The 57,671-nt window shown below is 62.6% G+C and carries 50 protein-coding genes (2 of these 50 only partly in view); 26 read left to right on the top strand and 24 right to left on the bottom strand.

What is annotated here, in order from left to right; all coding sequences use genetic code 11:
* The 10 genes from JOY50_RS11435 to edd all read right to left on the bottom strand — a co-directional run.
* Positions 1–1,218, bottom strand: the 5' portion of a protein-coding gene (locus JOY50_RS11435; RefSeq protein ID WP_138737502.1) for a carbohydrate porin. It extends 126 nt beyond the left edge of the window; the window shows 1,218 of its 1,344 coding nt (coding positions 1–1,218); the start codon lies at positions 1,216–1,218; its stop codon lies beyond the left edge, outside the window.
* A gap of 41 nt (positions 1,219–1,259) precedes the next feature.
* Complete coding sequence (locus tag JOY50_RS11430; RefSeq protein ID WP_132843881.1) at positions 1,260–2,414, bottom strand: ABC transporter ATP-binding protein; 1,155 nt, start codon at positions 2,412–2,414, stop codon at positions 1,260–1,262.
* A 3-nt stretch (positions 2,415–2,417) separates the two neighbouring features.
* Complete coding sequence (locus tag JOY50_RS11425; RefSeq protein WP_132843883.1) at positions 2,418–3,263, bottom strand: carbohydrate ABC transporter permease; 846 nt, start codon at positions 3,261–3,263, stop codon at positions 2,418–2,420.
* The gene (locus tag JOY50_RS11420; RefSeq protein WP_132843886.1) at positions 3,256–4,164 is read right to left on the bottom strand and encodes a carbohydrate ABC transporter permease; all 909 of its coding nucleotides are present in this window, start codon (positions 4,162–4,164) and stop codon (positions 3,256–3,258) included. The genes JOY50_RS11425 and JOY50_RS11420 overlap by 8 nt, the downstream gene beginning before the upstream one ends.
* Before the next feature lie 181 nt (positions 4,165–4,345).
* On the bottom strand, positions 4,346–5,632 hold the full coding sequence (locus tag JOY50_RS11415) for an ABC transporter substrate-binding protein (RefSeq protein ID WP_132843889.1): 1,287 nt from the start codon (positions 5,630–5,632) through the stop codon (positions 4,346–4,348).
* A gap of 104 nt (positions 5,633–5,736) precedes the next feature.
* Positions 5,737–6,987, bottom strand: coding sequence for an AGE family epimerase/isomerase (locus tag JOY50_RS11410; protein WP_243055191.1), 1,251 nt, complete (start codon positions 6,985–6,987; stop codon positions 5,737–5,739).
* 228 nt (positions 6,988–7,215) lie between these two features.
* Entirely contained in the window at positions 7,216–8,670 is a 1,455-nt protein-coding gene (locus tag JOY50_RS11405) for an ATP-binding protein (protein ID WP_243055190.1), read from the bottom strand.
* Positions 8,651–9,376 carry a two-component system response regulator GltR gene (gltR, locus tag JOY50_RS11400; RefSeq protein WP_132843898.1) on the bottom strand — a complete coding sequence of 242 codons (726 nt, stop codon included), beginning with the start codon at positions 9,374–9,376 and terminating at the stop codon, positions 8,651–8,653. Before gltR ends, JOY50_RS11405 begins: the two co-directional genes overlap by 20 nt.
* Before the next feature lie 126 nt (positions 9,377–9,502).
* A complete protein-coding gene (locus JOY50_RS11395; protein WP_132843901.1) occupies positions 9,503–10,465 on the bottom strand; it encodes a glucokinase in 963 nt (320 codons plus the stop codon).
* Positions 10,462–12,288 carry a phosphogluconate dehydratase gene (edd, locus tag JOY50_RS11390; protein ID WP_132843904.1) on the bottom strand — a complete coding sequence of 609 codons (1,827 nt, stop codon included), beginning with the start codon at positions 12,286–12,288 and terminating at the stop codon, positions 10,462–10,464. Before edd ends, JOY50_RS11395 begins: the two co-directional genes overlap by 4 nt.
* Before the next feature lie 264 nt (positions 12,289–12,552).
* On the opposite strand from edd, the gene gap reads away from it, so the two are divergent.
* From gap to JOY50_RS11360, 6 genes are all read left to right on the top strand, one after another.
* Entirely contained in the window at positions 12,553–13,554 is a 1,002-nt protein-coding gene (gene gap / locus JOY50_RS11385; RefSeq protein ID WP_243055189.1) for a type I glyceraldehyde-3-phosphate dehydrogenase, read from the top strand.
* 248 nt (positions 13,555–13,802) lie between these two features.
* Positions 13,803–14,315: an RNA polymerase sigma factor gene (locus JOY50_RS11380; protein WP_003255059.1), complete on the top strand. Its 513-nt coding sequence runs from the start codon at positions 13,803–13,805 to the stop codon at positions 14,313–14,315.
* 88 nt (positions 14,316–14,403) lie between these two features.
* The gene (locus JOY50_RS11375; RefSeq protein ID WP_132843906.1) at positions 14,404–15,366 is read left to right on the top strand and encodes a FecR domain-containing protein; all 963 of its coding nucleotides are present in this window, start codon (positions 14,404–14,406) and stop codon (positions 15,364–15,366) included.
* Between the two features lie 126 nt (positions 15,367–15,492).
* Positions 15,493–18,081 (top strand): TonB-dependent receptor, encoded by a 2,589-nt coding sequence (locus JOY50_RS11370; RefSeq protein WP_243055188.1) that lies wholly within the window; start codon positions 15,493–15,495, stop codon positions 18,079–18,081.
* Between the two features lie 161 nt (positions 18,082–18,242).
* A complete protein-coding gene (locus JOY50_RS11365; RefSeq protein WP_132843912.1) occupies positions 18,243–18,836 on the top strand; it encodes a biliverdin-producing heme oxygenase in 594 nt (197 codons plus the stop codon).
* A gap of 54 nt (positions 18,837–18,890) precedes the next feature.
* Positions 18,891–19,304, top strand: a complete 414-nt coding sequence (locus JOY50_RS11360; RefSeq protein WP_019471746.1) for a YbaN family protein — start codon at positions 18,891–18,893, stop codon at positions 19,302–19,304.
* Here the strand turns inward: JOY50_RS11360 and arcD (JOY50_RS11355) are convergent.
* On the bottom strand, positions 19,284–20,711 hold the full coding sequence (gene arcD / locus JOY50_RS11355) for an arginine-ornithine antiporter (RefSeq protein ID WP_019471747.1): 1,428 nt from the start codon (positions 20,709–20,711) through the stop codon (positions 19,284–19,286). The genes JOY50_RS11360 and arcD (JOY50_RS11355) overlap by 21 nt on opposite strands.
* A 436-nt stretch (positions 20,712–21,147) precedes the next feature.
* Between arcD (JOY50_RS11355) and arcD (JOY50_RS11350) the strand changes: the two genes are divergently transcribed.
* The 7 genes from arcD (JOY50_RS11350) (at position 21,148) to gltS (ending at position 29,421) form a co-directional block, all read left to right on the top strand.
* Complete coding sequence (gene arcD, locus JOY50_RS11350) at positions 21,148–22,575, top strand: arginine-ornithine antiporter (protein ID WP_019471748.1); 1,428 nt, start codon at positions 21,148–21,150, stop codon at positions 22,573–22,575.
* A 33-nt stretch (positions 22,576–22,608) separates the two neighbouring features.
* Positions 22,609–23,871, top strand: coding sequence for an arginine deiminase (gene arcA, locus JOY50_RS11345; protein ID WP_019471749.1), 1,263 nt, complete (start codon positions 22,609–22,611; stop codon positions 23,869–23,871).
* 69 nt (positions 23,872–23,940) lie between these two features.
* Positions 23,941–24,951, top strand: coding sequence for an ornithine carbamoyltransferase (locus tag JOY50_RS11340; protein ID WP_016485079.1), 1,011 nt, complete (start codon positions 23,941–23,943; stop codon positions 24,949–24,951).
* Between the two features lie 103 nt (positions 24,952–25,054).
* The gene (gene arcC / locus JOY50_RS11335; RefSeq protein ID WP_132843913.1) at positions 25,055–25,984 is read left to right on the top strand and encodes a carbamate kinase; all 930 of its coding nucleotides are present in this window, start codon (positions 25,055–25,057) and stop codon (positions 25,982–25,984) included.
* Between the two features lie 56 nt (positions 25,985–26,040).
* Positions 26,041–26,409, top strand: a complete 369-nt coding sequence (locus tag JOY50_RS11330) for a DUF5064 family protein (protein ID WP_059394656.1) — start codon at positions 26,041–26,043, stop codon at positions 26,407–26,409.
* 170 nt (positions 26,410–26,579) lie between these two features.
* Positions 26,580–28,088: a sigma-54-dependent transcriptional regulator gene (locus JOY50_RS11325; protein WP_132843915.1), complete on the top strand. Its 1,509-nt coding sequence runs from the start codon at positions 26,580–26,582 to the stop codon at positions 28,086–28,088.
* Between the two features lie 127 nt (positions 28,089–28,215).
* Positions 28,216–29,421 carry a sodium/glutamate symporter gene (gene gltS, locus JOY50_RS11320; RefSeq protein ID WP_019471753.1) on the top strand — a complete coding sequence of 402 codons (1,206 nt, stop codon included), beginning with the start codon at positions 28,216–28,218 and terminating at the stop codon, positions 29,419–29,421.
* Positions 29,422–29,478: 57 nt separating this feature from the next.
* Here gltS and JOY50_RS11315 read toward each other — a convergent pair whose 3' ends face one another.
* Together JOY50_RS11315 and JOY50_RS11310 are read right to left on the bottom strand one after the other, a co-directional pair.
* Complete coding sequence (locus JOY50_RS11315; protein WP_019471754.1) at positions 29,479–29,970, bottom strand: RidA family protein; 492 nt, start codon at positions 29,968–29,970, stop codon at positions 29,479–29,481.
* Between the two features lie 78 nt (positions 29,971–30,048).
* Positions 30,049–31,464, bottom strand: a complete 1,416-nt coding sequence (locus tag JOY50_RS11310; protein ID WP_132843918.1) for an FAD-binding oxidoreductase — start codon at positions 31,462–31,464, stop codon at positions 30,049–30,051.
* Positions 31,465–32,148: 684 nt separating this feature from the next.
* Between JOY50_RS11310 and gcvH the strand changes: the two genes are divergently transcribed.
* The 6 genes from gcvH (at position 32,149) to JOY50_RS11280 (ending at position 39,224) form a co-directional block, all read left to right on the top strand.
* Positions 32,149–32,532 (top strand): glycine cleavage system protein GcvH, encoded by a 384-nt coding sequence (gene gcvH, locus JOY50_RS11305; protein WP_132843921.1) that lies wholly within the window; start codon positions 32,149–32,151, stop codon positions 32,530–32,532.
* An 11-nt stretch (positions 32,533–32,543) separates the two neighbouring features.
* Positions 32,544–35,399, top strand: a complete 2,856-nt coding sequence (gene gcvP / locus JOY50_RS11300) for an aminomethyl-transferring glycine dehydrogenase (RefSeq protein WP_132843924.1) — start codon at positions 32,544–32,546, stop codon at positions 35,397–35,399.
* A 145-nt stretch (positions 35,400–35,544) separates the two neighbouring features.
* Positions 35,545–36,921, top strand: coding sequence for an L-serine ammonia-lyase (locus JOY50_RS11295; protein ID WP_132843926.1), 1,377 nt, complete (start codon positions 35,545–35,547; stop codon positions 36,919–36,921).
* A gap of 27 nt (positions 36,922–36,948) precedes the next feature.
* The gene (gene gcvT, locus JOY50_RS11290; RefSeq protein ID WP_243055187.1) at positions 36,949–38,070 is read left to right on the top strand and encodes a glycine cleavage system aminomethyltransferase GcvT; all 1,122 of its coding nucleotides are present in this window, start codon (positions 36,949–36,951) and stop codon (positions 38,068–38,070) included.
* A 357-nt stretch (positions 38,071–38,427) separates the two neighbouring features.
* A complete protein-coding gene (locus JOY50_RS11285; protein ID WP_046854299.1) occupies positions 38,428–38,640 on the top strand; it encodes a cold-shock protein in 213 nt (70 codons plus the stop codon).
* Between the two features lie 95 nt (positions 38,641–38,735).
* Entirely contained in the window at positions 38,736–39,224 is a 489-nt protein-coding gene (locus JOY50_RS11280; RefSeq protein WP_019471761.1) for an RDD family protein, read from the top strand.
* A 173-nt stretch (positions 39,225–39,397) separates the two neighbouring features.
* Here JOY50_RS11280 and lptG read toward each other — a convergent pair whose 3' ends face one another.
* Both lptG and lptF read right to left on the bottom strand, forming a co-directional pair.
* On the bottom strand, positions 39,398–40,459 hold the full coding sequence (gene lptG / locus JOY50_RS11275) for an LPS export ABC transporter permease LptG (RefSeq protein WP_019471762.1): 1,062 nt from the start codon (positions 40,457–40,459) through the stop codon (positions 39,398–39,400).
* Complete coding sequence (gene lptF / locus JOY50_RS11270) at positions 40,452–41,567, bottom strand: LPS export ABC transporter permease LptF (RefSeq protein ID WP_243055186.1); 1,116 nt, start codon at positions 41,565–41,567, stop codon at positions 40,452–40,454. Before lptF ends, lptG begins: the two co-directional genes overlap by 8 nt.
* Before the next feature lie 301 nt (positions 41,568–41,868).
* On the opposite strand from lptF, the gene JOY50_RS11265 reads away from it, so the two are divergent.
* From JOY50_RS11265 to rlmF, 5 genes are all read left to right on the top strand, one after another.
* Positions 41,869–43,362: a leucyl aminopeptidase gene (locus JOY50_RS11265; protein ID WP_132843934.1), complete on the top strand. Its 1,494-nt coding sequence runs from the start codon at positions 41,869–41,871 to the stop codon at positions 43,360–43,362.
* A gap of 50 nt (positions 43,363–43,412) precedes the next feature.
* On the top strand, positions 43,413–43,841 hold the full coding sequence (locus JOY50_RS11260) for a DNA polymerase III subunit chi (protein WP_132843937.1): 429 nt from the start codon (positions 43,413–43,415) through the stop codon (positions 43,839–43,841).
* Positions 43,842–43,846: 5 nt separating this feature from the next.
* Positions 43,847–44,212 carry a DNA polymerase III subunit chi gene (locus tag JOY50_RS11255; RefSeq protein WP_132843940.1) on the top strand — a complete coding sequence of 122 codons (366 nt, stop codon included), beginning with the start codon at positions 43,847–43,849 and terminating at the stop codon, positions 44,210–44,212.
* Between the two features lie 217 nt (positions 44,213–44,429).
* A complete protein-coding gene (locus JOY50_RS11250; RefSeq protein WP_132843942.1) occupies positions 44,430–47,276 on the top strand; it encodes a valine--tRNA ligase in 2,847 nt (948 codons plus the stop codon).
* A 163-nt stretch (positions 47,277–47,439) separates the two neighbouring features.
* Complete coding sequence (gene rlmF, locus JOY50_RS11245) at positions 47,440–48,390, top strand: 23S rRNA (adenine(1618)-N(6))-methyltransferase RlmF (protein ID WP_243055185.1); 951 nt, start codon at positions 47,440–47,442, stop codon at positions 48,388–48,390.
* Between the two features lie 52 nt (positions 48,391–48,442).
* Here the strand turns inward: rlmF and JOY50_RS11240 are convergent, their stop codons facing one another.
* On the bottom strand, positions 48,443–48,724 hold the full coding sequence (locus tag JOY50_RS11240; RefSeq protein WP_003255106.1) for an HU family DNA-binding protein: 282 nt from the start codon (positions 48,722–48,724) through the stop codon (positions 48,443–48,445).
* 370 nt (positions 48,725–49,094) lie between these two features.
* Between JOY50_RS11240 and yejK the strand changes: the two genes are divergently transcribed.
* Positions 49,095–50,102, top strand: a complete 1,008-nt coding sequence (gene yejK / locus JOY50_RS11235; protein ID WP_019471351.1) for a nucleoid-associated protein YejK — start codon at positions 49,095–49,097, stop codon at positions 50,100–50,102.
* 78 nt (positions 50,103–50,180) lie between these two features.
* Here the strand turns inward: yejK and JOY50_RS11230 are convergent, their stop codons facing one another.
* The 4 genes from JOY50_RS11230 to JOY50_RS11215 form a co-directional block, all read right to left on the bottom strand.
* On the bottom strand, positions 50,181–50,471 hold the full coding sequence (locus tag JOY50_RS11230) for a GIY-YIG nuclease family protein (protein WP_019471352.1): 291 nt from the start codon (positions 50,469–50,471) through the stop codon (positions 50,181–50,183).
* Positions 50,464–50,940, bottom strand: coding sequence for a nuclear transport factor 2 family protein (locus JOY50_RS11225; RefSeq protein WP_019471353.1), 477 nt, complete (start codon positions 50,938–50,940; stop codon positions 50,464–50,466). The genes JOY50_RS11230 and JOY50_RS11225 overlap by 8 nt, the downstream gene beginning before the upstream one ends.
* A 63-nt stretch (positions 50,941–51,003) precedes the next feature.
* The gene (locus JOY50_RS11220; protein WP_132843949.1) at positions 51,004–52,284 is read right to left on the bottom strand and encodes an MFS transporter; all 1,281 of its coding nucleotides are present in this window, start codon (positions 52,282–52,284) and stop codon (positions 51,004–51,006) included.
* 13 nt (positions 52,285–52,297) lie between these two features.
* Positions 52,298–52,948, bottom strand: a complete 651-nt coding sequence (locus JOY50_RS11215; RefSeq protein WP_243055184.1) for a FadR/GntR family transcriptional regulator — start codon at positions 52,946–52,948, stop codon at positions 52,298–52,300.
* Positions 52,949–53,087: 139 nt separating this feature from the next.
* Here JOY50_RS11215 and JOY50_RS11210 point away from each other — a divergent pair, with 139 nt between their 5' ends.
* The gene (locus JOY50_RS11210) at positions 53,088–54,272 is read left to right on the top strand and encodes an alkaline phosphatase family protein (RefSeq protein WP_138737634.1); all 1,185 of its coding nucleotides are present in this window, start codon (positions 53,088–53,090) and stop codon (positions 54,270–54,272) included.
* A 153-nt stretch (positions 54,273–54,425) separates the two neighbouring features.
* On the opposite strand, the gene hisC is transcribed toward JOY50_RS11210, so the two are convergent.
* From hisC to murA, 4 genes are all read right to left on the bottom strand, one after another.
* A complete protein-coding gene (hisC, locus tag JOY50_RS11205; protein ID WP_132843958.1) occupies positions 54,426–55,472 on the bottom strand; it encodes a histidinol-phosphate transaminase in 1,047 nt (348 codons plus the stop codon).
* Between the two features lie 2 nt (positions 55,473–55,474).
* Entirely contained in the window at positions 55,475–56,800 is a 1,326-nt protein-coding gene (hisD, locus tag JOY50_RS11200) for a histidinol dehydrogenase (protein ID WP_132843961.1), read from the bottom strand.
* A gap of 127 nt (positions 56,801–56,927) precedes the next feature.
* Positions 56,928–57,563 (bottom strand): ATP phosphoribosyltransferase, encoded by a 636-nt coding sequence (gene hisG, locus JOY50_RS11195; RefSeq protein WP_016485050.1) that lies wholly within the window; start codon positions 57,561–57,563, stop codon positions 56,928–56,930.
* 91 nt (positions 57,564–57,654) lie between these two features.
* Positions 57,655–57,671 carry the 3' portion of a UDP-N-acetylglucosamine 1-carboxyvinyltransferase gene (gene murA / locus JOY50_RS11190; protein WP_019471360.1) on the bottom strand. Its footprint extends 1,249 nt past the window's final position, so only the last 17 of its 1,266 coding nucleotides appear in the window; its start codon lies off the right edge, out of view; it ends in the stop codon at positions 57,655–57,657.

The following is a 57,671-nucleotide window of genomic DNA, read 5'->3' as shown; positions in this document are numbered from 1 at the left end:
GTAGAGCTCGGCGTTGTACTCGGTGCGTTGCAGCGGCACGAAGCCTGGGTTGTCGTAATCGTTGATACCACTCTGGGCGTTGAGCAGTTCGGCGCGTTTCTTCACGTCGTCATTCACATGAATACGCGCCACACCGAAGCCGATGTCATCCTTGGGCCGGGCGTCGAAGGCACCTTTGTAGACCAGCCCCACCTGCTGGTAATTGTCGACCACGTTGGTAGCCTTGTCGTGCACGGTGAAGTTGGCGAACAGGCTGAGGCCGCGGTTGACGTCGCCACCATGAGCCGTGACCTGCTGCTGCGCCACTACCCACCAGCCATGCTTGCTGGAATGCGACTTGAAGGCCCCGCCAGTCAGCGCCTGCGGGTTGCCATTGACGTCGTCGAACACATCGTCGGCCTTGGCCGTGCTGTAGTAGTAGCCCAGGCGGTACTCGCCCGGCAGGTCGTTGACCTTGGGCGACCACACCGCCTCCACCGGCAGGATCGCCCCCTTGGTGCCGCTGCCGCTGAGCTTGAAGCCGTTGCCGGTTTCCAGGTTGGAGGGGTTCTGCTCGAAGGCGCCGACCTGTACGAAGAATTCCGGGGTGATGTTGTATTTCACCCGCAGCGCCCACTGGCTGACCGGCCAGTTGTACCAGATGCCGCCCACCCAGTTGCCCACCTGAGAGCCGCAGAAGGCCAGGTTCTGGAAGTCGCAAGGGAAGCTGTTGAAGTCCTCGCCCTCGCCGAAGCGGCCGAATTTGACGTCCAGGGCACCGTCGAAATACTTCTGCTTGAACCACATCTGGGTCAGACGCCAGGTCTGTCCTCGGCCCCACACTTCCTGCACCGAGCTGAACTGCCCGGCGCGCGGGTCGCTGATACGGTCGTTGGACAGGTTGCGGCCGCTGCGCTCGGTGATCGCCAACTTGAACTCAGCATCGTGCCAACCAAAGATCTTCTGCAGGTCCAGGTGTGCACCAAGGGCAAACTGGTCGCTGTAGCGTGCAGTCTTGTCGTCGTTGTAGCCACCGTGCAGGTTGCCGGCTACCTCGCCGACGTAGTCGAGGGTGAAGTCGTAACCCTTCTCCAGCAACTCGGTACGGGTGCCGCCCCAATCACCGGTCATCCACTTCGATTCGCTGGAAAAAGCCTCGGCAGCCTGCGCGCCGCTGCTGCCGACAACGGCGAGCAAAGCCAGCGAGCCCAATGTCCTGATACGTTTGCGCTGTTCCATCCCTATGCGTCCTCTTTTTTCTTATTGATGGTGTAGACGAGTCAACGGCCTTTGAAGTGAGCCACGTTGTCCTTTACCGCAGCACCCGTGCTGGCCAGGTGTAGGCGCTCGCCCGTGCTGGCATCGAACAGCAGCACCCGGGCCGGGTCCAATTGCAGGTCAAGGGTGTCACCGACCCGGCACGCCACATCGGGCGCCAGGCGGCAGCACACCTTGGTCTGGTTGAGCGTGACGAACACCAGCAGGTCCGGCCCGGTGGGTTCGGTTACCTGCACCTCGGCGCGGATGCCCGGCAGGCCGTTGCCCTCGGCGGCGCCCAGGGCGATCTGCTCGGGGCGGATGCCAAGGATGAGGTCGCGGCCTTCAAGCTCGCCATCGGCTACCCCCAAGGGCAGCTCGCAGCGCGCCTGGCCACTGTCCAGCACGGCCAGCAGGCGCCCGTCCTGTTGCGTGAGGCGTACCGGGATGAAGTTCATCGGCGGCGAACCGATGAAGCTGGCGACAAACTGGTTGGCCGGGTCGTTGTAGATCTGCTGCGGGGTGCCGAACTGCTGAATGATGCCGTCCTTCATCACGGCCACCTTGTCACCCAGGGTCATGGCCTCGATCTGGTCATGGGTGACGTACACGGTGGTGGTCTTCAGGCGCTGGTGCATCAGTTTCATTTCGGTGCGCATCTCGACCCGCAGCTTGGCATCGAGGTTGGACAGCGGCTCATCGAACAGGTAGATCTTTGGCCGCCGCGCCAGCGCCCGGCCCATGGCTACCCGTTGCTGCTGGCCACCGGACAGTTGTGCCGGCTTGCGCGCCAGCAGGTGCTCGATTTGCAGCAGCTTGGCCACCCGCGCCACTTCTTCGTCGATCGCGGCCTGGGGCAGCTTGCGGATCTTCAGGCCAAACTCGATGTTCTCGCGCACGCTCATGGTCGGGTACAGCGCGTAGGACTGGAACACCATGGCGATGTCACGGTCCTTGGGGCTCATACCGCTGACGTCCTGCTCGTCGATGAGGATCGCCCCACCGGTGATCTGCTCCAGGCCGGCGATGCAGTTCATCAGGGTGGATTTGCCACAACCGGAGGGGCCAACCAGGATCAGGAACTCGCCATCTTTGATCGACAGCTGGATGTCCTTGAGGGTGTCCGGCAGGCCGCTGCCGTAGGTCTTGTTCACATTGCGAAGTTCGAGCGTAGCCATGACTTACCCCTTGACCGCGCCGGCCGTCAGCCCGCGCACGAAATATTTGCCTGCCACCACGTAGACCAGCAGGGTTGGCAGGCCGGCGATCATCGCTGCCGCCATGTCGACGTTGTATTCCTTGGCCCCGGTGCTGGTATTGACCAGGTTGTTCAGGGCCACGGTGATCGGTTGCGAATCACCGCTGGAAAACACCACGCCGAACAGGAAGTCGTTCCAGATCTGGGTGAACTGCCAGATCAGGCAGACCATGATGATGGGCGTGGACATCGGCAGGATGATGCGCCGGAAGATGGTGAAGAACCCGGCACCGTCCAGGCGCGCGGCCTTGACCAGTGCATCGGGGATGCTCACGTAGAAGTTGCGGAAAAACAGCGTGGTGAAGGCCAGGCCATAGACCACGTGCACCAGCACCAGGCCGCCGGTGGTGCTGGCCAGGCCCAGCTTGCCGAGGGTGAAGGAAGCCGGCAGCAGCACGGTCTGGAATGGCAGGAAGCAGCCGAACAGCAGCAGGCCGAAGAACAGCTGCGAGCCGCGAAAGCGCCACATCGACAGCACATAGCCGTTCAGCGCGCCAAGGGTGGTGGAGATCAGCACCGCTGGCACGGTGATCATGATCGAGTTCCAGAAGTAACCGCTGACCGTGCCCCAGGCCTTGACCCAGCCAATGCCGGTAATCACCGCCGGCCAGCTCAGCAGGTTGCCGGTGCTGATGTCTTCGGGGGTCTTGAAGCTGGTCAGCAGCATCACCACCAGCGGCACCAGGTACAACAGCACAGCGATCAGCAACACCGCGTGGATGGCGATGCGGCTGAGGCTGAGCGCCGGTTTGTCGACAGGGCTATGCATGGCGTTTGCTCCGCAGCTCCGAGTACAGGTAAGGCACGAGGATCGCCAGGATCGCCCCGAGCATGAGGATGGCGCTGGCCGAGCCCATGCCCATCTGGCCGCGGCTGAAGGTGAACGAGTACATGAACATTGCCGGCAGGTCGGACGAGTAGCCCGGGCCACCGGCAGTCATCGCCGCCACCAGGTCGAAGCTCTTGATGGCAATGTGCGAGAGGATCATCAGTGCACTGAAGAACACCGGGCGCAGGCTGGGCAGCACCACGGTCCAGTAGATGCGCGGCAGGCTGGCGCCATCCATCTGCGCCGCACGGATGATCGACGGGTCGACACCACGCAGGCCGGCCAGGAACATTGCCATGATGAAGCCCGAAGCCTGCCATACGGCAGCGATCACCAGGCAATACACCACCCGGTCGGGGTCGATCAGCCAGTCCAGGCGAAAGCCCTCCCAGCCCCAGTCGCGCAACAGTTTGTCCAGGCCCATGCCGGGGTTGAGCAGCCACTTCCAGGCGGTGCCGGTGACGATCATCGACAACGCCATGGGGTACAGGTAAATGGTGCGGATGAAGCCCTCACGGCGGATGCGCTGGTCCAGCAGCACCGCCAGCAATACGCCGATGGCCAGGCTGATGGCGATGAACAGGCCACCGAACAGCAGCAGGTTCTTGCTCGCCACCCACCAGCGGTCGTTGTCGAACAGCCGGGCGTATTGCGCAAGGCCCGCCCATTTGTAGGTGGGCAGAAAGGTCGAGGTGGTGAAGGACAGCACGAAGGTCCAGAGGATGTAGCCGTAGAAGCCCACCAGGACGATGAACATGCTGGGTGCCAGCACCAGCTTGGGCAGCCAGCGCTGAAGCGCGTCCAGGGGTGAGGCCCGCAGTTGGGCGGTAGACGTGGTCATGGTTCACCTCAAAGGTACCGCACTCCCCTGTAGGAGCGGCCTTGCGTCGCGATGGGCTGCGCAGCAGCCCCAACGGACCCAAGGTCAACACCTACCGGGAAGATCGAGTGCGCAGGTTCTGGGGCTGCTGCGCAGCCCATCGCGACGCAAGGCCGCTCCTACAACGGGGATCGCGTCCGCTTTACTGGGCAGCCTTGATCGCCGCTGCCAGCTTTTTCGCTGCATCGGCCGGGTCGGCCTTGGGGTCGTTGATGTAGTTGGTCACCACATCGAAGAAGGCGCCCTGCACGGCCAGGGTGGTGGCCATGTTGTGCGCCATGCTCGGCTGCAGGCCGCCATTCTTGGCGTCGGCCAGGAAGTCCTTGGCGGAGGTCTGCGCGCACGCATCGAAGCCATACTGGCCCATGTTGGCGAGCATGTCGTTGCGTACCGGGATCGAGCCCTTGTTGCTGCTGAATACCTTCTGGAAGTCCTCACCCAGCACCTTGCGGGCAATGTCCTGCTGGCCGGCAGACGTGCCCGCGTTGTTCTGCTTGAACACCACCAGCGAGTCGATGTTGTAGAGGAAGGCATTTTCGGTACCGGGGAACGGCACACACTGGTAATCCTTGCCGGCGGTTTTCTTGGCCAAGGTCCATTCGCTCTTGGCCCAGTCGCCCATGATCTGCATGCCGGCCTTGCCGTTGATGACCTTGGCCGCTTCCAGGTTCCAGTCCTGGCCTTTGCCATCCGGGTCCATGTAGGTGGCGACCTTCTTCAGTTCGGTCAGCGCCTTGACCATGTCAGGGCCGGTCAGGGCGGCGTTGTCGAGGTCGACCATGGCCTTCTTGTAGCCGTCTGCCCCCATTACCGACAGCACCACACTTTCGAATACCGTGCTGTCCTGCCACGGCTGACCGCCATGGGCGAGCGGGATGAAGCCGGCGGCCTTGAGCTTGTCGGCAGCAGCGTAGAATTCGTCGAGGGTGGCGGGCGCCTTGTCGATGCCAGCTTTCTTGAAGACTTCGGGGTTGATCCACAGCCAGTTGATGCGGTGGATGTTGACCGGCACGGCCACATAGTCACCGTCGTACTTAACGGTGTCGGCGACCTTCTTGTCGAGCAATGCGTCCCACTTTTCTTCCTTGGCCACATCCTTGAGCACATCGGCGTCGAGCAGGCCGGTGGCCGCCCAGTCCTGGATATCTGGCCCTTTGATCTGCGCGACACCCGGCGGGTTGCCGGCTACGGCGCGGCTCTTGAGCACGGTCATGGCCGTGGCACCGCCACCGCCAGCGACGGCGCCATCCTTCCAGATAAAGCCGTCTTTCTCGACCTGGGCCTTGAGCACGTCAACGGCCGCTTTTTCACCACCGGAGGTCCACCAGTGCACCACCTCGACACTGCCTTTGGGTTCGGCAGCCAGGGCACTGAGCGGGAGCAATGAAGCCAGGGAAATTGCGGCAGCGAGACGGAGCGTGGGAATCATCGAAGCACCTTTCTTGTTGTTATGCCGTGCAAGTCGGTCGCTTGCGTTGCATGGAGTCTAAACAGCGTGCCCGCCTCGCCAGGTAACGAAGCGATGCGTGAATGTCATCGTCTGGTTACATTGCCTGCCAGGTTGCTGGCCAGGCTGGGGGCCAGCGGCAAACCTGGCAGCAGCAGCGCCTGGTAGGCGTGATAGAGGTCGGGCTTGCCCGGCCAGAGGGTCCCGGCCGGCTGGTTGTGGGCATCGAGTTCGTGGTGCCAGCTGCCACCGACGTTGTCGATAAAGTGGCTGGCGATGAAATCCCAGCAGGTGCGGTACCACTGCTCGTACTGCGCCTCACCGGTGCGCTGCAACAGGGCCGCTGCGCCAGCGCAGGCCTCGGCGAGCACCCAGTGCAGGCGCGCATGCACCACGGGCTGCCCGGCCCAGTCCAGGGTGTAGACGAAACCGGGCGCGCCATCGACCTTCCAGGCCTGCTGGCAGGCTGCGTCGAACAGTGCACGGGCACTCTCCGCCAGCCACTGCGGGGCCTGCAGGCCGGCCCGTTCGAGGCTGGCTTCCAGGTGCAGCAGCAGCCGCGCCCATTCCAGGGCATGCCCAGGCGTGGTGCCATAAGGCCGGAAGTGGTCGGCCGGATGCTCAAGGTTGTAGTGCGGCAGTGGCTGCCAGAGGGCGTCGAAATGCTCGATGACCCGGTAGCCGTTGGCAGCAGCATGGGTACGGATGATGCGCTCGGCAATACGCAAGGCGCGCTTGAGCCACAGGCTGTTGCCGGTGACGTCTGCCAAGGCCAGAAAGGCCTCGGTCGCGTGCATGTTGCTGTTGGCGCCACGGTACGGCTCGGGCAGTTGCCAGGCGCGGGAGAAGGTTTCCCGCAGGGCGCCTTCTTCTTCGCTCCAGAAATGCGCTTCGATCACATGGATTGCGTCGGCCAACAGCGCGGGGGCGTCGACAGCGCCCGCCACCACTGCCGAGCTGGCGGCCAGTGCAACGAAGGCATGCAGATAAGCCGCCTTGCCGCTATCGTCGTGGCCACCGGGGTGGGCGAACCAACCGCCGTAGGCGGCATCCTGCATGGCACCGCGCAAAGCGGCCACGCCGTGTGCCGCGTAGTCCAGGCAACCGGGTATGCCCTGCAGGTGAGCCAGGGCGAAGCAGTGGGTCATGCGAGCAGTGTTCATGGTTTCGGCACGGGCGTCGGGGGCTAACTGCCCCTTGGCATCCAGGTTGCCGAAGCCGTCGGGCAGTTTCGCGGCCTTGGCGAAGGCCAGCAGGCGCTGTGCTTCGGCCATGCGCCAGGCGGCGTGGGCCGGGGCGTTGAGCCAGCTGGTGGAAGGCAGGTTGGGGGTGTTCATGGGCCAGCTTGATCCTTGCCAGTCATCTGCGAAGTCTAGTCAGCCGGGTTGGCCGGGGTGTCACGAAGGGAGATGGGTTTGTCACTATGCAGTGACATTTGACTCGCCTGTGCCGGCCTCTTCGCGGGTAAACCCGCTCCCACAGAACCCCACACACTTCGAAGCTATTGCAAAACCCTGTGGGAGCGGGTTCACCCACGAAGAGGCCGGTGCAGGCAACACGACAGCTCAGTCCATGCCCCGCGGTAGATACAGGGTCACCCGCAACCCGCCTTCGCGCAGGTTCAGCAAGCTCACCTCGCCCCCATGGCTGTGGGCAATGTTGCGCGCAATACCCAACCCCAGCCCATAGCCCTGCTGCTGTCCGGCCAGGCGGAAATGCGGCTCGAACACTTGCTCCAGCTGCTGCTGCGGTACGCCCGGCCCCTGGTCGTCCACCTGCAGCACAAAGCCCTCGGCACTGTCGATGATGCGCAGCCGCGCCTGCGCGCCGTACTTGATGGCATTGTCGATCAGGTTGCCGATGCAGCGCCGCAGCGCCAGCGGCTTGCCTGGGTAAGGCGCCTGCGCACGGCCATCGACGGTGATACGGCCATCACGCAGATAAGGCTCTGCCAGAATCTCCAGCACCTGGTTGAGGTCGACCGGCTCTATGTTCTCGTGGATATCGGTGTCCTTCACGCACTGCAGCGCACCTTTCACCAGCAGCTCCAGCTCGTCCAGGTCCTGGCTGAACTTGGCCTGCAGGCGCTCGTCCTCCAGCAGTTCGACACGCAGCCGCAAGCGTGTGATCGGCGTGCGCAGGTCGTGGGAGATGGCGCTGAACAGCTGGCTGCGTTCGGTCAGGTAGCGGCTGATGCGCTCACGCATGCTGTTGAATGCCCGGCTTACTTCGACCACTTCGCTACCACCACCTTCAGCCACCGGCGCTACATCGGCGCCCAGCGACATCTCTCGCGCAGCGCGCGCCAGGCGCTTGAGTGGCCAGCTCTGCCAGTGCACCAGCAAACCGATGAACAACAGCAGCAAGGCGGTGGTGAGCACGATGAAACCGATCTGTTGCCGTGGCAGGCGTTCGGCCTCAAGGCTGGTATAGGGCTCGGGCAACAGCGAGGCAATGTACAGCCACTCGTCCTCGCCCAGGCGGATCTGCGTCACCAGCACGGGCGGGTTGAGCGGCTCCAGGGTTAGTGAGTAATGCGCCCAGGAGCGTGGCAGCTCGTCGAGTTTCAGGCCGCTGTTGAAAATGCGCAGGTCGTCAGGCCCGACGAACTCGACGGAAATGTCCATCTGCGAACCCAGGCGCTCGTGCAGCACCTGCTGGAACACATCGATCACCGCCTGCTTGCGTGGGGTAATGGGCAGCACCGACATGTCCAGCGGCTTGGCGTTGAGCGAGACGAAAAAGCGCGTGCCGCCCATGCTGCGCAACTGGTCGAGCACCATGGGCCGATAGGCTACCGGCAGCGAGCGGAAGTAACTGACACTGGCGCTCATCGAATGGGCCAGGCTGCTGGCGCTGGCGCGCAGGCCCTGCAGCTGGCTGGCACGCAACTGGGCCACCCAGATGATGCTCGACAAGCCTTGGGCCAGCAGCACCACCAGCAGGGTCAGCAGCAGCATGCGCCCCAGCAGCGAGCGCGGCAGCAGGCGCCAGCGCCGTTCAGGGCGCACTGCAGACATGCGCCGCCAACAGGTAGCCGCTGCCGCGTACCGTGCGGATCAGCCGGGGGGGCTTGTCGGTATCGCGCAGTCGCTGACGCAGGCGGCTTACCGCCATGTCGACGATACGGTCCAGCGGCATCGGCTCGCGACCACGGGTGGCGTTGCCGATGGTGTCGCGGTCAAGAATCTGCTGCGGATGGTCGAGGAACAGTTTGAGCAGGGCGAAGTCGGCGCCGGACAGAATCACCTCTTCGCCGTCGTGGTGGAACAGACGGTGGCTGACCGTGTCCAGGCGCCAGTCGTCGAAGGCCAGCACGGCACTGCCCGGCGCCGACTGGCCGAATTCGGCGCGGCGCAGCAGGGCCTTGATCCTTGCTTGCAGTTCCCGAGGGCTGAAGGGTTTGCCGAGGTAGTCGTCGGCGCCCAGCTCCAGGCCAATGACCCGGTCGGCTTCGTCGGAGCTGGCGGTGAGCATGATGATCGGCACGCGTGCCTGGCGCGGGTGCTGGCGCACCCAGCGGCACAGGCTGAAGCCGTCTTCGTCGGGCAGCATGACGTCGAGAATGACCAGGTCGCAGGGGGTGGTTTCCAGGGCGCGGCGAAAGCCCTTTCCATCGGCTTCGGCATGCACCTGGAAGCCGGAGCGGCTCAGGTAGGTTTGCAGCAGTTCGCGGATTTCCTGGTCGTCGTCGACCATCAGGATCGATTTGCCGGCAGTGCTCAAGGTGGTCCTTCCTCTTGTTGTTTGCAGGTCTTTTTGCCTGCTGTCGGGTGTTGCCTTCTGGGGCTGCCTTGCAGCCCATCGCGACGCAAGGCCGCTCCCACAGGCCGCGCCGCGGCCCGCTGACACTTATCTGTGGTCCAAGGCCTGCTGCAAGGCCACACCGGAGCCCAGCAAGCCGGAAAACTCTGCGGTTACCAGCCACACCGGCACGCCAGCGAAATAGCCACTCATGCAGCCCTTGTCGGCAAAACTCGTGGCAAAACCGCTACGCAGGAACAGTTCGGCAAAGCGGGGAATGACGCCGCCGACAATATAGACCCCGCCTCGCGCGCCCAGCGTGAGCACGTTGTTACCCGCCACACGCCCAAGGAACCGGCAGAACTGCTCGACCACCGCCAGCGCCCGTGGCTCGCCGCCCAGCGCCGCATCGGTAATCTGCGCCGGGGTCTTGTGCCTGGGTGTGTCGCCATCCAGTGCACAGATTGCCTGGTACAGCCGCACCAGGCCACCGCCACTGAGCACGGTCTCGGCACTGACATGGCCGATCTGCCCGTGGATCTGTTGGTGGATTGCCGCTTCGCGCGCATTGCCCACCGGCAGGTCGACATGGCCGCCCTCCCCCGGCAAGGCCTGCCAGCGCTGTTCGGCCACGCGCAGCAGCGAACCCACGCCCAGGCCAGTGCCTGGCCCGATCACCAGCGCAGGCCGCAACGGGTCAGCCTGACCAGGGCACACCTCGCGGAACTCCCCTTCGCGCAGGCGGGTCATGCCCAGCGCCATGGCGGTGAAATCGTTGATCAGCAACAGCCGTTCAACCTGCAAGGTCTTGCAGAAAGCCGTACGGCTCAGGCGCCAATGGTTGTTGGTAAAGCGAAATTCATCGCCATCGACCGGCCCGGCTACCGCCAGGCATACAGCCGCCAGGCCGCCGCGGGCTATGCCTTGGCCTTCGAGGTAAGCCTCGATGGCCTGCTCCGGGCTGGTGTAGTCCGCAGTGGCAAAGACTTTTACCTCATGCAGCTGGTTGTCACGCCATAACGCAAAACGGGCATTGGTGCCGCCAATGTCGCCAACCAGCAGGTCCTTCATTTGAGGTTCTCCAGGGCCGAGGTAAAGGCACTCGCGCCCTGTTCTGCCGGGCTGAACGCCATGCGCATGAAGCCGAACAGCTCGCGCCCGCAGCCCAGGTCATTGCCCTGGGGGGCCGGCGGCAGGTCGCGGCTGGCCAGTTCTTCGGCCGACACCATCACCCGCAATGTGCCTTCGACACCATCGACCCGCACGATATCACCATCGCGCACCCGTGCCAGCGGGCCGCCATCATAAGCCTCGGGGCAAACGTGGATGGCCGCCGGGATCTTGCCCGAGGCGCCAGACATGCGCCCGTCGGTGACCAGCGCTACCTTGTAGCCACGGTCCTGCAGCACACCGAGGAACGGTGTGAGCTTGTGTAATTCGGGCATGCCGTTGCAACGCGGGCCCTGGAAGCGCACCACGGCGACAAAGTCACGCTCCAGCTCGCCGGCCTTGAACGCATCGGCCAGCGACTGCTGGTCCTGGAACACGCGCGCCGGGGCTTCGACCACCTGGTGCTCGGGGGCGACAGCAGACACCTTCATCACGCCACGGCCCAGGTTGCCTTCCATCACCCGCAGGCCGCCTTCGGCCGAGAACGGCCGCGCCACCGGGCGCAGGATGCTTTCGTCCAGGCTCTGTTGCGGCCCCTCGCGCCACACCAGCTTGCCATCGTCCAGGAACGGTTCCTGGGTGTAGCGGCGCAGGCCGTGGCCGGCCACGGTGTTGACGTCTTCGTGCAGCAGCCCGGCATCCAGCAGCTCGCGAATCAGGAAGGCCATGCCACCGGCAGCCTGGAAGTGATTGATGTCGGCCTTGCCGTTGGGGTAGACGTGGGACAGGGTTGGCACCACCTCGGAGAGGTCAGCCATGTCCTGCCAGGTCAGCTGGATACCTGCCGCCTGGGCAATCGCCGGGATGTGCAGGGTGTGGTTGGTCGAGCCACCCGTGGCGTGCAGGGCAACGATGGAATTGACCAGTGCCTTTTCGTCGACGATTTCGCCCAGCGGCATGAAGCTGCCGCTGGCCTTGGTCATGCGCGTCACCTGCTGCGCGGCCTCGGCGGTAAGCGCGTCGCGCAGCGGCGTGTACGGGTTGACGAACGAGGCGCCCGGCAGGTGCAGGCCCATCACTTCCATCACCAGCTGGTTGGTATTGGCGGTGCCGTAGAAGGTGCAGGTACCCGGGCTGTGATAGGAGTTCATCTCCGACTCCAGCAACTCTTCACGGCTGGCCTTGCCTTCCGCATAACGCTGGCGCACGTCGGCTTTCTGCTTGTTGGAAATGCCCGACACCATCGGCCCGCCCGGGACGAAGATGGTCGGCAGGTGGCCGAAGCGCAGCGCGCCCATCATCAGGCCTGGGACGATCTTGTCGCAGATGCCCAGCATCAGCGCGGCATCGAACATGTTGTGCGACAGCGCTACCGCCGTGGACATGGCGATCACTTCGCGGCTGGCGATGGCCAGCTCCATGCCAGGCTCACCCTGGGTCACGCCGTCGCACATGGCCGGCACGCCCCCGGCGAACTGCCCGACCGAACCGACCTCACGCAGGGCCTGCTTGATCTGCTCGGGGAAGTGCAGGTACGGCTGGTGGGCAGACAACATGTCGTTGTAGGCCGAGACGATAGCCACGTTGGCCGCGTTCATCAGGCGCAGCGTCTGCTTGTCCTCGCTGCCACAGCCGGCCACGCCATGGGCGAAGTTGGCGCACTGCAGGCTGGCACGCATGGGGCCTTCACTGGCCGCCCCGCGAATCAGCTGCAGGTAGCGTTCGCGGGTGGCACGGCTGCGTTCGATCAGCCGCTGGGTGACCTCAAGGATGCGCGGATGCATGTACTGGACTCCAGGCTAATTGTAAGGGCGGTTTACCGGGCATTTCCCCTCCAAACGATTGCGGCCTAGGCTCAAGCTAAGGAGCCTGCTGCATCGGTGGAGGCACATCGCCCAACCACTCGTTGTATGTTTAAACAAAATACTGCCACTAAAAAGGCTTGTTTTCTATCAGCCAGTGAATAATCTTGTAATTCCAACAACAAAACCGTTTCAGTGAAGCTCCTTTTTGCCACAGGTTTCACTCGGACTGCCAGAGGTACTGCCATGACCCTACGCATCGCCATCAATGGATTCGGCCGCATCGGGCGCAACGTCCTGCGCGCACTGTATACCCAAGGCTACCGCCAGGACCTGCAGGTCGTCGCCATCAACGACCTGGGCGACAGCGCCATGAATGCCCACCTGCTCAAGTACGACAGCGTGCACGGCACGTTCGACGCCACGGTGGAGGCCGACCACGAAAGCCTCACGGTCAACGGTGACCGTATCGCGGTCAGTGCCATCCGCAACCCGGCCGAACTGCCCTGGAAGGCCGAGGCGATCGACGTGGTGTTCGAGTGCACAGGGCTGTTCACCGACCGCGCCAAGGCCGCTGCACACCTTGCTGCAGGGGCTGGCAAGGTGATTGTCTCGGCGCCGGCCAAGGGTGCCGATGCCACCGTCGTGTACGGGGTCAACCATGACATCCTGCGGGCCTCGCATCAGGTCATTTCCAACGCCTCCTGCACCACCAACTGCCTGGCGCCGATCGCCCAGGTGCTGCACCGCGAGTTCGGCATCGAGCAAGGCCTGATGACCACCATTCATGCCTACACCAACGACCAGGTGCTGACCGACATGTACCACAGCGACCCGTACCGCGCGCGCTCGGCCACCCAGTCGATGATCCCGAGCAAGACCGGTGCCGCCGAGGCCGTGGGCCTGGTGCTGCCGGAGCTGGCCGGCAAGCTGACCGGTATGGCAGTGCGGGTACCGGTGATCAACGTGTCGCTGGTGGACCTCACCGTCAACCTCAAGCGCGAGGCCACGGCCGAGCAGGTCAACCAGCTGTTCCTTGAAGCCAGCCAGCATTCCAAGGTATTGGGCTACAACGCGTTGCCATTGGTTTCCTGCGATTTCAACCACAACCCGCTGTCGTCGATTTTCGATGCCAACCATACCCGGGCCAACGGGCGCATGCTCAAGGTGCTGGCGTGGTATGACAACGAGTGGGCGTTCAGCAACCGCATGCTGGATAACTGCCTGGCGTTGTGGCAGGCCCGCTAAGATCTGGCACGCTCCCTGTAGGAGCGTGCCTTGTGTCGCGATGGGCTGCGCAGCAGCCCCACAATCTCAGCTACACAACACATATTGCAGGGGGCTGCTGCGCAGCCCATCGCGACACAAGGCCGCTCCCACAGGGGACCGCATAGGGCGGGGGCTCACAATCTTTACCATTTCCTAACACATCCACACTTGACCAACGGCACGGATGATAAGCATTATCATTAACCTTTCGTCGGCCAGGTCCCCCCGTGAGTCAGTCCCGGTTCAACTCCGTCTTTCTCGTCCAGCGCCTTACCCTGTTGCGCACCTTGCAGCGCATGGTCGGCAACCCCAGCACGGCCGAAGACCTGCTGCAGGAAACCTACCTGCGGGTGTCCCGCGCCCTGGGCGAGCGGCCCATCGAGCACATCGAGCCATTCGTGTTCCAGACCGCGCGCAACCTGGCACTGGACCACCTGCGCGCACGCCGCGTGCAGGCACGCATGCTGGTCGACGACGTGCCCGACGAAGTGCTGCACAGCGTGGCCGCCCCCGCCACCAGCAGCGAGGATGCCGCCCATGCCGAGCAGTTGCTCAAGCACCTGAGTGTCAGCCTCAACCAGCTGAGCGAACGCCAGCAGCGCATTTTCATCCTCAGCCGCCTGCATGGCGCCACCTACCTGGAAATTGCCGAACAACTCAGTGTTTCGCCCAGTACGGTGCAAAAGGAACTGAAACTCATCATGGCGATCTGCATGGGTGTTGCCGAACGCCTCAAGTAAGCTGACCGCAGGCGAACGGCAACGCAAAGCCCTTGCCACACCCCGTCTTAGCCTTGATCATTCGCAAAAAACCATTCAAGGATTCACCGTGACCGACAGCCCTGCCCCTCGCCCGTCACCTGCCGGGCCAAGCGCCCGTGCTCGTGCCATGGACGAGGCGCTGGACTGGCTGGTGCGCCTGCAATGCGCAGATGCCGCAGACACCCAGGCCTTTGAAGCCTGGCTGAGCGCCGCGCCGGAAAACGCCGAGGCCTATGTCGAGGCAGAAGCACTGTGGAACGGTACGCCGTTGCACCAGGCGGCCACGCAGATGCATCAGCAGCAACGCCGCTCGTGGCGCGGGCGCCTGCGCAGCCACTGGAAACCCCTGGCCACCGCCGCAGTGTTGCTGGTCGGGCTGTTCACCGTCGGCAACCTGCCCACCCGCCTGCAGGCCGACCACCTGACCGTGGTAGGCGAGCGCCAGCGCCTGCAACTGGAAGACGGTGCAAAAGTGCTGCTCAACACCAACTCGGCATTTGCCAGCGACCGCCGGGACGGCCGCCAGGTCGCCCGGCTGCTGCAGGGTGAGGCCTACTTCCAGATACCCGAAGGTGCGCCGCTGCCACTTGAGGTCGAGGCCGGGCCGTTGCGCGCACAGGTGCGCGATACCGACTTTGCCGTGCGTTACCTCGATGGCGAGGCCCAGGTGCGGGTGCAACGCGGCGATGTCGACCTGCAAGGGGCACGCGACCAGCGCATCCGCCTGAGTGCCGGCGACAGCATCAGCGTGGGCCCGCAGGGCTTCGGCCAGCGCCAACGCGCCGACATGCAAAAGGACCTGGCCTGGGTCGACGGCCGCCTGGTGTTCGAGAATTGCCCGCTGAGCCAGGTGCTGGCTGAAGTGCGGCGCTACTATCCCGGCTGGATCATCAACCGCAATGCCCAGCTCGAAGACGTTGCAGTCACCGGCAACTACCGCCTCGACCAGCCGTTGGAAACCCTGCGCGCACTGGCCCACATCACCTCGGCACAGCTGCATGAGTACCCTGCGCTGGTGATTCTGAACTGACCTCGTAATTATTTTTACGCGATCCCCCTGCCCGGCCCGTCTCGTTATAGCCAATGCAACTGATTCTTGTTTGAAAACGAGAACAGCAATCACCTATAACAGCCCGCGCATCAGGGAGCGCTTTCGATGTCCACTGGTCCTACCCGCACGTCCACCCTTCCCCGCCGAACCGGGCAACTGTCCCTGTTGACCCTGGCCCTGCTCGCCAGCGGCGCTTGCAGCCTGTCGGCGCTGGCCGCCGAACCGGCCCAGGCCAGCAGCCCGCGCATGGGTGACTACCGCTTCGGCATCGGCCAGCAGCCGCTGGTGTCGGCGATCAACGCCTTCAGCCAGGTCACCGGCTGGCAGGTCGGCTTCAGCGCCGAGCTGGCCGACGGCGTGGCGTCGCCGGGCGTGCAAGGCTCGATGCCGCCAGATGCTGCCCTCAAGCGCCTGCTGCAGGGTACCGGGCTGAGTTTTCGCAAGATCAGCAACGGCAACGTGGTCCTCGAGCGCCAGAGCAGCGGCAACGTGATCGCCCTGCAACAGGTGACCGTCAGCGCCACCCGTAGCGCCCAGGACGTCAGCCTGGTGCCGAGCACCGTCAGCGTGCAGACCCGCGAGCAACTGGACCGGCAGAACGTCAACAACATCCAGGACCTGGTGCGCTACGAGCCAGGCGTGTCGGTGGCCGGTACCGGTCAGCGCAGCGGCATGAACGGCTACAACATCCGTGGTATCGACGGCGAGCGTATCCTCACCCAGGTCGACGGTGTGTCGATCCCGGACAGCTTCTTCTACGGCCCCTACGCCCAGACCCAACGCAACTACGTCGACCCGGAAATCGTCAAGCGCGTGGAAATCCTCCGCGGCCCGGCCTCGGTGCTGTACGGCAGCAACGCCATCGGCGGCGCTGTGAGCTACTTCACCCTCGACCCCGACGACATCATCAAGCCCGGCAAGGACGTGGGTGCGCGGCTGAAGACCGGCTACAGCTCGGCCGACGAAAGCTGGCTGACCTCCGCCACCGTCGCCGGCCGCGAGGGTGATTTCGATGGCCTGCTGCACCTGAGCCAGCGCAACGGCCACGAGACCGAAACCCACGGCAACCACAGCGGTGACGGCCTGTCGCGCACCGAAGCCAACCCGATGGACGTGCGCACTACCAACGTGCTGGCCAAGCTTGGCTGGAACTACGACGACGACGCGCGCCTGGGCTTCACCTACGAACGCTACAAGGATGACCGCGACCAGAACATCCTCAGTGCGGTGGGTGGGCCGTTCATTCCGGGCTTTGGCGGCATGGGCTACTACAAGGCGCGCAGTGGCAACGACACCATCACCCGCGAGCGCTTTGGCATCAACCATGAGTTCGGCCTGGATTCGCGGGTCGCTGACCACGTCAAGTGGAGCCTCAACTACCAGATCGCCAAGACCGACCAGCACACCGAAGAAGTCTACGCACCGCCTGGCCGCCAGGTACTGCGCACCCGTGACACGACCTACAAGGACCGCCAGTGGGTGTTCGATGCCCAGCTGGACAAAGCTTTCAGCATCGGCGCCACCGACCACCTGCTGACCTATGGCACCACGATCAAGCACGAGAAAATCACGGGTACCCGCAGCGGCACGGGCACCTGCCTGGCCGTGGGCTCCGGTTGCTCCGCCGCCGGCGCCGAACGCCCGGCAGACGGCCAGGTTCTGGTCAGCGACTTCCCGGACCCGACCGTGAACACCTACAGCCTGTTCGTGCAGGATGAAATCCGCTGGAACAAATGGACTTTCATGCCCGGTGCGCGCTACGACTACACGCGCATGGAACCCAAGTTCACCGACGAATTCCTGCGTGGCCTGGAGTCCACCGGCACAGCGCCCACCTCCCAGGACGATTCGGACAAGAAGTGGCACCGCGTCTCGCCCAAGTTCGGCCTGACCTACGCCTTCAACGACAATTACACCTGGTATGGTCAGTATGCTGAAGGCTTCCGCACCCCGACCGCCAAGTCCATGTACGGAAAATTCGTGAACCTTGAGGAAGGTTACCGCGTAGAAGGCAACCCAGGCCTGGAGCCGGAAAAGAGCAAGAGCTACGAAACCGGCCTGCGTGGCAACTTCGACGCGGGTAACTTCGACGTGGCGGTGTTCTACAACAAGTACCGCGACTTCATCGACGAAGATGCGGTGCAAAGCGCCAATCTGGAACAAACCTTCCAGGCCAACAACATCAAGCACGCCACCATCAAGGGTGCCGAGGTCAAGGGCCGCCTGAACCTCGACCACTTCGGCGCGCCGCAAGGCCTGTATACCCAGGGTTCGATTGCCTACACCTATGGTCGTAACGACGACACCGGTGAGCCGCTGAACACCGTCAACCCGCTGAAGGGCGTGTTCGGCCTCGGTTACGAGCAGCAGAACTACGGCGGCCTGCTGAGCTGGACGCTGGTCAAGCGCAAGACCCGTGTCGATGACTCCAGCTTCTACTCGCCAGATGGTTCGAGCTCGAAGTTCCGCACCCCGGGCTACGGCGTGCTGGACCTGACCGGCTACTACAAGGTTACCGACGACGTGACCATCAACGCCGGCCTGTACAACCTCACCGACAAGAAGTACTGGCAGTGGGATTCGGTGCGCAGCTACGACGGCCAGGGTGAAGCGGCTGTGACCCAGCCAGCCAACATCGACCGCCTGACCATGCCGGGGCGCAACTTCGGTATCAATGTGGTTTGGGATATCTGAAGCCTTTAACTTTGAACCGCCTGTGAGATCGAGCGCCGCGCGGGCGGCGCTCGATTCCACAGACGCTGCCGCTCTCAAGCCAAAAAACCCGTTTTTTTTACTGTCCCGCCGCCGCTGTTTCGTCTTGTATCTAGACGCCCCTCTTTCCAAGGACTGCCCCCATGACCGAACGCCCAGCCCTGCGCTCCCAGCGCCTGAACCAGATCACCCACGCCCCGCACGCCGAGCTGGATGCCCTGGTCAAATCCCACGCGCCCTTCGACAGCCGCGAAAGCTTCGCCCGCTTCGTCGTTGCCCAGTACCTGTTCCAGTCCGAGCTGCAAGGCCTGTACAACGACCCGAAACTGATCGCCATCGTTCCAGACCTGGCCGAGCGCTGCCGTGCCGACCAGGCACGCCTGGACCTCGCTGACCTCGACACCGAAGTGCCGGCCGCCGTGCCAGGTGCCGTGGGCAACCCGAGCCTGGGCGAGGCAATGGGCTGGATCTTCGTCTCCGAAGGCTCCAAACTGGGCGCTGCGTTTCTGATCAAGCGCGCCGTGGCCCTGGAACTGTCAGACAGCTTCGGTGCCCGCCACTTGGGCGAGCCGGCCGGTGGCCGTGCCGAGGGCTGGAAGCAGTTCACCCGCATCCTCGATGGCCTTCAGCTGTCGGCCGAAGAGGAAGCCGCCGCCGAGCGCGGTGCAGTTGCCGCCTTCGAGCGTTTCACCGAACTGCTCAAGCATGCCTATGCTGCGGATGCCGCGCTGGTCTGATATGCCGTACCCGGCCACCCTACCGGTGGCCGAACCGCTTTTTGCAGTGAGACCATGACCCAACCTGCCCGCTCGAAGATCGCCCGCCTGTTATATGGAATCCTGGCTTACGTGAGCCTTGGGGTGGGCTTGGTCGCGATCGTCATACCCGGTTTGCCGACCACCGAATTCATCCTGCTGGCCGCCTGGGCGGCGACCCGCAGTTCGCCGCGCCTGTCGGCCTGGCTGGAGAACCACCGGCTGTTCGGGCCAATCCTCTACAACTGGCGCAATGGCAAGGTGATCCAGCGCCGGGCCAAGGTAAGCGCGACCATCAGCATGCTGCTGTGTGCAGGCCTGATGCTGACGTTTCTGGAACACCACTGGCCGGTGTTCCTGGCAATCGCCGGCATGACCCTGGGCAACCTGTGGATCTGGTCACGCCCGGAGCACGCCTGCCCTGCCCCGTCACAAGCTCAGCAACCCTGAATACAGGGCGTAGGCTGCCAACCCGGCGCCCGCCAGCACAGCGGCGAAAATCAGCTTTTCCCAGGTGGTGAACAACGTCTGGCCCTGCTCATGCTTGGCCCTGGCGAACAGGATCACGCCGGGGGCATACAGCAGCGCCGACAGCAGCAGGTACTTGAGCCCGCCGGCATACAACAGCCACACGGCATACAGCAAGGCAACCAGCGCCACCAGCAAGTCCTTGCGCCGTAACCCCGGCTGCCCGGCATAGGTGTCTGCACGTACCGCCAGCAGCACGGCATACGCCGCAGACCACAGGTAGGGCACCAGGATCATCGACGAGGCCAGGTAGATGAGGCTGGTGTAGGTACCGGCCGAGAACAGCGTAATCAGCAGGAAGCCCTGGATCATGCAGTTGGTCAGCCACAGGGCATTAGCGGGCACATGGTTGGCGTTTTCCTTGGCCAGAAAGCGCGGCATGGTCTTGTCCCGCGCCGTGGCGAACAGGATCTCGGCACACAGCAACGCCCACGACAGCAACGCGCCCAGCAGCGAAACCGCCAGGCCGAGACTGATCAGCAAGGCCCCCCAAGGGCCGACGATATGCTCCAGCACCGACGCCAGCGACGGGTTCTGCAACCCGGCCAGTTCCGGCTGGGTCATCACCCCCAGCGAAAGCACGTTGACCAGCACCAGCAGCGCCAGCACACCAAGAAAACCGATGACGGTGGCCTTGCCCACGTCCGAACGCCGCTCGGCGCGCCCGGAATATACGCTGGCGCCCTCGATGCCGATGAACACGAACACGGTCACCAGCATCATGTTGCGCACCTGCTCCAGCACGCTGCCGAATTGCGGGTTGCTCAAGCCCCAGATGTCACGGGTGAAGATATCGGCCCGAAAGGCAAACGCCGCAATCACCACGAACATCAGCAACGGCACCACCTTGGCCACGGTGGTCACCTGGTTGATGAACGCGGCTTCCTTGATGCCGCGCAGCACCAGAAAGTGGACTGACCATAGCAGCAGCGAGGCACAGCCGATGGCGATCGGCGTGTTGCCTTCGCCGAAAACCGGAAAGTAGAAGCCCAGGGTGCTGAACAGCAGCACGAAATAACCGACATTGCCCAGCCAGGCGCTGATCCAGTAGCCCCAGGCTGACGAGAAGCCCATGTAGTCGCCGAAACCCGCCTTGGCGTAGGCGTACACCCCCGAGTCCAGTTCCGGCTTGCGGTTGGCCAGGGTCTGGAACACAAACGCCAGGGCCAGCATGCCGACGGCGGTAATGCACCAGCCGATCAGCACCGCCCCGACATCGGCACGCGCCGCCATGTTCTGTGGCAGCGAGAAGATCCCGCCACCGATCATCGAGCCGACCACCAGTGCGATCAGCGCGCCCAGGCGCAGCTTCTGTCCCGGTTCGCTCATGCATCCCCCATTTTTTTACCCGCTGTCATGCCTTTGAAACAGCCCTGCAGGCCATATAAATGTGGTTACTTATAATAGAACACGCCATTGAAGCTATAGCACTCATAACTGCTTTGTCTATGCGCCATTCCTTAAAAGCTAGCAGCTGTACGGCAACTAGAACAGTTCCTGATAAAACTCGAAATTATTGTGAAAAATTTGCGAAAGCGTCAAAAGCGGCTAGCTTCAAGCATCGCAGGCTGAACAGAGCGTTTGCTCTAGAAAGACATGGAGGTGCCAGCGGGCAAGGCTTGCAGCTTAAGCTGTCGGCACTCTCCAGGAGCACCCGTGAAGGAAATTTCCTACCTTCACGTCGCCTTAAACTGACACAAGTCAGCTTACGGCAACGGCGTCGGATTTATGCTGACGTCAACTTTCTCCTGGCAGGAGTTGTTAAATGTCTGATTCATCCGGAAAACTAAAGCTCGGCGCGTTAGTTGCACTTGTCGTCGGCTCGATGATTGGCGGCGGGATCTTCTCGTTGCCACAAAACATGGCCGCCAGCGCAGGGGTTGGCGCCGTGCTTATCGGCTGGGGCATCACTGCGGTCGGCATGCTGACCCTGGCGTTCGTGTTCCAGACCCTGGCCAACCGCAAGCCTGACCTGGATGGTGGGGTGTATGCCTACGCCAAGGCCGGTTTCGGCGACTACATGGGCTTTTCCTCGGCCTGGGGCTACTGGATCAGTGCCTGGCTGGGTAACGTCGGCTACTTCGTGCTGCTGTTCAGCACCTTGGGTTACTTCTTCCCGATCTTCGGTGAAGGCAACACGCCAGCCGCCATCATTGGCGCGTCGGTGCTGTTGTGGGCGGTGCACTTCCTGGTGCTGCGCGGCATCAAGGAAGCCGCATTCATCAACCTGGTCACCACCGTGGCCAAAGTGGTGCCGCTGGTGCTGTTCGCGCTGATCTGCCTGTTTGCCTTCAGGCTCGACATCTTCACCGCCGACATCTGGGCTTTGGGTACGCCAGAGTTGGGCAGTGTGATGAATCAGGTGCGCAACATGATGCTGGTCACCGTGTGGGTGTTCATCGGCATCGAGGGCGCGAGCATCTTCTCGTCCCGGGCGGAAAAGCGCTCTGACGTGGGCAAGGCCACGGTCATCGGCTTTGTCACCGTGCTGCTGTTCCTGGTGCTGGTCAACGTGCTGTCGCTGGGCATCATGACCCAACCGGAACTGGCCAAGCTGCAGAACCCGTCGATGGCTGCCGTACTGGAGCATGTGGTCGGCCACTGGGGCGCGGTGCTGATCAGCGTCGGCCTGATCATCTCGCTGCTGGGGGCCCTGCTGTCGTGGGTACTGCTGTGCGCCGAGATCATGTTCGCCGCCGCCAAAGACCACACCATGCCGGAGTTCCTGCGCCGCGAAAACGCCAACCAGGTACCGGCCAACGCCCTGTGGCTGACCAATGCCATGGTGCAGATCTTCCTGGTGATCACGCTGTTCTCCAACAGTACCTACCTGTCGCTGATCTACCTCGCCACCTCGATGATCCTGGTGCCTTACCTGTGGTCGGCGGCCTATGCGTTCCTGCTGGCACTGCGCAGCGAAACCTACGAACAGGCCCTGGCCGAACGCAAGAAGGACCTGATCATCGGCGGCATCGCCCTGCTGTACGCCCTCTGGCTGCTGTACGCAGGCGGCGTGAAATACCTGCTGCTCTCGGCCCTGCTCTACGCACCTGGCGCCATCCTGTTCGCCAAGGCCAAGCGTGAAGTAGGCCAACCTGTCTTCACCAACGTGGAAAAACTGATCTTCGCAGCCGTGGTCATCGGCGCCCTGGTGGCAGCCTTTGGCCTGTATGACGGCTTCCTGACGCTTTGATCCACGTCTTCGTTCAATTGGAGGAATGAAACCATGTCCGCTGAAAAACAGAAGTACGGTGTCCACTCCGAAGCCGGCAAACTGCGCAAAGTGATGGTTTGCTCGCCGGGCCTGGCGCACAAGCGCCTGACGCCGAGCAACTGTGACGAATTGCTGTTCGACGATGTGATCTGGGTCGACCAGGCCAAGCGCGACCATTTCGACTTTGTCACCAAGATGCGCGAGCGCGGCGTGGATGTGCTGGAGATGCACAACCTGCTGACCGACATCGTGCAGCAACCCGAAGCCCTCAAGTGGATCCTTGACCGCAAGATTACCTCTGACACCGTGGGTGTCGGCCTGACCAACGAGGTGCGTAGCTGGCTCGAAGGGCTGGAACCACGCCACCTGGCGGAGTTCCTGATTGGCGGCGTGGCAGGCCAGGACCTTCCAGTAAGCGAAGGCGCCGAAGTGATCAAGATGTACAACAAGTATCTGGGCCACTCCAGCTTCATTCTGCCGCCGCTGCCCAACACCCAGTTCACCCGTGACACCACCTGCTGGATCTACGGTGGCGTGACGCTCAACCCGATGTACTGGCCTGCGCGACGCCAGGAAACCCTGCTGACCACAGCCATTTACAAGTTCCACAAGGAATTCACCGGTGCCGACTTCCAGGTCTGGTATGGCGACCCGGACAAGGATCACGGTAACGCCACCCTCGAGGGCGGCGACGTTATGCCGGTCGGCAAGGGCATCGTGCTGATCGGCATGGGTGAGCGGACCTCGCGCCATGCCATCGGCCAATTGGCTCAGAACCTGTTCGAGAAAGGCGCGGCCGAGAAGGTCATCGTCGCTGGCCTGCCGAAGTCCCGCGCAGCGATGCACCTGGACACCGTGTTCAGCTTCTGCGACCGCGACCTGGTAACGGTATTCCCGGAGGTGGTGAAAGAGATCAAGCCATTCATCATCACCCCCGATTCCAGCAAGCCCTATGGCATGAACATCGCGCCGCAGGATGCCTCGTTCCTCGAGGTGGTATCCGAGCAGTTGCTGGGCAAGAAAGACAAGCTGCGCGTGGTCGAGACCGGCGGCAACAGCTTTGCCGCCGAGCGCGAACAATGGGATGACGGCAACAACGTGGTGGCCATCGAGCCGGGCGTGGTCATCGGCTATGACCGCAACACCTACACCAACACCCTGCTGCGCAAGGCCGGCATCGAGGTCATCACCATCAGCGCCGGCGAACTGGGCCGGGGCCGTGGCGGCGGCCACTGCATGACCTGCCCGATTGTGCGTGACCCGATCGACTACTAACGACCATTGCACCCGGCCGCGCCCACAAAGTGCCGGCCGGGACACTACCGAACTCAAGGAGAAGCAATCATGGCGTTCAACATTCACAACCGCAACCTGCTCAGCCTGGAACACCACACCACCCGCGAGCTGCGCTACCTGCTGGACCTGTCCCGCGACCTCAAGCGTGCCAAGTACACTGGCACCGAGCAGCAGCACCTGAAGGGCAACAACATCGCGCTGATCTTCGAAAAAACCTCCACCCGTACCCGCTGCGCCTTCGAAGTGGCGGCCTACGACCAAGGCGCCAACGTCACCTACATCGACCCCAACTCTTCGCAGATCGGCCACAAAGAGAGCATGAAAGACACCGCCCGCGTGCTCGGGCGCATGTACGACGCTATCGAGTACCGTGGCTTCAAGCAGGAAATCGTTGAAGAGCTGGCCAAGTTCGCTGGCGTGCCGGTGTTCAACGGCCTGACCGATGAATACCACCCCACCCAGATGATCGCCGACGTGCTGACCATGCGTGAGCACAGCGACAAGCCGCTGCATGACATCAGCTACGCCTACCTGGGCGACGCCCGCAACAACATGGGTAACTCGCTGCTGCTGATTGGCGCCAAGCTCGGCATGGACGTGCGCATCGCGGCGCCCAAGGCACTGTGGCCACATGACGATCTGGTCGAGCGCTGCAAGAAATACGCTGAGGAAAGCGGCGCCCGCATCACCCTCACCGAAGACCCTAAAGCGGCGGTCAAGGGTGTGGACTTTGTCCATACCGACGTGTGGGTATCGATGGGCGAGCCGATCGAAGCCTGGGGTGAGCGCATCAAGCAGCTCAAGCCTTACCAGGTGAATGCCGAGCTGATGAAGTCCACTGGCAACCCACGGACCAAGTTCATGCACTGCCTGCCGGCGTTCCACAACTCCGACACCAAGGTAGGCAAGCAGATCGCCGAACAGTACCCGGACCTGGCCAACGGCATCGAAGTGACTGACGACGTGTTCGAGTCGCCGGCCTGCATCGCCTTCGAGCAGGCGGAAAACCGCATGCACACCATCAAGGCGATCCTGGTTTCGACCCTGGCTGACCTCTGACAACCACCCCGCTCCTGTGGGAGCTGGCTTGCCGGCGATGCAGGCAAGCCAGCTCCCACAAGGGATCGAGGTGCTCACCCCATCTGCGTAAAGGACATTCCCCATGCGTATCGTTGTTGCATTGGGCGGCAACGCCCTGCTGCGTCGCGGCGAGCCCATGACCGCTGACAACCAGCGCGCCAATATCCGCACCGCCACCGAACAGATCGCCAAGATCCACCCTGGCAACGAACTGGTCATTGCCCACGGCAACGGTCCGCAAGTCGGGCTGCTGTCGCTTCAGGCCCTGTCCTACAAGCCTGACGAGGCTTACCCACTGGACGTGCTGGGTGCCGAAACCGAAGGCATGATCGGCTACATGATCGAACAGGAACTGGGCAACCTGCTGGATTTCGAGGTGCCGTTCGCCACCCTGCTGACCCAGGTGGAAGTGGACGCCAACGACCCCGCCTTCAAGGACCCGACCAAGTTCATCGGCCCGGTCTACAGCAAGGAAGAGGCCGAGCGCCTGGCCAAGGAGAAAGGCTGGGTGGTCAAGGCCGATGGCGACAAGTACCGCCGAGTGGTGGCCAGCCCGAAACCCAAACGCATCTTCGAAATCCGCCCGATCAAGTGGCTGCTGGAAAAGAACAGCATCGTAATTTGCGCAGGCGGTGGCGGCATTCCCACCATGTACGATGAAAACCGCAAGCTCAAGGGCATCGAAGCGGTGATCGACAAGGACCTGTGCTCGGCACTGCTGGCCGAGCAATTGGAAGCCGACCTTCTGATTATCGCCACCGACGTCGACGCAGCCTACATTGACTGGGGCAAGCCCACGCAAAAAGCCATTGCCCAGGCCCATCCGGACGAACTGGAGCGTCTTGGCTTCGCCGCTGGCTCCATGGGGCCGAAGGTGCAAGCTGCCAGTGACTTTGCCCGCAACACCGGCAAGGTGGCGGTGATCAGTTCGCTGGAAAACATTGAAGACATTGTCAAAGGTACTGCCGGCACACGGGTTTCCACCGCGAAGCCTGGGATCAGCTACCGTTGAATGCAGTTGGCGGGCGCCAGGTGCCCGCCATTTTCGACCTTCCAAAGGAGCTAGCCATGGCCCAGTACCACCCCGGTCATGTACACATCGAGCGCACTGCGCTGAACAATACCGACCACAGCTATGACCTGAACATCGAGTACGAAGCAGCGTCGGACCCCAAGGAAGGCAGAGGCATTCAGTTCCGCATGCATGGCAGCATCGAGGGCAAGCCTGTGGAAGAAAAGTTCTTCCTCGCCAAGGACCAGGTGCTGCCAAGCTTTCTCATGCTGCTGACTCGCAAGGCGCAGTCGTATCTGGCGCCGCCGAAGAAATTCGAGAACCTGAGTTCGCCGCACAAACTCTACGACTATATGTTTGCGGACATTCGCGAAAAGCTCGATGTGAAATCGGGGGACCCGATCAAGCCTGAACATCTCGAGTGAATTCAACATTTCGGGGCTGCTTTGCAGCCCATTCGCGGCACAAGGCCGCTCCTACAGGAGAATGCTTAACCTTTGTGGGAGCGGCCTTGTGTCGCGACAGGGCCGCAAAGCGGCCCTGGCAATGTTGAGGCATACTACCGCCCTCCCCGGCCACCACCTCGCCCCTCCCCATGCGCATCCACGTCAGCTTCATCGACCGCGTCGGCATCACCCAGGAAGTCCTTGCCCTGCTCGGTGCCCGCAACCTCAACCTGGACGCCGTGGAGATGGTCCCCCCGAACGTCTACATCGACGCACCCACCCTAAGCCCTGCCGTGCTCGAAGAACTGCATGACGCACTGTTCGAGGTGCAGGGCGTGCAATCGGTGGACGTGGTCGACATCCTCCCCGGCCAACGCCGCCACCTGCAGCTCGATGCCCTGCTGGCGGCAATGAGCGACCCGGTACTGGCCGTGGACAGCGCAGGCCTGGTGCTGCTGGCCAATCCGGCGCTGATCGCCCTGTGCGGGCGCGAATCCGCCGGGCGTTCGGTGAATGAACTGTTTGGCGACCCCGCGCTGCTGCAGGCGCTGCAGGACAACAACTTCCACCTGCCCATGCGCGAGATGCAACTGAACGGCCAGAGCCTGCTGCTGGACGCCATGCCGATCACCAACGCCGGTGGCCTGCTGACGCTGTACCCCCCCACGCGCATGGGCGAACGCCTGTCGGCCCTGCACCACGACCATGCCGAAGGCTTTGATGCCCTGCTCGGCGAGTCGCCCGCCATCCGCACGCTCAAGGCCCGCGCCCTGCGCGTGGCGGCGCTCGATGCACCGCTGCTGGTGCATGGCGAAACCGGTACCGGCAAAGAGCTGGTCGCCCGCGCCTGCCACGCCATCAGTAGCCGCCACGCTGCACCGTTCCTGGCCCTGAACTGCGCCGCACTGCCCGAGAGCCTGGCCGAGAGCGAGTTGTTCGGTTACGCCCCCGGCGCCTTCACCGGCGCGCAACGCGGTGGCAAACCCGGGCTGATGGAGCTGGCCAACCAGGGCACGGTGTTCCTTGATGAAATTGGCGAAATGTCACCGTACCTGCAGGCCAAGCTGCTGCGTTTTCTCAGCGATGGCAGCTTCCGCCGGGTGGGCGGCGACCGCGAAGTGAAGGTAGATGTGCGCATCATCAGCGCCACCCACCGCGACCTGGAGCGCATGGTCGCCGAAGGCAGCTTCCGCGAGGACCTGTTCTATCGCCTCAACGTGCTGAACCTGCAGGTACCGCCACTGCGCGACAGGGGCCAGGACATCCTGATGCTGGCGCACTTCTTCATGCAGCAAGCCTGCACGCAGATCCAGCGCCCAGCCTGCCGGCTGACGCCCGCCACCCACTCGGCACTGCTGGCCAACCCTTGGCCGGGCAACGTGCGCCAGCTACAGAACGTGATTTTCCGCGCTGCGGCCATCTGCGAGGGCGACCTGGTGGATATCGGCGACCTGGACATTGCCGGCACCTCGGTGGCACGCGGGCAGGACGGCGAAGTGGCCAGCCTGGAGCAGGCTGTGGGTGATTTCGAGCGTGAACTGTTACAGCGCCTGTATGCCAGTTACCCATCGACACGGCAACTGGCCGGGCGCTTGCAAACTTCGCACACCGCTATTGCCCAGCGACTGCGTAAATATGGAATACCCGGAAAACTTTGATGCACGTCGACAATACCGACAGTTCAATCAGACTTTTCCTAGCCGCGTGGCCGCAATTGACTGGAGTGCTCGCCGTAGAATGGTGACATCGTAATTTCGCATGTCACCTTGAACGAAGAGTACCCTGATGTTTGAACTCGATTTTTACGGGACACTTGTAGCCGCCTCTCTAGTACTGCTCCTGGGGCGCGGGCTGGTCGCACGCATTGGATTCCTGCGCGTTTACAATATTCCGGAACCTGTTGCAGGCGGATTGGTCGTTGCCTTGGCACTCTTGGCATTGCGCAGTTTCGATGTCCAGGTCCAGTTTGATACCTCATTGCAAACACCGTTGATGCTAGCGTTCTTCGCCACCATCGGTCTGAGTGCCGACTTCGCCAGCCTGAAGAAGGGCGGGCGTGTGGTCGCCGTGTTCCTGCTGGTGGTGACTGGCTTGCTGTTGGTTCAGAACGCCATGGGCATCGGCCTGGCAACGGCGTTGGGGCTCGACCCACTGATGGGCCTGCTGGCCGGTTCGATCAGCCTGTCGGGTGGCCACGGCACGGGCGCCGCCTGGGGCGCGACGTTTACTGAAAAGTTTGGCCTGGCTTCGGCTTCCGAACTGGCGATGGCCTCTGCCACCTTCGGCCTGGTATTGGGCGGCTTGATTGGTGGCCCAGTTGCCAAACTGCTGATCAAGCGGGTCAAGACACAGGGTACTGAAGAAGAAGTAGCACACCTGCCAAAAGGCTTTGAACAGCCGAATAAAGAGCGCCTGATCACATCATTTTCATTTATCGAGACGTTGGCACTGATTGCCGTCAGTCTGCTGGTCGGCACAGTGCTTAACGGGCTGTTGAAAGGCACCGCATTCGAACTGCCGACATTCGTTTGCGTACTCTTCGTAGGCGTATTGCTGCGCAATGGGCTTTCGGCATTCGGCTTTTACCATGTCTTCGAACGAGAAGTCTCGGTACTGGGCAATGTCAGTTTGTCCCTGTTCCTGGCGATTGCCTTGATGTCGCTCAAGCTGTGGGACCTGGCAGCGCTGGCCTTACCGTTCTTTGTCTTGCTGGCCGCGCAAACGCTGGTCATGGCTCTGTTTGCGATCTTCGTGACGTTCCGGGTCATGGGCCGCAACTATGATGCGGCGGTGCTGGCTGCCGGGCACTGTGGCTTCGGCCTGGGGGCGACGCCGACGGCGATTGCCAACATGCAAGCGGTGACCCAGCGCTATGGCGCCTCGCACATCGCTTTCCTGGTAGTGCCGATGGTGGGGGCGTTCTTCATCGACATCATCAATGTCATCGTGATCAAGCTGTACCTGGCATTGCCTTTGTTTATCGCGGGTTAAGCCCGCCTGATGCTGCCCGTCCTGGGCATGAGTGGCCCAGGACGAGCGCTCATCCGCTCAGGGACGAACCGCGGTAACCTCGATCTCGACGCGCCAGGCCGGATGTGCCAAACCTGCAATCTGGAACGCCGAGCGCGCAGGAAGAACCGGCTGCTTGGCGGCAGGCCCAAAGAACTGGGTATAGCCGGCCATGAAACCGTCGAAATCCATTTTGCCGCCGTTCTCTGGCCCACCCACCAGGAAGACCTGCATCTTCACCACATCCGTGAGGCCAAGACCCAGTTCTTTCAGTTGCTTCTGAATGTTTTCAAGCACGTTGATGGTTTGTGCTTTGGTGTCACCGTAGGCTTCCAGTGACTCCTTCGGGGCGTCGGGATGGATAACCGAGGGCACGGAACCACTGAGGTAGATGACCGTCTTGCCTGCAGGAACTTCTACGGCCGACGAGATTGGGAAACTCCCTGCACCATGGCGCACGATGTCTTGTGCATGAGCGCTGCCGATACCGGCCAATGCCAATGCAGCAACGGTCTTCAAAGCGACTTTCATAGTGTTCTCCTGAAAATTACCAAACATGTGTACGCAGGGGTGATGCGTACACGGGTCATTCCATTGCGCCAGGTGCGCTTAGAATCGATAAAGGCTGAAGGGCTTCGGGTCCAGCACGGGCGCCTTTCCAAGCAGCAGGTCCGCCGACAACTCGGACGATACCGGGCTTTCCGTCATCCCCCAACCGGTTGCGGTATTGATGACCAGGCCTGGGTACTCATTGACCTGCGAAATAATGGGGTTCTCATCCGGTGCGATGGCCATGGCACCGCTCCATTGATCGATCAACTTCGCATCGCCGAAGGCAGGGAACTCGACCTTGAGTTTTTCCAACGAAGCATCCAGTTCCGGAATATCAGGGGCCGCCGTCATCAGTCGGTTTTTCTCGAAGGGCGAAACCTCGTCCAACTTCCAATGCGTTGGCTGAGTGAACGAATCGATCAATTGCCTGTTAAGCGCGATGTGCACCGGGAAGTCGGGAATAGCCAGCAATGGCAGGTATTTATAGCCATACATGAACGACTCTTTCACCACCGGGGCAACCACGACGCGCGGCGAAGTCGCGTAGGTACCGTCGGCCTGCTCACGGAAGTAGATATTACCGGGCAATGCAACGTTGCCGCCGGGTGCACGCGGTGCCGCACTGATGATTTGCTGGGACTGATAAGCGGGCAAGGTGGGCACATCCACGCCCAGGTTCTGCATGAACAACCTGGACCATGCGCCGCCGGCCACGATCACGCGGGCAGCCCTGATCGCGCCCTTCTCCGTCACTACATCGGAGATCGCGCCGGCGTGGGTTTCCAAGCCCCTTGCAGCGCAGTGGGTGTAGATGCGCACACCGATTTTCTTGGCATATTCGGCCATGACAAACGATGCGCGCTCCGCGTCCAGGCTACCGGAGTCTTCCTCGAAGCCTGCAACCGTCCAGTTCGAAGACGCGCCGCGCAGCCGCTGTTCAAGTTCACTGCCTTGAATGATGCGGGTCTTGAAAGGGATGTCAGACCCAGCTTCCCGGGTTTTGACATCAATCCACTTTCTCACACCTTCCAGGTCTTCTTCATCGAAAGGCACTTCGACTCGGCCTTGTGTGCGATAACTGGTATCTGCACCCACTTTGGCATTCATTTCACGCCAGCGTTGCTTGGCAAGGTGGTGCAACTGGAAAGTCGCATCAGGCATCTTGTAGGTCATGACCTGACCATAGAACCTGCACGACTGCTCGCCGGCAATCTCACCTTTTTCAACGACAACTACGGAAAGGCCACGTTCGACGAGGTTGATCGCCGTCATGAGCCCGAGAATGCCGGCGCCGACGACGACTACATCCGCCTGCTTGGGCAGCACCCCCTCAGTGCCTTCTACAAAACCAAACCGCGGTTTGCCGGGGATCAACCGGCCTTCGCGTGTCAGCAAGGGGGTGAGAATACCCGCGCCCCCCGCAACAGCCAAGACGCCACCGCCGATCAAAAACTTACGCCTCGTCATTCCCATGACACTTTCCTTTCCTGGTATCCGGTGTTGATTGCATTCGCCCAGACGGCGAGGCACCTGCTTGGCCGACAGCCGCCTTGACCAACTTTGCGGTCAGGCAGTCTGGCTGAGCGTTAAAAATTCAAGGGGGGCGATTCTGATGACGCAACCGTGCCGGAAAAATCGCGGAGGGCAAATACTTAGTTCAGTCATTTGCAAACTAATACGCAGGAGACATAAATAGTTGAGATAGCGACACCGCGCCGCCACCTGATAAATGCCATTTCGGAACAAGCATGTGGATTTAGGCGATGCAATAACCTCATTAATAAGCCGGTTATTTGATACTTAGTAATTCCGCGTCTTGGATATAACTGTGTTCCTTTAATTCATATGCGACGGTTTCCAGCAGATTGACAGCGGACAGCCCGTAGATCCATTCGTGTAGCGATTTAAATACAGCGTATCGAAATCGGTACAACCCCGTTCGAGAGCGGCTGCGCAAGGGTTTGATCCCCAAACGCTTTTTCATGCCTCGCCATCTGTAGCGTTTTCGTTCCAAAAGAACCGCGGCGCAAATGCAAAAAATCGCTAAACCATTGTTTTATATATGTTTTTTGTCATTGGCCGTGTTTTTGCTAAGGGAATACCAACCCAAGAGCGCGGAGCCACCGCGCCCAACGCCCTGCTTCCCGAGGATTCCCCATGAGCGAGTTGCGTTTCACTGAAGATCACGAATGGCTGCGCGTCGAAGCCGATGGCAGCGTCACCGTGGGCATCACCGCCTACGCCCAGAACGCCCTCGGCGATGTGGTTTTCGTGCAACTGCCAGAGTTGCAGCAGTATGAGAAAGGCGGCGAAGCGTCCACCGTCGAATCGGTCAAGGCCGCCAGCGGCGTGTACATGCCGCTGACCGGTGAAGTGATCGAGGTCAACGGCCAGCTCGAAAGCAGCCCGGAACTGGTCAACGAGGACCCCATGGGCGAAGGCTGGTTCTTCCGCTTCAAACCGGCCGACATGAGCGAAGTCACCGCCCTGCTCGACCAGCACGCCTACGACCGCCTGATCAAAGCCAACGACGACGCCTGAGGAAAACCGCCATGACCATCAACCTCGGCACCGCCAACGAATTCATCGCCCGTCACATCGGCCCGCGCGCCGCTGACGAGCAGGCCATGCTCGCAACCCTGGGCTTCGACTCGCTGGACGCCATGACCGCCGCGGTCATCCCCGACAGCATCAAGGGCACCAGCGTGCTTGGCTCGCACGACGGCCAGAGCGAGGCCGACGCGCTCGCCGCGCTCAAGGCCATCGCCGGCAAGAACCAGCTGTTCAAAAGCTACATCGGCCAGGGCTATTACAACACCCACACCCCGGCGCCGATCCTGCGCAACCTGCTGGAAAACCCGGCCTGGTACACCGCCTACACCCCGTACCAGCCAGAAATTTCCCAAGGCCGCCTGGAAGCGCTGCTGAACTTCCAGACCCTGATCAGCGACCTGACCGGCCTGCCGATCGCCAACGCCTCCCTGCTCGACGAAGCCACTGCTGCGGCCGAGGCCATGACCTTCTGCAAGCGCCTGTCGAAGAACAAGGCCAGCCATGCCTTCTTCGCCTCTGTGCACTGCCACCCGCAAACCCTCGACGTGCTGCGCACCCGTGCCGAGCCGCTGGGTATCGAGGTGGTGGTCGGCGACGAGCGCGAGCTGGGCGATGTCAGCGCCTTCTTCGGCGCCCTGCTGCAATACCCCGCCAGCAACGGTGAAGTGTTCGACTACCGTGAAGTGGTACAGCGCTTCCACGCCGCCAACGCGCTGGTCGCCGTCGCGGCCGACCTGCTGGCCCTGACCCTGCTGACCCCACCGGGCGAATTCGACGCCGACGTGGCCATCGGCAGCGCCCAGCGTTTTGGCGTACCACTGGGCTTCGGTGGCCCGCACGCGGCTTACTTCGCCACCCGTGACGCGTTCAAGCGCGACATGCCGGGCCGCCTGGTCGGCGTATCGATCGACCGCTTCGGCAAAACCGCCCTGCGCCTGGCCATGCAGACCCGCGAGCAGCACATCCGCCGCGAAAAGGCCACCAGCAACATCTGCACCGCCCAAGTGCTGCTGGCCAACATCGCCAGCATGTTCGCCGTTTACCACGGCCCGGCCGGCCTCAAGCGCATTGCCGAGCGTACCCATGCGCTGACCGCGATCCTGGCCGCCGGCCTGAAGGCGCTGGGCGTACAGGTAGTGGGCGCCAGCGCCTTCGACACCCTGACCCTGGCTACTGGCACTGCCACCGCAACCCTGCATGACAAGGCACGCGCCCAGGGCATCAACCTGCGCCAGATCGATGCCGCCCACGTGGGCCTGTCGCTGGACGAAACCAGCAGCCAGGCTGACGTTGAATCCCTGTGGCAGCTGTTCGGTGACGACAAGGCCCAGCCTGACTTCGCCGCCCTGGCCGCCAGCACCGGTTCGCTGCTGCCTGCCGCCCTGCTGCGCCAGTCGGCCATCCTCGAACACCCGGTGTTCAACCGTTACCACAGCGAAACCGAGCTGATGCGCTACCTGCGCCGCCTGGCGGACAAGGACCTGGCGCTGGACCGCAGCATGATCCCGCTGGGCTCGTGCACCATGAAGCTGAACGCGGCCAGTGAAATGATCCCGGTCACCTGGGCCGAGTTCGGCAACCTGCACCCGTTCGCCCCGGCCGCGCAGAGCCAGGGCTACCTGCAGATGACCACCGAGCTGGAGGCCATGCTGTGCGCCGCCACCGGCTATGACGCCGTGTCGCTGCAGCCCAACGCCGGCTCCCAAGGCGAGTACGCAGGCCTGCTGGCCATCCGCGCCTACCACCGCAGCCGTGGCGAAAGCCACCGCGACATCTGCCTGATCCCGTCGTCGGCCCACGGTACCAACCCGGCCACCGCACACATGGCTGGCATGCGCGTGGTCGTCACCGCCTGTGACGCCCGCGGCAACGTCGATGTCGAGGACCTGCGCGCCAAGGCCATCGAGCACCGCGAACGCCTGGCCGCGATCATGATCACCTACCCGTCGACCCACGGTGTGTTCGAGGAAGCGATCGGCGAAATCTGCGCGATCATCCACGACAACGGTGGCCAGGTGTACATCGACGGCGCCAACATGAACGCCATGGTCGGCCTGTGCGCCCCGGGCAAGTTCGGCGGCGACGTGTCCCACCTGAACCTGCACAAGACCTTCTGTATCCCGCACGGTGGCGGCGGCCCGGGCGTTGGCCCGATTGGCGTCAAGTCGCACCTGGCGCCGTTCCTGCCTGGCCACGCGCAACTGGAAAACACCGAAGGTGCGGTGTGCGCCGCACCGTTCGGCAGCGCCAGCATCCTGCCGATCACCTGGATGTACATCCGCATGATGGGCGGTGCCGGCCTCAAGCGTGCCTCGCAAATGGCGATCCTCAACGCCAACTACATCGCCCGCCGCCTGGAAGAGCACTATCCTGTTCTGTATACCGGTGGCAATGGCCTGGTGGCCCACGAATGCATCCTCGACCTGCGCCCGCTGAAAGACACCAGCGGCATCAGCGTCGACGACGTGGCCAAGCGCCTGATCGACTTCGGATTCCACGCCCCGACCATGTCCTTCCCGGTGGCCGGCACGCTGATGATCGAACCGACCGAAAGCGAGGCCAAGGAAGAACTGGACCGCTTCTGCGACGCGATGATCCAGATCCGCGAAGAAATCCGTGCGGTGGAGAGCGGTAGCGTGGACAAGGACGACAACCCGCTGAAGAACGCCCCGCACACTGCGGCCGAACTGGTTGGCGAATGGGCCCACGGCTACAGCCGCGAGCAGGCGGTCTACCCGCTGCCAAGCCTGGTGGAAAGCAAGTACTGGCCGCCGGTCGGCCGGGTCGACAACGTGTTCGGCGACCGCAACCTGGTGTGCGCCTGCCCGTCGATCGAGAGCTATCAGGACGCCTGAGGCGGCCTTGGAAAAGCTGGGGCTGCTGCGCAGCCCTTTCGCGACACAAGGCCGCTCCTACAGGGGCGGCACCTATCCCTGTAGGAGCGGCCTTGCGTCGCGAAAGGGCCGCAAAGCGGCCCCAACATCTTCAGGAGGAAGCACCATGTCACTGAGCGTCTTCGACCTGTTCAAGATCGGCATCGGCCCCTCCAGCTCACATACTGTCGGCCCGATGCGCGCCGCCGCGCGGTTCGCCGAAGGCTTGCGCCGCGACGGCCTGCTGGCCAGCACGGTTAGCGTCAAGGCCGAGCTGTATGGCTCACTCGGCGCCACCGGCAAGGGCCACGGCAGTGACAAGGCCGTACTACTAGGCCTTGAAGGTGAGCACCCCGACACCGTCGACACCGACGCCATCCCCGCCCGCCTGCAGGCCATCCGCGACAGCGGCCACATCAACCTGCTGGGCGAACAGCGCATTGCGTTCATCGAAAAGCAACACCTGGCAATGATCCGCAAGCCGCTGGACTACCACCCCAACGGCATGATCTTCCGCGCCTTCGACGACGCCGGCCTGCAAATCCGCAGCCGCGAATACTACTCGGTGGGCGGTGGTTTCGTGGTGGACGAGGATGCCGCCGGCCACGACCGTATCGTTGAGGACAGCACCGTGCTGCCCTACCCGTTCAAGACCGCCAAAGAACTACTTGGCCACTGCACCACGCAGAACCTGTCGGTGAGCCAGGTGATGCTGGCCAACGAGGCCGCCTGGCGCACGGAAGCGGAGACCCGCGCCAGGCTGCTGCGTATCTGGCAGGTGATGCAGGATTGCGTCGAAGCCGGCTGCCAGCATGAAGGCATTCTGCCGGGCGGGCTCAAGGTCAAGCGGCGTGCGCCAGCCCTGTATCGCCAGCTGAGCCGCCACCCGGAGGCCAGCCTGCGCGATGCGTTGTCGGTGCTGGACTGGGTCAACCTCTACGCCCTGGCAGTGAACGAGGAAAACGCCAATGGCGGGCGTGTGGTTACCGCGCCCACCAACGGCGCGGCGGGCATCGTCCCCGCGGTGCTGCACTACTACATGCGCTTCGTGCCGGGCGCCAGCGACGACGGGGTGGTGCGTTTTCTGCTCACCGCCGCGGCGATCGGCATCCTGTACAAGGAGAACGCCTCCATCTCCGGCGCCGAAGTGGGCTGCCAGGGTGAAGTCGGCGTGGCCTGCTCCATGGCCGCCGGCGCGCTGTGCGAAGTGATGGGCGGCACCGTGCAGCAGGTGGAAAACGCTGCCGAAATCGGCATGGAACACAACCTGGGCCTGACCTGCGACCCGATCGGCGGGTTGGTCCAGGTGCCCTGCATCGAGCGCAATGCCATGGGCTCGGTGAAGGCCATCAACGCGGTGCGCATGGCCTTGCGCGGCGACGGCCAGCACTTCGTGTCGCTCGACAAGGTCATCCGCACCATGCGCCAGACCGGCGCCGACATGAAAAGCAAATACAAGGAGACCGCCCGCGGCGGTCTTGCCGTCAACATCATCGAATGTTGACCCAACAATAAAACCAAGGAGTCACCGATGTCCGAAACACTGCTCAAGACCCCACTGCACGCCCTGCACCTGGAACTGGGTGCGCGCATGGTGCCGTTTGCCGGCTACGACATGCCGGTGCAGTACCCGCTGGGGGTGCTCAAGGAGCATTTGCACACCCGCGAGCAGGCCGGCCTGTTCGATGTCTCGCACATGGGCCAGATCATCCTGCGCGGTGCCGATGCCGCCAAGGCCCTGGAAAGCCTGGTACCGGTGGATATCATCGACCTGCCGGTGGGCATGCAGCGCTATGCCATGTTCACCAATGAACAAGGCGGCATCCTTGACGACCTGATGGTTGCCAACCTGGGCGACGACACCCTGTTCCTGGTGGTCAACGCTGCCTGCAAGGACCAGGACCTGGCCCACCTGCAAACGCACATCGGCAGCCGTTGCGAGGTGCAGCCGCTGTTCGAACAACGTGCCCTGCTTGCCCTGCAAGGGCCGGCAGCGGTCAAGGTGCTGGAGCGCCTGGCCCCGGAAGTGGCCGGCATGACCTTCATGCAGTTCCGGCCGGTAAAACTGCTGGGTGAAGACTGCTTCGTCAGCCGCTCGGGCTACACCGGCGAAGACGGCTACGAAATTTCGGTACCGGTCCAGGCCGCCGAAACCTTGGCCCGCCGCCTGCTGGCCGAGCCCAAAGTACAGCCTATCGGCCTGGGCGCACGCGACTCGCTGCGCCTGGAAGCCGGCCTGTGCCTGTACGGCCATGACATGAATACCGAGACCACCCCGATCGAAGCGAGCCTGCTGTGGGCGATTTCCAAGGTGCGCCGTGCCGACGGTGCACGGGCGGCCGGCTTCCCCGGCGCCGAAGCAATCTTTGCCCACCAGCGCGACGGTGTGGCGCGCAAACGTGTCGGCCTGTTGCCGCAGGAGCGCACGCCAGTACGTGAAGGCGCGGATATTGTCGATGCGAACGACAAGCCGGTAGGTAAAGTGTGCAGCGGCGGCTTTGGCCCGACACTCGGCGCACCTGTTGCAATGGGTTATATCGATAGTGAACATGCTGCACTCGACACCGCACTGTTTGCCGTGGTGCGCGGCAAGAAGGTGGCCTTGAAAGTCAGCAAAATGCCTTTCGTGGCGCAACGTTACTACCGTGGTTGAAACGGCTTTGTGAAGGTGATGGCCAGGTTCGACATATTCGATTTCGAACCTGCCCAATAACTTTTGAACATGGCGCCAGGCCAGGCGCCATGCCGTTTCCGACAAATTGGTCGGTTATCGGCAAGCGGCCGATTTTCCATTCGACCAAGGGCTTGTTTTTCGCTCGGGAGTTGGCGTAGAGTCACTGCACTGTGTTTGCATGGGTCGCAACAGTTCGTGACCTGGGCCAGTAGCCGCAATCTGCTACAACCCGTTCGACGTCTCTTACTTTCCTGCAACCCAGCCCAGTAATCTTTTGCTTACAAACAGTGCAAAAGAAACTGTCATCAAAAATTAAGTTTCATAGGAAATAAGACAATGGCTGAGCGTCAGAACGGTACCGTCAAGTGGTTCAATGACGAAAAAGGTTACGGTTTCATCACCCCAGAGAGCGGTCCGGATCTGTTCGTGCACTTCCGCGCCATCCAGGGCAACGGCTTCAAGAGCCTGAAAGAAGGCCAGAAAGTCACCTTCGTTGCTGTGCAAGGCCAAAAAGGCATGCAGGCTGACGAAGTTCAGGCAGAAGGCTGATACTTCTAAAAAAGAGCCCCTGCGTTGACGCGCAGGGGCTTTTTTTTGCTTGCAATTCCATAGAATGAGCCTTTTCCCTCTGGAGTTGCCGAGCGATGCGCAAGCCCCACCTTATCCCTCAGGGCGACTTCCCCGCTGCTGGCCTGGGCCGACGACTGGCCGCGATGTTCTACGACTTCCTGCTTTGTACTGCGCTACTGATCGTGACCGCCGGTGCCTACAAGCTGATCCAGATGGCGATCATCGGCGAAGCGCGCATGCGTGAGCTGACCGAAGCCGGCGCACTGGATGGCGACCCGCTGCTGTCGACGGTACTGCTGTTTGCCTTGTTCGGTTTCTTTGCCAAGTTCTGGACCCATGGCGGGCAGACGCTGGGCATGCAGGTGTGGGGCGTGCGGGTGCAGAATGCCGATGGTTCGGCCATCAGCCTGTGGCAGGCATTGTTGCGCTTCGTGGTATCGATTGCCTCATGGCTCTGCCTGGGGCTGGGGTTTTTCTGGGTGTTGATCGACAAGCGAAAACGTGGCTGGCATGACATCTATTCGGAAAGCCAGCTGGTGCGGGTGCCGAAGCAAAAGAAATGACTTGAGCCTTGTGTTGCCTTGCTCCGGCCCTATCGCCGGCAAGCCAGCTCCCACAGGTACCCGAAAATGCTCAGCATTCGTGCTGAACCTGTGGGAGCTGGCTTGCCGGCGATAGGGCCATCAGCCACAAAAAAGCCGACACTGGGGTCGGCTTTTTTGTACAACTCAGGCCACTATCCTGCCCGGCGCAACAGCCAGACACCGGCCAAGGCACAGATCCCCGCCGGGATCACCACCGCCAGCAGCGGCGGGAAGCCGAACACCTGGCTTGAAGGCCCCAGCAGGTCCTGGGCGATGCGGAACACGAAACCCACCAGCACACCGGTGAACACGCGCTGGCCAAGGGTTACCGAGCGCAGCGGGCCGAAGATGAAGGAAATCGCCATCAGCACCAGCGCTGCGGTGACCATCGGCTGCAGCACCTTGCTCCAGAACGCCAACCAGTACCGGGCGTTGTTCAGGCCCTGGTCGGACAGGTAGTGGATGTAGTCCCACAACCCGGTAATGGACAGCGACTCCGGCGCCAGGATCACGGTATTGAGCAGTTCTGGCGTGAGCGAAACATCCCAGCGTTCCTGCGGCGCGTTGACCACTTCGGTGTGGTCGCCACGGAAGTAGGTGGTACGCACGTCGGCAAGCAACCAGTGGTCGGTCTGGTACTGCGCGCGGCGAGCGAAGCTCGAAGTGACAATCTTGCGCTCGCTGTCGAAGCGGTAACGCGTCACACCCAGCAGCAGGCCGTTGGGCTGCACGGCGTTGATGTGCACGTACTCTTCACCCTGGCGGTGCCACATGCCGCGTTTGGAGCTTTGTGCTTCACCGCCGCCCTGGGCCAGGGAACGGTCCGCCTGAGCCTTGTTCTCGGTCACAGGTGCCACGTATTCGCCGATCAGCAGGCCAACCAGCATAAGCACCAGCATCGGCTTCATCACCGCCCAGACGATGCGGCCGATGGAAACCCCTGCAGCTCGCATGATGGTCAGTTCGCTGCTGCTGGCCAGGCTGCCCAAGCCAATCAGGCAGCCGATCAATGCCGCCATCGGCAGCATGTCGTAGAGCCGCCGAGGTGCGGTGAGCAGGACGAAGTTGCCCGCTTCCATCACTGTGTAGGTATCACTCAGGTCGCCCATCTCGTCGATGAAGGCAAACAGCGAGGCCAGGCCGAGAATGATCCCCAGCACTGCCAGGATGGCCAGCAACACGCTCTGGCCGATGTAGCGGTCGAGCTTACCCATGGGCCACCTCCGCACGCCGCGCGGCGCGCTTGAGGCGCAGCGGCTCCCAGTACAACAGGCCGAGGCCAATCAACAGGAACAGGCCGTGGACCCACCACATGCCCAGGACAATCGGCAGTTTGCCCTTCTCGAGGGCGCCGCGTACGGAGATCAGCATTGTCAGGTAGGCCATGTACAAGAGAATTGCCGGCAGCAGCTTGAGGAAGCGGCCCTGGCGTGGGTTGACCCGCGACAGCGGCACCGCCAGCAGGGTAACGACGAATACCAGGATCGGCAGCGACAGCCGCCACTGCAGCTCGGCGCGCTCTCGCAGGCCCTCCTTGCCGATCAGCTCGGAGGTGGGGATGGCTTCGCGCTCGGTGACTTCTTCGGCCACTTCCGGTTTGGGCAGCAGCACACCATAAGTGTCGTACTTGATGGCGCGGTAATCGGCCTGGCCCGGGTTACCGTCATAGCGATAGCCGTTTTCCAAGACCAGGTAGCGGTTGCCGTCGGCCTGGATTTCCTGGTGACCTTTTTCAGCGACCAGTACCGACGGGGCGCGGTCCTTGGTCTTGTCCTGGTTGAAGCGCTTCTCGGAGATGAACACCCCGGCCAGGTTGACGCGGTCGTCCGACAGCTGCTCGGTGTAGGTGACCCGCGAGCCGTCACGCAAGGTCTGGAAACGGCCCGGCACCAAGGTGTCGAACTCGGTCAGCGTGTCCTGCTGGGCAATGATCTGCTGCACCTGGGCAACGCCCAACGGCGCAAGGCTCAGGCTCAGCCAGGCCACCAGCAGGGCGACCAGCGCCGCCGGCGCCATGGTCAACCCCAACAGGCGCTGCTGGCTCATACCGGTTGCGGACAGCACGGTCATCTCGCTTTCCAGGTACAGGCGCCCGTAAGCCAGCAAAATGCCGAGGAACAGCCCCAAAGGCAGGATCAGTTGCAGGAAACCCGGCAGCCGGAAGCCCATGATCAGGAACAGCACGCCCGGGTCGAGCACGCCCTGGGCCGCCTGGGCCAGATACTTGATGAAGCGCCCGCTCATGATGATCACCAGCAGCACAGCGCTGACGGCGCTCAAGGTCACCAGGACCTCGCGGGACAGATAACGAAAGACGATCAAACCAGACACTCCTGGGTTGTCAGGGCGGACTGCCATGCAATGGCGCCAAACAATGACTTAGTACAGCCAAGACCAATGCCGGTTCGCCAAAGGCGAACCTCCATGTAAAGTGCGCGCATTATCCTGTGATTGACCGCGCCTGTCACTTGGCCGCGCATCAAGGCGCATAACGGGGTTGTCAGCACGCTTGCCGCAGGCTCAAACTGGCAGCTTTTCCGCTGGCGCGCGACTACGCCGCCAGGCCCGTCCAGAGCGCTGGAACACACAGCGCCATTTGTATCGATCATTCGGGGACCCTGACATGGAACTGGTTGTAAAAAGCGTAGCTGCTGCATCCGTAAAAACCGCCACCCTGGTCATTCCGGTAGGTGAAAACCGCAAGCTCGGCGCTGTTGCCAAGGCTGTCGACCTGGCCAGCGAAGGTGCCATCAGCGCTGTGCTCAAGCGCGGCGACCTGGCTGGCAAGCCAGGCCAGACCCTGCTGCTGCAGAACCTGCAGGGCCTGAAAGCCGAGCGCGTGCTGCTGGTAGGCAGCGGCAAGGACGAAGCCCTGGGCGACCGCACCTGGCGCAAACTGGTCGCCAGCGTGGCCGGCGTGCTCAAGGGCCTGAATGGCACCGATGCAGTGCTGGCCCTGGACGATGTCGCGGTCAACAACCGCGATGCGCACTACGGCAAATACCGCCTGCTGGCCGAAACCCTGCTGGACGGCGAGTACGTGTTCGACCGCTTCAAGAGCCAGAAGGTCGAGCCACGCGCCCTGAAAAAAGTCACCCTGCTGGCCGACAAGGCCGGCCAGGCCGAGGTCGAGCGCGCCGTCAAGCACGCCAGCGCCATTGCCACCGGCATGGCCTTCACCCGTGACCTGGGCAACCTGCCGCCTAACCTGTGCCACCCAAGCTTCCTCGCCGAACAGGCCAAGGAGCTGGGCAAGGCGCACAAGGCGCTGAAGGTCGAGGTACTGGACGAGAAGAAGATCAAGGACCTGGGCATGGGCGCGTTCTACGCCGTGGGCCAGGGCAGCGACCAGCCTCCGCGCCTGATCGTGCTCAACTACCAGGGCGGCAAGAAGGCTGACAAGCCGTTTGTGCTGGTGGGCAAGGGCATCACCTTCGATACCGGCGGCATCAGCCTCAAGCCAGGCGCCGGCATGGACGAAATGAAGTACGACATGTGCGGTGCTGCCAGCGTGTTCGGCACCCTGCGTGCGGTGCTCGAACTGCAACTGCCGGTCAACCTGGTGTGCCTGCTGGCCTGTGCCGAGAACATGCCAAGCGGCGGCGCCACCCGCCCGGGTGACATTGTCACCACCATGAGCGGCCAGACCGTGGAAATTCTCAACACCGACGCCGAAGGCCGCCTGGTGCTGTGCGACACCCTGACCTACGCCGAGCGCTTCAAGCCGCAGGCGGTGATCGACATCGCCACCCTGACCGGCGCCTGCATCGTCGCCCTGGGCAGCCACACCACCGGCCTTATGGGCAACAACGACGACCTGGTCGGCCAGTTGCTCGACGCTGGCAAGCGCGCCGACGACCGTGCCTGGCAGTTGCCGCTGTTCGATGAATACCAGGAGCAGCTGGACAGCCCGTTCGCCGACATGGGCAACATCGGCGGGCCGAAGGCCGGCACCATCACCGCAGGCTGCTTCCTGTCGCGCTTCGCCAAGGCCTACAACTGGGCGCACATGGACATCGCCGGTACCGCATGGATCAGTGGTGGCAAGGACAAAGGCGCCACAGGCCGCCCGGTGCCCCTGCTGACCCAGTACCTGCTGGACCGTGCTGGCGCCTGACGCCGTGAGGCCGGTGGTGCCTTGCGCACCTCCGGCCGGCGATTACCACCATGAGCAAAGTCGACTTTTACATCCTGCCCACCGACTCGCTGTCGGCGCGGCTCGATTTCGCCTGCAAACTGTGCGAAAAGGCCTGGCGCCTCGGCCACCGGGTCTATCTGCATTGTCAGGATGCCGAGCAGCGCAGCGAGCTGGACCTGCGTTTGTGGCGCTTCAAGGGCGAAGCCTTCGTGCCCCACGACCTGGCAGAGCAGCATGCCGATGCCGACGTGGCCCTGGGCGTGGCGGACAACGCAGGCGAGCACCGCGGCCTGCTGATCAACCTGGGGGCCGGCGTGCCGGGCTTCGTCGGCCAGTTCGAGCGGGTGGCCGAAATCGTGGTCGAAGAGCCTGATATCCGCCAATCAGCCCGTGAGCGATTCCGTTTCTACCGTGAACAGGGCTATGCTCTGCAAGACCACCGCTTACAGCGACTTTGACGACGATGGACAAGCCCTCCCCTTTGCCCGACTCCGCCCATCTGCTCGATGACCTCGAGTCGATCCGCCAGCTGCTTGGCGACGCCGACCTGCAACCGCCGCTGCTGACCGAGACGGTGGAGCAGATCCCATTGCTGCTGGAAGAGCCTGCCGGTAACCCTGCACCTGATGGCGAACCGATCGCTGTCCAGCCTGAGGAAGACCCGCAGACACGCCGGCAGGACACCCTGCTGCACCTCGAAAGCGAGCTGCGCGCCGCAGCGCAGATGATCATGCAGGACGTGATCAACGACTTTACCCCGCATATCGAGAACGAGATCAAGCGCCGGCTGGATGCGCGGATCGAGCGGTTGATCAAGCGTACCGAGTGATCGGAGCCACCTCTTCTGAAATAGCCACTGGCCTCATCGCCGGCAAGCCAGCTCCCACAAGTATTGCGCAAGGCCTGAAGCCAGCGCCCATCCTGTGGGAGCTGGCTTGCCGGCGATGAGGCCAGCCCACGCAACAAAGGACTAGCTGTCGCTTGCGGCCCCCAGCTTGGTTATACTTCCCGGCTTTCCCGAATAAATGCACAGGGTCCCGCCGCGCATGGATAAGACCTACCAGCCGCACGCTATCGAAACTTCCTGGTACAACACCTGGGAGTCCGAGAACTATTTCGCCCCACAAGGTGCAGGCGAGTCCTACACCATCATGATCCCGCCGCCCAACGTGACCGGCAGCCTGCACATGGGCCACGGGTTCAACAACGCGATCATGGATGCCCTGATCCGTTTCCGCCGCATGCAAGGCCGCGACACCCTGTGGCAGCCAGGTACCGACCACGCCGGTATCGCCACCCAGATGCTGGTCGAGCGCCAGCTCGAAGCCAAGGGCCAGAACCGGCATGACCTGGGCCGCGAAAAGTTCCTGGAAAAGGTCTGGGAATGGAAGGACCAGTCCGGCGGTAATATCAGCCGCCAGATCCGCCGCCTGGGCTCGTCGGTAGACTGGAGCCGCGAGCGTTTCACCATGGACGACGGCCTGTCCGAAGCAGTCAAGGAAGCTTTCGTGCGCCTGCATGACGACGGCCTGATCTACCGCGGCAAGCGCCTGGTCAACTGGGACACCAAGCTGCACACGGCCATCTCCGACCTCGAAGTGGAAAACCACGACGAAAAAGGTCACCTGTGGAACCTGCGCTACCCGCTGGCCGACGGCGCCAAGACCGCCGAGGGCCTGGACTACCTGGTGGTTGCCACCACCCGCCCGGAAACCCTGCTGGGTGACGCGGCCGTTGCGGTCAACCCCAATGACGAACGCTACCAGGCACTGATCGGCAAATTCGTCGAACTGCCGCTGGTTGGCCGCCGCATCCCGATCATCGCCGACGATTACTGCGACCCCGCGTTCGGTACCGGCTGCGTGAAGATCACCCCGGCTCACGACTTCAACGACTACGAAGTCGGCAAGCGCCACAACCTGCCGCTGCTGAACATCTTCGACAAGAACGCCTTCGTGCTGGCCAGCGCCCAGGCCTTCAACCTCGACGGCAGCGTCAACGAGCAGGTCGACACCCGCCTGCCGGCCCAGTACGCCAACCTCGACCGCTTCGTCGCGCGCAAGCAGATCGTTGCCGACCTGGACGCCCAGGGCCTGCTGGTGAGCATCGACGACCACGCCCTGAAAGTGCCGAAAGGCGACCGTTCGGGCACCGTCATCGAGCCGTGGCTGACCGATCAGTGGTACGTCTCCACCAAGCCGCTGGCAGAACCTGCCATCGCTGCCGTGGAAGATGGCCGCATCCAGTTCGTGCCCAAGCAGTACGAGAACATGTATTTCTCCTGGATGCGTGACATCCAGGACTGGTGCATCAGCCGCCAGCTGTGGTGGGGCCACCGCATCCCGGCGTGGTACGACGAGGCCGGCCAGGTCTACGTTGGCCGCGACGAAGCCGAAGTGCGTGCCAAGCACAACCTGGGCGCTGACGTGGCCCTGCGCCAGGACGACGACGTACTCGACACCTGGTTCAGCTCGGGCCTGTGGACCTTCTCCACCCTGGGCTGGCCGGAACAGACCGAGTTCCTCAAGAAGTTCCACTCCACCGATGTGCTGGTGACCGGCTTCGACATCATCTTCTTCTGGGTTGCGCGCATGATCATGCTGACCATGCACCTGATCAAGAACGAAGACGGCACCCCGCAGGTACCGTTCAAGACCGTGTACGTGCACGGCCTGGTACGGGACGGCCAGGGCCAGAAGATGTCCAAGTCCAAGGGCAACGTCCTCGACCCGCTGGACATCGTCGACGGCATTACCCTCGACGCCCTGCTGGAAAAACGCACCAGCGGCATGATGCAGCCCAAGCTTGCCGAGAAGATCGCCAAGCAGACCAAGGCCGAGTTCCCCGAAGGTATCGCCAGCTACGGCACCGACGCCCTGCGCTTCACCTTCTGCTCGCTGGCCTCCACTGGCCGCGACATCAAGTTCGACATGGGCCGCGTCGAAGGCTACCGCAACTTCTGCAACAAGATCTGGAACGCCGCACGCTACGTGCTGGACAAAGGCGAAGACTGCGGCCAGAACGGCGAAGCCTACGAACTGTCGCTGGCTGACCGCTGGATCATCTCGCAGCTGCAGCGCACCGAAGCCGAAGTGACCCGCCAGCTGGAGCAGTTCCGCTTCGACCTGGCCAGCCAGGCACTGTACGAGTTCATCTGGAACCAGTACTGCGACTGGTACCTTGAGCTGTCCAAGCCGGTACTGTGGGACGAAAACGCCCCGGTCGAGCGCGCCCGCGGCACCCGCCGCACCTTGGTGCGCGTACTGGAAGTGGCGCTGCGCCTGGCGCACCCGTTCATGCCGTTCATTACCGAAGAAATCTGGCAGCGCATCGCGCCGCTGGCCGGTATCGAAGGCAAGACCATCATGCTGCAGGCGTGGCCGGTGGCCAATGAAAGCCGCATCGACGTGGCTGCCGAAGGCGACATCGAGTGGCTGAAGGAACTGATGGTCGGCCTGCGCAATATCCGCGCCGAGATGAACATCGGCCCGGGCAAGCCGCTGCCGCTGTTCCTGAAGAACGCCAACGCCGACGACCAGCGCCGCCTGCAGGAAAACGAAGCGCTGCTGAAGAAGCTGGCCAAGGTCGAGTCCTTCACCGTCCTCGGCGATGCCGACGAAGCGCCGCTGTCGGCTACTGCCCTGGTCGGTGACCTGCAGGTGCTGGTGCCCATGGCCGGCCTGATCGACAAGGATGCCGAGCTGGCGCGCCTGAACAAGGAAATCCAGCGCCTGCAAGGCGAAGTGCAACGTGTTGGCGGCAAGCTGTCCAACGCCGCCTTCGTCGACAAGGCACCGCCTGCGGTGATCGAGAAGGAACGGGCCAAGCTGGCCGAGTCCGAACAGGCCCTGGCCAACTTCACCGAGCAGCATGCGCGGATTGCTGCGCTGTAACAATCTGATAGACCGCTGGGGCCGCTTTGCGGCCCTCTCGCGACACAAGGCCGCTCCTACAGGGACGGCGCCGGATTGAAGGGCGCCGCTATCCTGTAGGAGCGGCCTTGTGTCGCGAAAGGGCTGCAAAGCAGCCCCACGGCCTGCAACACCGGATCCGACCATGACTGAAAAACCCACCCTGCACCCGCGCAACCGCCACCAGGGCCGTTACGACTTTTCCAGCCTGATCAAGGCCCACCCTGACCTGGCCCGCTTCACCATCACCAACCCCCATGGCAAACCCAGCATCGACTTCGCCAACCCCGAAGCCGTGCGGGTGTTCAACCGTGCCCTGCTCAAGGCCCAGTACGGCATCCAGCACTGGGACATTCCCGCCGACTACCTGTGCCCGCCCATTCCCGGCCGCGCCGACTACATCCACGTGGCCGCCGACTTGTTGGCCGACGACAATGCGGGTGAGATCCCCAAGGGCGCCCAGGTGCGTGCGCTGGACATCGGCGTTGGCGCCAACTGCATTTACCCGCTGTTGGGGTACAGCGACTACCGCTGGCGCTTCCTCGGCTCGGACATTGACCCGGTGGCCCTGGCCTCGGCCAAGGCCATCGTCCAGGCCAATGGCCTGGGCAAGGCCATCGCCCTGCGCCAGCAAACCAACCGCACGCATATCCTCAGCGGGTTGCTGCAGGACGACGACCGCTTCGACCTGACCCTGTGCAACCCGCCCTTCCATGCCTCGCGCGAGGAAGCCACCCGAGGCAGCCAGCGCAAGTGGAAGAACCTTGGCAAGCAGGACCCCAAGCGCAAGTTGCCGGTGCTGAACTTCGGCGGCCAGAACAATGAACTGTGGTGTGAAGGCGGTGAAATCCGCTTTGTCACCCAACTGGTTGGCGAAAGCGTGCAATACGCCGAGCAGGTCTTGTGGTTCACCAGCCTGGTATCCAAGGCCAGCAACCTGCCGGGCATTGAGGCTGCGCTGCGCAAAGCAGGCGCGAAGGCGGTGCGCATCAATGAAATGGGCCAGGGCCAGAAGCAGAGCCGCATGGTCGCCTGGAGCTTTCAGGACCAGGCCGCGCGGCAGGCCTGGCATACCCGGCGTAAATCCCAGGCATGAAAAAACCGCGCCTGGGCAAGCCAGGCGCGGTTTTTTGTCAACGCTTCAACAATTACTTGTTGATGGCGTCGGTCAGCACTTTGGCTGGAACGAACTTGACGACTTTCTTGGCAGCGATTTCGATGGCAGCGCCAGTCGAAGGGTTGCGGCCGGTACGGGCAGGACGCTCGGAGACTTTCAGCTTGCCGATGCCTGGCAGAGTGATTTCAGCGCCGTTTTCCAGCTGGTCGGCAACGATCTGGCCCAGTTGCTCCAGAGCGTTTTTAGCGGTGGCTTTTGGCGCGGCGATCGATTCGGCGATGTCGGCAATCAGTTGGTCTTTGGTCAATGCCATGGTGATGTTCCTTCCCTATCAAATTCGATGGTTATGCAGCGAACTACGACGTTATCGGGCCAGCCCCTTACAGTGGAGGGCCGCGCCAATCGCGTATGTAGATACGTAAATCGGCGTTTGGTTCGACACGACGACAGCACGCTGCCAGCACTGCGCCACACGAGGGGCGCAAGACCGCGCAAAACTACCACAGGAATGGATAAATATCCGCTGCGCACTTCGATTTAATGCAGGTTTTTCGGGGGTTTTAGCCTAAAGCGCACAAAACTGAACAAAAAACGAACAACCGACATATCTGCCAACATACGGCCACTGCATCACCTTGTGTCTAGGGTAAACTTGACGCCTTTTGCAGCTCGCCGAGAATCCCATGCCAATCCGTCATTGCATCGTTCACCTGATCGACAAAAAGCCCGATGGCAGCCCCGCTGTATTGCATGCCCGCGACGCCGAGCTGGCGGCTTCCGATGCCATCGAAAACCTGCTGGCTGACCTCAACGACAGTTACAACGCCAAGCAGGGCAAGGCCTGGGGGTTCTTCCACGGTGAGTCTGGGGCCTATCCGCTGAGTGGCTGGCTGAAGCAGTACCTCGACGAGGAAAAGGACTTCACGGCCTTTAGCCGTGTGGCCGTGGAGCACCTGCAAAAGCTGATGGAAGAGTCCAACCTGTCCACCGGCGGCCACACCCTGTTTGCCCACTACCAGCAAGGCATGACCGAGTATCTGGCGATTGCCCTGCTGCACCACAGCGAAGGCGTGGCAGTGAACGCCGAGCTTGATGTGACGCCTTCGCGCCACCTCGACCTTGGCCAGCTGCACCTGGCAGCGCGCATCAACCTGTCGGAATGGAAGAACAACAAAAGCTCCAAGCAGTACATTTCGTTCATAAAGGGCAAGAACGGCAAAAAGGTCTCGGACTATTTCCGCGACTTCATCGGCTGCCAGGAAGGTGTCGACGGCCCAGGCGAAACCCGCACCCTGCTCAAGGCCTTCAGTGACTTCGTCGAGAGCGAAGACCTGCCGGAAGAGTCCGCCCGCGAAAAGACCCAGACCCTGGTCGAGTACGCTACCACCCAGACCAAGCTGGGCGAGCCGGTGACGCTGGAAGAGTTGTCCAGCCTGATCGACGAAGACCGGCCCAAGGCGTTCTACGACCATATCCGCAACAAGGATTACGGTCTGTCTCCGGAAATCCCGGCAGACAAACGCACCCTCAACCAGTTCCGCCGCTTCACCGGGCGTGCCGAGGGGCTGTCGATCAGCTTCGAGGCGCACTTGCTGGGCGACAAGGTGGAGTATGACGAGGCGGCAGGCACACTGATCATCAAGGGCCTGCCTACTACGCTGGTGGACCAGCTGAAGCGGCGCAAGGATTGAGGGCCTTGGGGCTGCTTTGCAGCCCATCGCGACACAAGGCCGCTCCTACAAGATTCGCGATCCCATGTATGAACGGCCTTAGTGGGCAGCGGTGCGATAGGAAGCTACAAGCGCTTCCTTGGCCGACTTGCGCAGCCGCTTCACCAACCGTTCCTGGCGCAACGCCTCGCCTTTGTCGGGCCATTGCTCCACATACACCAGCGCCTGCGCCGGGCTGGTCTTGAAGTAACGCGCGCCCTGCCCTTTCTGATGCGCGGCAAACCGACGCTGCGGGTCATCACTGATGCCACAGTACAACGAGCCGTTGGCAGCCCTTACCAGGTAGACATACCAGGGTTTGCCAACCACCGTTTCCACGACATCACTCACCCTGGGCCTGCTGGAATGCGCGCAACCCCTTGAATGCCTGCAAGCGCACCTTGTTCTGCACCAATGGCGACCAGCCCAGCAACATACCCGGCACACCCAGAGCCTGGCGCGACCAGCGCCACAGGTCGAAGGTGTCGTCATGCTGGCAGATCAACCCATCGCGAATGACAAACCGTGCCTGGATGTCGTTGACCACAACGCGGCCGGTCTGGCTGAACAGGTAGGTCGCCACCCAGTGCGCGCCGCCACTGCGCTCGTCGGCGCGCACACTGTCGAATGCGAGGGTGAAGTCTTTGGCGCGGGCGGTGAGCATGCGCCACATGTCCCCTGCATCCTTGCCGCGCAGGGTGCCGAAAACCGGGTCGCTGAAAACGATATCGTCGCTGTAGCAGGCCACCATAGCCTCGGCGTCCAGGCGCTGGAAGGCCTGGTAGAAACGGGTGATCAGGTCGCGGTTGGCGTCACTCATGGGGCAGGTCCGTCCTGGGCTCGAAAGCAGCACGATAATCTGCCCCGATGGCTTATGCCAGTCTCAAACTTTTTCGCTGGTCACCTGTACATGCAACGCCCGCCCGGCACCCAGCCCGAACACGATTGCACCTACCCCCAGCACAGCAAAGATCCACCCTACTGCTGCCCAGCCCCCGGTCAGGTCATGCACCAGGCCCACCGCAAATGGCCCCATCGACGCCAGGGTATAACCTACCCCTTGGGCCATGCTCGAGAGGTTCGCGGCCACATGGGCATCTTTCGAGCGCAGCACAATCAAGGTCAGCGCCAGGGAAAAGGTTCCGCCCTGCCCCAGGCCCAACACCACGGCCCATCCCCACAGCCCGGACAACGGTGCATACAGGCAACCGAACAGGCCAGCCAGGGTAATCAGCATGACCAGCACGATCGCCAGCCGCTGGTCCTTGCCACGGGTGGCCAGCCAAGGCGCACTGAGCGAGCTGACCAGTTGCACGATCACCGACCCCGACAATACCAGGCCCGCCTCGGTCGGGCTCAGGCCGCGGCCGATGAGGATCGATGGCAACCAACCGAACACGATGTAAGCCAGCGACGACTGCAGGCCCATGTACAGGGTCACCTGCCAGGCCAGCGGGTCACGCCACAGGCCACGCACGCGATAGGCCACCTTGTGCAGGCCATGCCCCTGCCGGGCCTGCGGCAGCCATACCAACATGGCCAGCAACGCCGGCAGCACCCAGAAGCCCAGCCCCACGGCCCAGCTACCCCCGAAATGCTGGGCCAAAGGCACAGTCGCCCCTGCCGCCATGGCAGCCCCGAGGCACAGCGCCATGGTGTACACGCCAGTCAACGTGCCCGCGTGCTGTGGAAAGTCGCGTTTGACGATGCCCGGCAACAGCACGCCGATGATGCCGATGCTGGCCCCCGCCATCAGGCTGCCGAGGAACACCCCGATAGCCCCAAAGGTGCTGCGTACCACGATGCCAAGCGCCAGGGTGAGGAGGATGCCTAGCACCACCCGCTCGCTGCCAAAGCGCCGCGCCAGCACCGGCGCCAAGGGGGCGAACAGGCCAAGGCAGAGCACGGGCAAGGTGGTCAGCAAGCCAGCTTGCGAAGCATTCAGCCCCAGGCCCTCGGACACCTGCGCCAGCACCGGAGCCATGCTCGACAGCGCCGGGCGCAGGTTCAATGCAACCAGCACCAGGCCAAGCAGCAATAGCCAGGGCCGCCGCAACACCACAGGCTGTTGCTGAACCTGCTCGTCGTCAGCTTCAGCGTCGATCAGCAGCTCATCAAGGTCCCGCTCGTTGCGCGGGGTGTTACGGGTAATGGATTCAGCCATGGCCTTCTCGGAGTCAGGATTCGATGAGGGTACGGCTCAGGCGCTTGGCCCGCTCCGCATCACGTTGTTCGATGGCGTCGAGGATTTGCCCATGCAGATCGAACGTGGCCTGGCAACGCGGCACGGTCGCCATGTTGTGCTGCAGGGCGGCAGCCACCACACCGGAAAAGTACCGGTACAGCTCGCTTAATGCCGGGTTGTGGGCGGCATCGACCAGCCGCTGGTGAAACACCAGGTCACACGCTACATAGGTATCGACATCCCCGTGGAAGTGCCCGGCACTGCCGACCAAGGCATCGCGCAGCGCTTGCAGGTCGGCATCGGTACGGCGCAACGCCGCCAGGCCGATGGCCTCGGTTTCCAGGATGTGGCGGGTTTCACGGGCCTGCTCCGGGCTGCAACGGGACATGGCCTGCACCGCCTGCAAGGGGTCCTGCGCCGTGCGCAGGTAACTGCCGTCGCCTTGGCGAATTTCCACGAGGCCACTGAAGGCCAGCACGCGCATGGCCTCACGCACGGTGTTGCGGCTAATGCCTAGTTGAAGGGCCAGCTCCGGCTCGGTCGGCAAACGCTGGCCGACTTGCCAATCGCCCATCACGATGCGCTCGCGCATGCGCTCCACGGCCAGCTCGACCAGAGAACGCTTGGTCAACTCGGTACTCATCTCACTCAACCAATCATCCGATGAATTCGCACAGCTTACGGGATACCGGGCAACCCCGCAAACCACCTGGTATTTCTGCCAGTTGTGAACAAACCCCTTTGTTGCAACGCTCGTGGCGTACTTTCAAGGATGTACTTACATGCGACTAGCGAGCCTGCTGTTACTGCTGTTTCTGGCCATGCTGCCAGGTTGCGATCCGGCCAAACACCCGAGCCGCCCCAAAGCCTTGTTCATCGGGGTCGACGGTGTGCAGTTGGAGCAATACCTGCAGTTGGGCGACGCCACCAACCTGAAACAACGGCTGTACTACGGCAAGGCGTACACGGGGGGGATCAGTGGCAAATCCAGCGAGCAACGCACCCTGAGCGGCCCCGGCTGGGCCACCTTGCTGACCGGCGTGTGGAGCAACAAGCATGGCGTTGACTCTGACGCCGACTCGCAACGCATAAACCCGGCGTTCCCCAGTCTGTTCAAGCGGCTACGCCAAGCCTTCCCCAATGCCTACCTCTCCAGCATCGTCAACTGGTCCCCCATCAACACGGCATTCTTGCTGGAGGACGCCCATGGCGCCGACGTACGCGAAAGTGGTTTGTCGGATGAACAAGTGATCGAGCGAACGCTGCATGTCCTGGGCAACACACCCGCAGACTTCACCTTTATTCAACTGGACGAACCTGACCAGATCGGCCATGACAGGGGTCACGGCGAGCACTATCAGCAGGCATTGCGCAAGGCCGACAGCCAGATCGGGCGGTTATTGGACAAGGTAGATAAGCGACGTCGCATGTTCCCGCAGGAAGACTGGCTGGTAGTCGTCAGCACCGACCACGGTCGGGATTATTGGGGGAAAGGCCATGGCAGCGCTTCAGAGCAGGAAAAGAGCATCTTCATCGCCAGCAACAAGCCGTTGAATCAGGAGCTGACCACTCCGAGCATTCCTGCGGAAATGCCTGGGCCCAACAACCTGTACGGGCTACCCGCACAGACCTCGGTAGCGCCCACGGTGCTGCGCCACATGGGCCTCAAGCTGCAGCCGGAATGGCTACTGGACGGCACGCCTTTACTGGGCAAGACCGGTGTACGCAAGGCTCGGGCCGATGAGAGCAAAAGCCGGCTGCGCTGGAACAGCAACGCCAATGGCTATCTGACGATTATCAAGAACGGGCATGTGGTTGCCCAGGTTGCGGCTAGAGACGGGCAATGGACTGATCCGCAGGGGATGGGGCAGCAGAACGATTACGTGCTGGTGCTTGATGGCACACCGGCGGCGGTGCGCAACCGGCCGGAGGCCAAGGCTTTTGTGATCGAACAGCGTAGCTATTAGATGCTGTGGGAGCGGGCTTGCGCAACGAATGGGAGCACGCGGTGCCTGGCACCGGCTTTGCCGGTGTTCGCGGGACAAGCCCGCTCCCACAGGGCCCCTGCTAAATCAAAGAGTTAGCGGTTGCTCCGTGGCAGCGCAGGGCTACTAACCTTGTCAGCTCAACGCATCGAGCAGCGCCTGGTTCATCTCTGGCGTGCCGATGGTAATACGCAGGAACTGGGCAATGCGTGGCTGCTTGAAGTGGCGCACGATCACACCTTGCTCGCGCAGACGTGCAGCCAGCTCGCCGGCATCCTGCTGCGGGTGGCGAGCGAAGATGAAGTTGGCGGCCGAGGGCAGTACCTCGAAGCCCTTGGCCTCAAGCTGCCCGACCAACACTTCGCGGCTGTCGATCACCTTGCGGCAGGTTTGCTCGAAGTACTCGCGGTCTTCGAACGCCACCGCCGCGCCAACGATCGCTGCACGGTCCAGCGGATAGGAGTTGAAGCTGTTCTTGATCCGCTCCAGCGCCTCGATCAGGTCCGGGTGCCCGACCGCCAGACCCACCCGCAGGCCGGCCAGCGAGCGCGACTTCGACAGGGTCTGGGTCACCAGCAGATTGTCGTAGCGGTCCACCAGGCTGATGGCCGTCTCGCCACCGAAATCAATGTAGGCCTCATCGACCACCACCACCGAGTCACGGTTGGCCTGCAGCAGCTGCTCCACCGCCTGCAGCGGCATCAGGCAGCCAGTCGGCGCGTTGGGGTTGGGGAAGATGATGCCGGCGTTGGGCTTGCTGTAGTCCTCGATGCGAATCTGGAACTGCGCGTCCAGCGCCACCTGCTCGAAGGCAATACCGTACAGGCCACAATAGACCGGGTAGAAGCTGTAGCTGATGTCCGGGAACAACAGCGGTGCATCATGCTGGAACAGGCCGTGGAAAATGTGCGCCAGCACCTCGTCCGAGCCGTTGCCGACAAACACTTGCGCCGGGGTCACGCCGTAGTACTCGGCAACCGCCTGCTTCAGCCGGTCGCCGTTCGGGTCCGGGTACAGGCGCAGGTTGTCGTTCAGCTCGCCACGCATGGCCTCCAGCGCCTTGGGCGACGGGCCGTAGGGGTTTTCATTGGTGTTGAGCTTGACCAGACGGGCCAGCTTGGGTTGCTCGCCCGGTACGTAAGGCACCAAATCCTTGACGAAGGGGCTCCAGAATCGACTCATGCTCAGTTCCCCTTCTCTTGGGTCAGGATACGGTATTCAGCACTGCGTGCGTGGGCGGTCAGCGACTCGCCACGGGCCAGGACCGAAGCGGTATGACCCAGCTCGGACGCGCCCTGCTCGGAGCAGAAGATGATCGACGAACGCTTCTGGAAGTCATACACCCCCAGCGGCGACGAGAAACGCGCGGTGCCGGAGGTAGGCAGCACGTGGTTGGGGCCAGCGCAGTAATCGCCCAGCGCTTCGCTGGTGTGGCGGCCCATGAAAATCGCGCCAGCATGGCGAATGTGCGGCAGCCAGGCTTGCGGGTCGGCCACCGACAGCTCCAGGTGTTCCGGGGCGATGCGGTTGGCCACATCCATGGCCTGCTGCATGTCACGCACCTGGATCAGTGCACCACGGCCATTGATCGACTTCTCGATGATCTCGGCACGCTCCATGGTCGGCAGCAGCTTGCCGATGCTGGCAGCAACGCGGTCGAGGAACGCGGCATCCGGGCTGACCAGGATGGCCTGGGCGTCTTCGTCGTGCTCGGCCTGGGAGAACAGGTCCATGGCGATCCAGTCCGGATCGGTCTGGCCGTCGCATACCACCAGGATTTCGGACGGCCCGGCGATCATGTCGATGCCGACCTGGCCGAACACATGGCGCTTGGCAGTGGCGACGTAGATGTTGCCCGGGCCGACGATCTTGTCCACCTGCGGCACGGTTTCGGTGCCGTACGCCAGCGCAGCGACTGCCTGGGCACCGCCGACGGTGAACACGCGGTCCACGCCGGCGATGCAGGCGGCCGCCAGCACCAGTTCGTTGACCTCGCCACGCGGGGTTGGCACCACCATCACCACTTCGGCCACGCCGGCAACCTTGGCCGGGATGGCGTTCATCAGCACCGACGACGGGTACGACGCCTTGCCGCCCGGCACATACAGGCCAGCACGGTCCAGCGGGGTGACCTTCTGGCCCAGCACCGTGCCGTCGGCCTCGGTGTACTGCCAGGAGTCCTGCTTCTGCCGCTCGTGGTACATGCGCACACGGTTGGCGGCCTTTTCCAGGGCTTCGCGCTGCACCGGGGTAATGCGGGTCAGGGCCAGCTCAAGGCGCTCGCGGCCAAGAATCAGGTCATCGATGCTGTTGGCGGCAACGCCGTCGAAACGCTGGGTGAACTCCACCAGTGCCGCATCGCCGCGCTCGCGCACGCCCTTGATGATGTCGAGCACGCGCTGGTTGACCGCGTCATCGGACACACTTTCCCAGCTCAGCAGATGATCCAGATGTCGGGCGAAATCCGGATCGGCAGCGTTGAGACGGGCAATTGCAGTGGACACGGTCATGGCGAGGGCCTCGATTATTAGCGAATGCTCAGGCGCCCTAGGCTACCAGTCCATCCGCGCGGGCACCCGAGAAAAGTGGCTATGACGCGGATAGACGGGCGCGACAGCGAAGGTCGCGCGCAGGGAGTCAGCCGCGGTGTCGCGATTCGACTGCTTGACGCAGCGTGTCGATCAGGCTCTGGATACGGGCGTGCTGCATTTTCATGGAGGCCTTGTTGACCACCAGGCGCGAGCTGATCGTGGCGATCAGGTCCTGGGGCTCCAGGCCGTTGGCACGCAGGGTGTTGCCGGTGTCGACCACGTCGATGATCTTGTCGGCGAGGTTGATCAGCGGTGCCAGTTCCATCGAACCATACAGCTTGATGATGTCGACCTGGCGGCCCTGTTCGGCATAGTAGCGCTTGGCTACGTTGACGAACTTGGTGGCCACGCGCAGGCGGCCCTTGGGCTCGGGCGCGCCGACCACACCGGCAGTCATCAGCTTGCACTGGGCAATCTGCAGGTCCAGGGGTTCGTACATACCTTGGCCGCCGTACTCCATCAGCACGTCCTTGCCGGCCACACCCAGGTCAGCGGCACCATGCTCGACATAGGTCGGCACGTCGGTGGCACGCACGATCAGCAGGCGCACATCGTCCTGCGTGGTGGGGATGATCAGTTTGCGGCTCTTGTCCGGGTTCTCGGTCGGCACGATACCGGCCTCGGCCAGCAACGGCAGGGTATCGTCGAGGATACGGCCTTTGGAAAGCGCGATGGTCAACATTGGAACGTCGGTCCTTAAGCGGCTGCTGCCGGCCAGGTCATCGACCTGGCCGCATTCAATTCGAAAGGTGCATCCTTGCACCTGCGGGCGATTAGCCCGGTACGCGGC

The sequence above is a fragment of the Pseudomonas sp. BP01 genome, assembly GCF_022760795.1.
Lineage (GTDB): Bacteria > Pseudomonadota > Gammaproteobacteria > Pseudomonadales > Pseudomonadaceae > Aquipseudomonas > Aquipseudomonas putida_Q.
Note: the sequence above shows the minus strand (reverse complement) of the source record. Positions and strands in the feature narration are given on the sequence as shown.

What these genes read in the sequence shown, in the direction of transcription:
- JOY50_RS11430 (WP_132843881.1), bottom strand. Translation starts at nt 2,414, where the DNA reads ATGGCTACGCTCGAACTTCGCAATGTGAACAAGACCTACGGCAGCGGC.
- JOY50_RS11425 (WP_132843883.1), bottom strand. Translation starts at nt 3,263, where the DNA reads ATGCATAGCCCTGTCGACAAACCGGCGCTCAGCCTCAGCCGCATCGCC.
- JOY50_RS11420 (WP_132843886.1), bottom strand. Translation starts at nt 4,164, where the DNA reads ATGACCACGTCTACCGCCCAACTGCGGGCCTCACCCCTGGACGCGCTT.
- JOY50_RS11415 (WP_132843889.1), bottom strand. Translation starts at nt 5,632, where the DNA reads ATGATTCCCACGCTCCGTCTCGCTGCCGCAATTTCCCTGGCTTCATTG.
- JOY50_RS11410 (WP_243055191.1), bottom strand. Translation starts at nt 6,987, where the DNA reads ATGAACACCCCCAACCTGCCTTCCACCAGCTGGCTCAACGCCCCGGCC.
- JOY50_RS11405 (WP_243055190.1), bottom strand. Translation starts at nt 8,670, where the DNA reads ATGTCTGCAGTGCGCCCTGAACGGCGCTGGCGCCTGCTGCCGCGCTCG.
- JOY50_RS11395 (WP_132843901.1), bottom strand. Translation starts at nt 10,465, where the DNA reads ATGAAGGACCTGCTGGTTGGCGACATTGGCGGCACCAATGCCCGTTTT.
- edd (WP_132843904.1), bottom strand. Translation starts at nt 12,288, where the DNA reads ATGCATCCGCGCATCCTTGAGGTCACCCAGCGGCTGATCGAACGCAGC.
- gap (WP_243055189.1), top strand. Translation starts at nt 12,553, where the DNA reads ATGACCCTACGCATCGCCATCAATGGATTCGGCCGCATCGGGCGCAAC.
- JOY50_RS11370 (WP_243055188.1), top strand. Translation starts at nt 15,493, where the DNA reads ATGTCCACTGGTCCTACCCGCACGTCCACCCTTCCCCGCCGAACCGGG.
- JOY50_RS11365 (WP_132843912.1), top strand. Translation starts at nt 18,243, where the DNA reads ATGACCGAACGCCCAGCCCTGCGCTCCCAGCGCCTGAACCAGATCACC.
- JOY50_RS11360 (WP_019471746.1), top strand. Translation starts at nt 18,891, where the DNA reads ATGACCCAACCTGCCCGCTCGAAGATCGCCCGCCTGTTATATGGAATC.
- arcD (WP_019471747.1), bottom strand. Translation starts at nt 20,711, where the DNA reads ATGAGCGAACCGGGACAGAAGCTGCGCCTGGGCGCGCTGATCGCACTG.
- arcD (WP_019471748.1), top strand. Translation starts at nt 21,148, where the DNA reads ATGTCTGATTCATCCGGAAAACTAAAGCTCGGCGCGTTAGTTGCACTT.
- arcA (WP_019471749.1), top strand. Translation starts at nt 22,609, where the DNA reads ATGTCCGCTGAAAAACAGAAGTACGGTGTCCACTCCGAAGCCGGCAAA.
- JOY50_RS11340 (WP_016485079.1), top strand. Translation starts at nt 23,941, where the DNA reads ATGGCGTTCAACATTCACAACCGCAACCTGCTCAGCCTGGAACACCAC.
- arcC (WP_132843913.1), top strand. Translation starts at nt 25,055, where the DNA reads ATGCGTATCGTTGTTGCATTGGGCGGCAACGCCCTGCTGCGTCGCGGC.
- JOY50_RS11330 (WP_059394656.1), top strand. Translation starts at nt 26,041, where the DNA reads ATGGCCCAGTACCACCCCGGTCATGTACACATCGAGCGCACTGCGCTG.
- JOY50_RS11325 (WP_132843915.1), top strand. Translation starts at nt 26,580, where the DNA reads ATGCGCATCCACGTCAGCTTCATCGACCGCGTCGGCATCACCCAGGAA.
- gltS (WP_019471753.1), top strand. Translation starts at nt 28,216, where the DNA reads ATGTTTGAACTCGATTTTTACGGGACACTTGTAGCCGCCTCTCTAGTA.
- JOY50_RS11315 (WP_019471754.1), bottom strand. Translation starts at nt 29,970, where the DNA reads ATGAAAGTCGCTTTGAAGACCGTTGCTGCATTGGCATTGGCCGGTATC.
- JOY50_RS11310 (WP_132843918.1), bottom strand. Translation starts at nt 31,464, where the DNA reads ATGGGAATGACGAGGCGTAAGTTTTTGATCGGCGGTGGCGTCTTGGCT.
- gcvH (WP_132843921.1), top strand. Translation starts at nt 32,149, where the DNA reads ATGAGCGAGTTGCGTTTCACTGAAGATCACGAATGGCTGCGCGTCGAA.
- gcvP (WP_132843924.1), top strand. Translation starts at nt 32,544, where the DNA reads ATGACCATCAACCTCGGCACCGCCAACGAATTCATCGCCCGTCACATC.
- JOY50_RS11295 (WP_132843926.1), top strand. Translation starts at nt 35,545, where the DNA reads ATGTCACTGAGCGTCTTCGACCTGTTCAAGATCGGCATCGGCCCCTCC.
- gcvT (WP_243055187.1), top strand. Translation starts at nt 36,949, where the DNA reads ATGTCCGAAACACTGCTCAAGACCCCACTGCACGCCCTGCACCTGGAA.
- JOY50_RS11285 (WP_046854299.1), top strand. Translation starts at nt 38,428, where the DNA reads ATGGCTGAGCGTCAGAACGGTACCGTCAAGTGGTTCAATGACGAAAAA.
- JOY50_RS11280 (WP_019471761.1), top strand. Translation starts at nt 38,736, where the DNA reads ATGCGCAAGCCCCACCTTATCCCTCAGGGCGACTTCCCCGCTGCTGGC.
- lptG (WP_019471762.1), bottom strand. Translation starts at nt 40,459, where the DNA reads ATGGGTAAGCTCGACCGCTACATCGGCCAGAGCGTGTTGCTGGCCATC.
- JOY50_RS11265 (WP_132843934.1), top strand. Translation starts at nt 41,869, where the DNA reads ATGGAACTGGTTGTAAAAAGCGTAGCTGCTGCATCCGTAAAAACCGCC.
- JOY50_RS11260 (WP_132843937.1), top strand. Translation starts at nt 43,413, where the DNA reads ATGAGCAAAGTCGACTTTTACATCCTGCCCACCGACTCGCTGTCGGCG.
- JOY50_RS11255 (WP_132843940.1), top strand. Translation starts at nt 43,847, where the DNA reads ATGGACAAGCCCTCCCCTTTGCCCGACTCCGCCCATCTGCTCGATGAC.
- JOY50_RS11250 (WP_132843942.1), top strand. Translation starts at nt 44,430, where the DNA reads ATGGATAAGACCTACCAGCCGCACGCTATCGAAACTTCCTGGTACAAC.
- rlmF (WP_243055185.1), top strand. Translation starts at nt 47,440, where the DNA reads ATGACTGAAAAACCCACCCTGCACCCGCGCAACCGCCACCAGGGCCGT.
- JOY50_RS11240 (WP_003255106.1), bottom strand. Translation starts at nt 48,724, where the DNA reads ATGGCATTGACCAAAGACCAACTGATTGCCGACATCGCCGAATCGATC.
- yejK (WP_019471351.1), top strand. Translation starts at nt 49,095, where the DNA reads ATGCCAATCCGTCATTGCATCGTTCACCTGATCGACAAAAAGCCCGAT.
- JOY50_RS11225 (WP_019471353.1), bottom strand. Translation starts at nt 50,940, where the DNA reads ATGAGTGACGCCAACCGCGACCTGATCACCCGTTTCTACCAGGCCTTC.
- JOY50_RS11220 (WP_132843949.1), bottom strand. Translation starts at nt 52,284, where the DNA reads ATGGCTGAATCCATTACCCGTAACACCCCGCGCAACGAGCGGGACCTT.
- JOY50_RS11215 (WP_243055184.1), bottom strand. Translation starts at nt 52,948, where the DNA reads ATGAGTACCGAGTTGACCAAGCGTTCTCTGGTCGAGCTGGCCGTGGAG.
- JOY50_RS11210 (WP_138737634.1), top strand. Translation starts at nt 53,088, where the DNA reads ATGCGACTAGCGAGCCTGCTGTTACTGCTGTTTCTGGCCATGCTGCCA.
- hisC (WP_132843958.1), bottom strand. Translation starts at nt 55,472, where the DNA reads ATGAGTCGATTCTGGAGCCCCTTCGTCAAGGATTTGGTGCCTTACGTA.
- hisD (WP_132843961.1), bottom strand. Translation starts at nt 56,800, where the DNA reads ATGACCGTGTCCACTGCAATTGCCCGTCTCAACGCTGCCGATCCGGAT.
- hisG (WP_016485050.1), bottom strand. Translation starts at nt 57,563, where the DNA reads ATGTTGACCATCGCGCTTTCCAAAGGCCGTATCCTCGACGATACCCTG.